52 protein-coding genes, 1 tRNA gene and 1 riboswitch (1 of these 54 only partly in view) are annotated in these 57,008 nt (G+C 69.0%); of the genes, 37 read left to right on the top strand and 16 right to left on the bottom strand.

Features of this window, described 5'->3' with window-relative positions:
* Together VMT65_RS21120 and VMT65_RS21115 are read left to right on the top strand one after the other, a co-directional pair.
* Window positions 1–1,663, top strand: partial view of an ABC transporter ATP-binding protein gene (locus VMT65_RS21120; RefSeq protein ID WP_326310029.1) — the 3' portion only. It extends 26 nt beyond the left edge of the window; the window shows 1,663 of its 1,689 coding nt (coding positions 27–1,689); its start codon lies off the left edge, out of view; its stop codon occupies window positions 1,661–1,663.
* A 51-nt stretch (window positions 1,664–1,714) separates the two neighbouring features.
* The gene (locus VMT65_RS21115; protein ID WP_326310028.1) at window positions 1,715–2,461 is read left to right on the top strand and encodes an oxidoreductase; all 747 of its coding nucleotides are present in this window, start codon (window positions 1,715–1,717) and stop codon (window positions 2,459–2,461) included.
* Between the two features lie 503 nt (window positions 2,462–2,964).
* Here the strand turns inward: VMT65_RS21115 and VMT65_RS21110 are convergent.
* Complete coding sequence (locus VMT65_RS21110; RefSeq protein WP_442790272.1) at window positions 2,965–3,765, bottom strand: HAD family hydrolase; 801 nt, start codon at window positions 3,763–3,765, stop codon at window positions 2,965–2,967.
* Window positions 3,766–4,204: 439 nt separating this feature from the next.
* On the opposite strand from VMT65_RS21110, the gene ssd reads away from it, so the two are divergent.
* The 7 genes from ssd (at window position 4,205) to VMT65_RS21075 (ending at window position 9,406) form a co-directional block, all read left to right on the top strand.
* Window positions 4,205–5,473 (top strand): septum site-determining protein Ssd, encoded by a 1,269-nt coding sequence (ssd, locus tag VMT65_RS21105; protein WP_326310026.1) that lies wholly within the window; start codon window positions 4,205–4,207, stop codon window positions 5,471–5,473.
* Between the two features lie 144 nt (window positions 5,474–5,617).
* Entirely contained in the window at window positions 5,618–6,814 is a 1,197-nt protein-coding gene (locus VMT65_RS21100; protein WP_326310025.1) for a TadA family conjugal transfer-associated ATPase, read from the top strand.
* Window positions 6,815–7,003: 189 nt separating this feature from the next.
* On the top strand, window positions 7,004–7,816 hold the full coding sequence (locus VMT65_RS21095; RefSeq protein ID WP_326310024.1) for a type II secretion system F family protein: 813 nt from the start codon (window positions 7,004–7,006) through the stop codon (window positions 7,814–7,816).
* On the top strand, window positions 7,813–8,409 hold the full coding sequence (locus VMT65_RS21090; protein WP_326310023.1) for a type II secretion system F family protein: 597 nt from the start codon (window positions 7,813–7,815) through the stop codon (window positions 8,407–8,409). Before VMT65_RS21095 ends, VMT65_RS21090 begins: the two co-directional genes overlap by 4 nt.
* 57 nt (window positions 8,410–8,466) lie before the next feature.
* Window positions 8,467–8,682 carry a DUF4244 domain-containing protein gene (locus tag VMT65_RS21085; protein WP_326310022.1) on the top strand — a complete coding sequence of 72 codons (216 nt, stop codon included), beginning with the start codon at window positions 8,467–8,469 and terminating at the stop codon, window positions 8,680–8,682.
* Between the two features lie 35 nt (window positions 8,683–8,717).
* Window positions 8,718–9,029, top strand: coding sequence for a TadE family type IV pilus minor pilin (locus VMT65_RS21080; protein WP_326310021.1), 312 nt, complete (start codon window positions 8,718–8,720; stop codon window positions 9,027–9,029).
* Window positions 9,029–9,406, top strand: a complete 378-nt coding sequence (locus tag VMT65_RS21075; RefSeq protein ID WP_326310020.1) for an Rv3654c family TadE-like protein — start codon at window positions 9,029–9,031, stop codon at window positions 9,404–9,406. Before VMT65_RS21080 ends, VMT65_RS21075 begins: the two co-directional genes overlap by 1 nt.
* Before the next feature lie 353 nt (window positions 9,407–9,759).
* Here VMT65_RS21075 and VMT65_RS21070 read toward each other — a convergent pair whose 3' ends face one another.
* The gene (locus VMT65_RS21070; protein WP_326310019.1) at window positions 9,760–12,156 is read right to left on the bottom strand and encodes a DEAD/DEAH box helicase; all 2,397 of its coding nucleotides are present in this window, start codon (window positions 12,154–12,156) and stop codon (window positions 9,760–9,762) included.
* Between the two features lie 434 nt (window positions 12,157–12,590).
* Between VMT65_RS21070 and VMT65_RS21065 the strand changes: the two genes are divergently transcribed.
* The 11 genes from VMT65_RS21065 to VMT65_RS21015 all read left to right on the top strand — a co-directional run bounded on the left by VMT65_RS21065 (window position 12,591) and on the right by VMT65_RS21015 (window position 24,999).
* Window positions 12,591–12,794, top strand: coding sequence for a cold-shock protein (locus VMT65_RS21065; protein ID WP_033089373.1), 204 nt, complete (start codon window positions 12,591–12,593; stop codon window positions 12,792–12,794).
* 318 nt (window positions 12,795–13,112) lie between these two features.
* The gene (gene topA, locus VMT65_RS21060; protein ID WP_326310325.1) at window positions 13,113–15,992 is read left to right on the top strand and encodes a type I DNA topoisomerase; all 2,880 of its coding nucleotides are present in this window, start codon (window positions 13,113–13,115) and stop codon (window positions 15,990–15,992) included.
* Between the two features lie 117 nt (window positions 15,993–16,109).
* A complete protein-coding gene (locus VMT65_RS21055; protein WP_326310018.1) occupies window positions 16,110–16,616 on the top strand; it encodes a DinB family protein in 507 nt (168 codons plus the stop codon).
* A 42-nt stretch (window positions 16,617–16,658) separates the two neighbouring features.
* On the top strand, window positions 16,659–17,873 hold the full coding sequence (locus VMT65_RS21050) for a DNA polymerase III subunit delta' (protein WP_326310017.1): 1,215 nt from the start codon (window positions 16,659–16,661) through the stop codon (window positions 17,871–17,873).
* An 82-nt stretch (window positions 17,874–17,955) separates the two neighbouring features.
* Window positions 17,956–18,028, top strand: a tRNA-Thr gene (locus tag VMT65_RS21045).
* Between the two features lie 115 nt (window positions 18,029–18,143).
* Window positions 18,144–19,226 (top strand): ABC transporter substrate-binding protein, encoded by a 1,083-nt coding sequence (locus tag VMT65_RS21040; RefSeq protein ID WP_326310016.1) that lies wholly within the window; start codon window positions 18,144–18,146, stop codon window positions 19,224–19,226.
* Window positions 19,223–20,242, top strand: coding sequence for an ABC transporter permease (locus VMT65_RS21035; protein ID WP_326310015.1), 1,020 nt, complete (start codon window positions 19,223–19,225; stop codon window positions 20,240–20,242). Before VMT65_RS21040 ends, VMT65_RS21035 begins: the two co-directional genes overlap by 4 nt.
* Entirely contained in the window at window positions 20,236–21,078 is an 843-nt protein-coding gene (locus VMT65_RS21030; RefSeq protein ID WP_326310014.1) for an ABC transporter ATP-binding protein, read from the top strand. Before VMT65_RS21035 ends, VMT65_RS21030 begins: the two co-directional genes overlap by 7 nt.
* A complete protein-coding gene (locus tag VMT65_RS21025) occupies window positions 21,075–22,490 on the top strand; it encodes a pyridoxal-phosphate dependent enzyme (protein ID WP_326310013.1) in 1,416 nt (471 codons plus the stop codon). The genes VMT65_RS21030 and VMT65_RS21025 overlap by 4 nt, the downstream gene beginning before the upstream one ends.
* Window positions 22,487–23,176, top strand: a complete 690-nt coding sequence (locus tag VMT65_RS21020) for a YcnI family protein (protein ID WP_326310012.1) — start codon at window positions 22,487–22,489, stop codon at window positions 23,174–23,176. The genes VMT65_RS21025 and VMT65_RS21020 overlap by 4 nt, the downstream gene beginning before the upstream one ends.
* The gene (locus tag VMT65_RS21015) at window positions 23,173–24,999 is read left to right on the top strand and encodes a copper resistance CopC/CopD family protein (RefSeq protein WP_326310011.1); all 1,827 of its coding nucleotides are present in this window, start codon (window positions 23,173–23,175) and stop codon (window positions 24,997–24,999) included. The genes VMT65_RS21020 and VMT65_RS21015 overlap by 4 nt, the downstream gene beginning before the upstream one ends.
* Window positions 25,000–25,001: 2 nt before the next feature.
* Here VMT65_RS21015 and VMT65_RS21010 read toward each other — a convergent pair whose 3' ends face one another.
* Both VMT65_RS21010 and VMT65_RS21005 read right to left on the bottom strand, forming a co-directional pair.
* Complete coding sequence (locus VMT65_RS21010; RefSeq protein ID WP_326310010.1) at window positions 25,002–26,066, bottom strand: NAD(P)H-dependent amine dehydrogenase family protein; 1,065 nt, start codon at window positions 26,064–26,066, stop codon at window positions 25,002–25,004.
* A gap of 25 nt (window positions 26,067–26,091) precedes the next feature.
* Window positions 26,092–26,877: an SDR family oxidoreductase gene (locus tag VMT65_RS21005; protein ID WP_326310009.1), complete on the bottom strand. Its 786-nt coding sequence runs from the start codon at window positions 26,875–26,877 to the stop codon at window positions 26,092–26,094.
* Window positions 26,878–27,011: 134 nt separating this feature from the next.
* On the opposite strand from VMT65_RS21005, the gene VMT65_RS21000 reads away from it, so the two are divergent.
* Complete coding sequence (locus VMT65_RS21000) at window positions 27,012–27,659, top strand: TetR family transcriptional regulator (protein ID WP_326310008.1); 648 nt, start codon at window positions 27,012–27,014, stop codon at window positions 27,657–27,659.
* Window positions 27,660–27,736: 77 nt separating this feature from the next.
* Here VMT65_RS21000 and VMT65_RS20995 read toward each other — a convergent pair whose 3' ends face one another.
* Window positions 27,737–28,363: a hypothetical protein gene (locus VMT65_RS20995; protein WP_326310007.1), complete on the bottom strand. Its 627-nt coding sequence runs from the start codon at window positions 28,361–28,363 to the stop codon at window positions 27,737–27,739.
* Window positions 28,364–28,490: 127 nt separating this feature from the next.
* Between VMT65_RS20995 and VMT65_RS20990 the strand changes: the two genes are divergently transcribed.
* Both VMT65_RS20990 and VMT65_RS20985 read left to right on the top strand, forming a co-directional pair.
* Window positions 28,491–28,940, top strand: a complete 450-nt coding sequence (locus VMT65_RS20990; protein ID WP_326310006.1) for a DUF2752 domain-containing protein — start codon at window positions 28,491–28,493, stop codon at window positions 28,938–28,940.
* 18 nt (window positions 28,941–28,958) lie between these two features.
* Window positions 28,959–29,147: a hypothetical protein gene (locus VMT65_RS20985; RefSeq protein ID WP_326310005.1), complete on the top strand. Its 189-nt coding sequence runs from the start codon at window positions 28,959–28,961 to the stop codon at window positions 29,145–29,147.
* A 14-nt stretch (window positions 29,148–29,161) separates the two neighbouring features.
* Here VMT65_RS20985 and VMT65_RS20980 read toward each other — a convergent pair whose 3' ends face one another.
* A complete protein-coding gene (locus VMT65_RS20980) occupies window positions 29,162–30,475 on the bottom strand; it encodes an aminotransferase class V-fold PLP-dependent enzyme (RefSeq protein ID WP_326310004.1) in 1,314 nt (437 codons plus the stop codon).
* 55 nt (window positions 30,476–30,530) lie between these two features.
* A riboswitch (SAM riboswitch) is annotated at window positions 30,531–30,644 on the bottom strand.
* Between the two features lie 63 nt (window positions 30,645–30,707).
* Window positions 30,708–31,559: a class I SAM-dependent methyltransferase gene (locus VMT65_RS20975; protein ID WP_326310003.1), complete on the bottom strand. Its 852-nt coding sequence runs from the start codon at window positions 31,557–31,559 to the stop codon at window positions 30,708–30,710.
* A gap of 209 nt (window positions 31,560–31,768) precedes the next feature.
* On the opposite strand from VMT65_RS20975, the gene VMT65_RS20970 reads away from it, so the two are divergent.
* A complete protein-coding gene (locus tag VMT65_RS20970) occupies window positions 31,769–32,428 on the top strand; it encodes a biliverdin-producing heme oxygenase (protein ID WP_326310002.1) in 660 nt (219 codons plus the stop codon).
* Between the two features lie 113 nt (window positions 32,429–32,541).
* Window positions 32,542–33,177 carry a LysE family translocator gene (locus tag VMT65_RS20965; RefSeq protein WP_326310001.1) on the top strand — a complete coding sequence of 212 codons (636 nt, stop codon included), beginning with the start codon at window positions 32,542–32,544 and terminating at the stop codon, window positions 33,175–33,177.
* Window positions 33,178–33,200: 23 nt separating this feature from the next.
* Here the strand turns inward: VMT65_RS20965 and VMT65_RS20960 are convergent, their stop codons facing one another.
* The 3 genes from VMT65_RS20960 to VMT65_RS20950 are packed head-to-tail and all read right to left on the bottom strand — an operon-like array spanning window position 33,201 to window position 34,631.
* Window positions 33,201–33,749, bottom strand: a complete 549-nt coding sequence (locus tag VMT65_RS20960) for a flavin reductase family protein (RefSeq protein ID WP_326310000.1) — start codon at window positions 33,747–33,749, stop codon at window positions 33,201–33,203.
* Between the two features lie 53 nt (window positions 33,750–33,802).
* Window positions 33,803–34,276, bottom strand: a complete 474-nt coding sequence (locus tag VMT65_RS20955) for a YbaK/EbsC family protein (protein ID WP_326309999.1) — start codon at window positions 34,274–34,276, stop codon at window positions 33,803–33,805.
* Window positions 34,277–34,316: 40 nt separating this feature from the next.
* Window positions 34,317–34,631 carry a 2-oxo-4-hydroxy-4-carboxy-5-ureidoimidazoline decarboxylase gene (locus VMT65_RS20950; protein ID WP_326309998.1) on the bottom strand — a complete coding sequence of 105 codons (315 nt, stop codon included), beginning with the start codon at window positions 34,629–34,631 and terminating at the stop codon, window positions 34,317–34,319.
* A gap of 152 nt (window positions 34,632–34,783) precedes the next feature.
* On the opposite strand from VMT65_RS20950, the gene VMT65_RS20945 reads away from it, so the two are divergent.
* Window positions 34,784–35,605, top strand: a complete 822-nt coding sequence (locus tag VMT65_RS20945) for a crotonase/enoyl-CoA hydratase family protein (protein WP_326309997.1) — start codon at window positions 34,784–34,786, stop codon at window positions 35,603–35,605.
* A gap of 154 nt (window positions 35,606–35,759) precedes the next feature.
* Window positions 35,760–37,412: an MDR family MFS transporter gene (locus VMT65_RS20940; RefSeq protein ID WP_326309996.1), complete on the top strand. Its 1,653-nt coding sequence runs from the start codon at window positions 35,760–35,762 to the stop codon at window positions 37,410–37,412.
* Window positions 37,413–37,469: 57 nt separating this feature from the next.
* On the opposite strand, the gene ppa is transcribed toward VMT65_RS20940, so the two are convergent.
* A complete protein-coding gene (ppa, locus tag VMT65_RS20935; RefSeq protein WP_326309995.1) occupies window positions 37,470–37,961 on the bottom strand; it encodes an inorganic diphosphatase in 492 nt (163 codons plus the stop codon).
* Window positions 37,962–38,134: 173 nt separating this feature from the next.
* Between ppa and dacB the strand changes: the two genes are divergently transcribed.
* The 5 genes from dacB to VMT65_RS20910 all read left to right on the top strand — a co-directional run bounded on the left by dacB (window position 38,135) and on the right by VMT65_RS20910 (window position 43,704).
* Window positions 38,135–39,601 (top strand): D-alanyl-D-alanine carboxypeptidase/D-alanyl-D-alanine endopeptidase, encoded by a 1,467-nt coding sequence (dacB, locus tag VMT65_RS20930; protein WP_326309994.1) that lies wholly within the window; start codon window positions 38,135–38,137, stop codon window positions 39,599–39,601.
* Between the two features lie 7 nt (window positions 39,602–39,608).
* Window positions 39,609–40,730, top strand: a complete 1,122-nt coding sequence (locus tag VMT65_RS20925; RefSeq protein ID WP_326310324.1) for a zinc-dependent metalloprotease — start codon at window positions 39,609–39,611, stop codon at window positions 40,728–40,730.
* 150 nt (window positions 40,731–40,880) lie between these two features.
* A complete protein-coding gene (gene tilS, locus VMT65_RS20920; RefSeq protein ID WP_326310323.1) occupies window positions 40,881–41,822 on the top strand; it encodes a tRNA lysidine(34) synthetase TilS in 942 nt (313 codons plus the stop codon).
* Window positions 41,823–41,881: 59 nt separating this feature from the next.
* The gene (gene hpt, locus VMT65_RS20915) at window positions 41,882–42,436 is read left to right on the top strand and encodes a hypoxanthine phosphoribosyltransferase (protein ID WP_326309993.1); all 555 of its coding nucleotides are present in this window, start codon (window positions 41,882–41,884) and stop codon (window positions 42,434–42,436) included.
* 380 nt (window positions 42,437–42,816) lie between these two features.
* Window positions 42,817–43,704: a LysR family transcriptional regulator gene (locus tag VMT65_RS20910; protein WP_326309992.1), complete on the top strand. Its 888-nt coding sequence runs from the start codon at window positions 42,817–42,819 to the stop codon at window positions 43,702–43,704.
* Window positions 43,705–43,813: 109 nt separating this feature from the next.
* Here the strand turns inward: VMT65_RS20910 and VMT65_RS20905 are convergent, their stop codons facing one another.
* On the bottom strand, window positions 43,814–45,268 hold the full coding sequence (locus tag VMT65_RS20905; protein ID WP_326309991.1) for an amidase: 1,455 nt from the start codon (window positions 45,266–45,268) through the stop codon (window positions 43,814–43,816).
* Window positions 45,269–45,413: 145 nt separating this feature from the next.
* Here VMT65_RS20905 and VMT65_RS20900 point away from each other — a divergent pair, with 145 nt between their 5' ends.
* Genes VMT65_RS20900 through VMT65_RS20890 form a run of 3 tightly spaced genes read left to right on the top strand, consistent with a single transcriptional unit; the run spans window position 45,414 to window position 50,816 of the window.
* On the top strand, window positions 45,414–47,924 hold the full coding sequence (locus VMT65_RS20900) for a serine/threonine-protein kinase (RefSeq protein ID WP_326309990.1): 2,511 nt from the start codon (window positions 45,414–45,416) through the stop codon (window positions 47,922–47,924).
* Window positions 47,921–50,110 (top strand): protein kinase domain-containing protein, encoded by a 2,190-nt coding sequence (locus tag VMT65_RS20895; protein WP_326309989.1) that lies wholly within the window; start codon window positions 47,921–47,923, stop codon window positions 50,108–50,110. Before VMT65_RS20900 ends, VMT65_RS20895 begins: the two co-directional genes overlap by 4 nt.
* Window positions 50,111–50,129: 19 nt before the next feature.
* Window positions 50,130–50,816 (top strand): nucleoside/nucleotide kinase family protein, encoded by a 687-nt coding sequence (locus VMT65_RS20890; protein WP_326309988.1) that lies wholly within the window; start codon window positions 50,130–50,132, stop codon window positions 50,814–50,816.
* 13 nt (window positions 50,817–50,829) lie between these two features.
* On the opposite strand, the gene VMT65_RS20885 is transcribed toward VMT65_RS20890, so the two are convergent.
* From VMT65_RS20885 to VMT65_RS20875, 3 genes are read right to left on the bottom strand one after another with little or no spacing between them, the layout of a single operon-like run.
* Window positions 50,830–51,711, bottom strand: coding sequence for a PfkB family carbohydrate kinase (locus tag VMT65_RS20885; RefSeq protein ID WP_326309987.1), 882 nt, complete (start codon window positions 51,709–51,711; stop codon window positions 50,830–50,832).
* A 20-nt stretch (window positions 51,712–51,731) separates the two neighbouring features.
* Complete coding sequence (locus tag VMT65_RS20880; RefSeq protein WP_326309986.1) at window positions 51,732–52,562, bottom strand: SDR family oxidoreductase; 831 nt, start codon at window positions 52,560–52,562, stop codon at window positions 51,732–51,734.
* The gene (locus VMT65_RS20875; protein WP_326309985.1) at window positions 52,563–54,179 is read right to left on the bottom strand and encodes an aldehyde dehydrogenase family protein; all 1,617 of its coding nucleotides are present in this window, start codon (window positions 54,177–54,179) and stop codon (window positions 52,563–52,565) included. It abuts the gene before it with no gap.
* 155 nt (window positions 54,180–54,334) lie between these two features.
* On the opposite strand from VMT65_RS20875, the gene VMT65_RS20870 reads away from it, so the two are divergent.
* Window positions 54,335–55,579 (top strand): PucR family transcriptional regulator, encoded by a 1,245-nt coding sequence (locus tag VMT65_RS20870; RefSeq protein ID WP_326309984.1) that lies wholly within the window; start codon window positions 54,335–54,337, stop codon window positions 55,577–55,579.
* 3 nt (window positions 55,580–55,582) lie between these two features.
* Here VMT65_RS20870 and VMT65_RS20865 read toward each other — a convergent pair whose 3' ends face one another.
* On the bottom strand, window positions 55,583–55,849 hold the full coding sequence (locus tag VMT65_RS20865) for a DUF2277 family protein (protein ID WP_326309983.1): 267 nt from the start codon (window positions 55,847–55,849) through the stop codon (window positions 55,583–55,585).
* A gap of 273 nt (window positions 55,850–56,122) precedes the next feature.
* On the opposite strand from VMT65_RS20865, the gene VMT65_RS20860 reads away from it, so the two are divergent.
* A complete protein-coding gene (locus VMT65_RS20860) occupies window positions 56,123–56,947 on the top strand; it encodes a DUF1266 domain-containing protein (RefSeq protein WP_326309982.1) in 825 nt (274 codons plus the stop codon).
* Window positions 56,948–57,008 lie beyond the last annotated feature (61 nt).

Here is a 57,008-nt window from a genome sequence, read left to right as displayed (position 1 = left end):
CGACCTGAACGTCTGCTTCACCTCCGAGGGCAAGCGGATCCCGGCGGTGCGCGGCGTGAATCTGACGGTGTACCCGGGCCAGACCGTCGCCATTGTCGGCGAATCCGGCTCCGGCAAGTCCACGACCGCGCACGCCATCATCGACCTGCTGCCCGGCACCGGCCAGATCACCTCCGGCGCCATCACTTTCGACGGCAAGGATCTGGCCAAGGCGTCCAAGCACGACATCGTCAAGGTGCGCGGCAAGGGCATCGGCTTCGTGCCGCAGGACCCGATGTCGAATCTGAATCCGGTGTGGAAGATCGGCTTCCAGATCCGGGAGACCCTGGAGGCCAATGGCATAGCCAAGGGCAAGGCGGCCAAGCAGCGCGCGATCGAACTGCTCTCCGAGGCGGGCATGCCGGATGCGGAGCGTCGGGTCAACCAGTATCCGCACGAGTTCTCCGGCGGCATGCGCCAGCGCGCGCTCATCGCCATGGGTCTGTCGTGTCGACCCAAACTGCTCATCGCCGACGAGCCGACCTCGGCGCTGGACGTGACCGTGCAGCGGCAGATCCTCGACCATCTCGACGGGCTCACCGCCGAACTCGGCACCGCGGTGCTGCTCATCACCCATGACCTGGGCCTCGCGGCCGAGCGGGCCGAGCATCTGGTGGTCATGTACCGGGGTCGGGTGGTGGAATCCGGTCCGGCACTGCAGATTCTGCGCGAACCGCAGCACCTGTACACCAAGAAGCTGGTGAACTCCGCGCCGTCGCTGGCCTCGCAGCGGCTCTCCTCGGTGCGCAAGCGCGCCGAGGTGCGCGAGCAGGCCGTCGCCATGGCCGGGCAGCTGGCCGAGACCGATGCCGAATTCGCCAGTGCCCCCGACGATGTGATGGTGGTCGAGGGGCTCACCAAGGTGTTCCGCATTCGCGGCAACGCACCGTGGAAGTCGACCGAGCTCCGGGCCGTGGACGACGTCTCGTTCACCCTCAAGCGCGGCACCACCACCGCCATCGTCGGTGAATCCGGCTCCGGCAAATCGACTGTGGCGCAAATGGTCCTGGGGCTGCTGTCGCCCACCTCGGGCCGCGTCACCTTCGACGGCCGCGAGGTCGCCACGCTGGATGCCAAGGGCGCGTTCGCATTCCGTCGCCGGGTACAGCCGGTCTTCCAGGACCCGTACGGCTCTTTGGATCCGATGTACTCGATCTACCGCACCATCGAGGAACCGTTGCGCACCCACCGCATCGGCACCCCGAAGGAGCGCGAGGCCACCGTGCGCGACCTGCTCGACAAGGTCTCGCTCCCGGCCTCGGTCATGCGGCGCTATCCGAACGAGCTCTCCGGCGGCCAGCGTCAGCGTGTCGCCGTGGCCCGCGCGCTGGCGCTCTCGCCCGAGGTGGTGGTCTGCGACGAGGCCGTCTCGGCCCTCGACGTCCTGGTGCAGGCTCAGATCCTGCAGCTGCTCAACGAGCTTCAGGCCGAGCTGGGGTTGACCTACCTGTTCATCACCCATGACCTGGCCGTGGTCCGCCAGATCGCGGACGACGTGCTGGTCATGTGTCAGGGCAAAGTCCTCGAGGCCGCTTCCACCACCGAGGTCTTCGACAATCCGCAGTCGGATTACACGCGCCGTCTGCTCGAGGCCATTCCCGGCCGCGACCTGCTGGTGAGTTGACCGGCCGGGTGTCGTGGGTCACCACGGCACCCGGCAGTAGCCTCGTACCTCGTGACCGACCCGCTGCAGCCCCTCGTCGACCTGCCCGGCGTGCGCGACGCCGCCGACAAGGCCCGTGACGCCCTCGCCGAGGTGCACCGCCACCGGGCGAACCGACGCGGCTGGCCCACCACCGCCGCCGAGGCCGCCGTGCGCGCGGCCCGCTCCTCGGCGGCCATCGAGGGCGGCACCATCGACCTGCCCGCCGACGGCCGGGTCGAGGACCCGATCCTCGCGGGCTCGCTGCGCGTCGGCCAGGCCCTCGACGCCGAGGCATTGACCAACCTGGTCGGCGTCTGGCAGCGCGCGCCCCTGCAGGCCCTGGCCCGCCTGCACCTGCTCGCCGCCGCCGACATGGTCGACGACAAAGAACAACTCGGCCGCCCCCGCAATGTCCCCGGCGTCGCCGAACGCCTGGACCTGCTGGCCCAAACCCTCACCACCACAAAGGCCCCCGCGCCGGTGATCGCGGCCGTCGTCCACGGCGAGCTGCTCTCCCTGCGCCCCTTCGGCACCGCCGACGGCATCGTCGCCCGCGCGGCCTCCCGCCTCGTCGCCGTGTCCAGCGGCCTCGACCCGCACAGCCTCGGTGTCCCGGAAGTCTTCTGGCTCCGCCGCCGCCAGGCCTATCTCGACGCGGCCGCCGCCTTCGGCATGGGCACCGCGGAGGGCGTCGGCGGCTGGGTGATCTTCACCTGCGGCGCATTGGAAGACGGTGCGCGAGAGGCCCGTTCGATCGCGGACTCGGCTTCGGGGTAACTGCCTCGGCGGGGGTGTGGGGGCGGAGCCCCATCAAAGTCTTTGGGGGTTCGGGGGCGAAGCCCCTGAGAGTCCGAGAGTTGGTCCCACACATCAAAGCGGGCGGCGTCGTCGCTGTGCGACTTCACCGCCCGCGTAGCACGGACTACCCGGTTACCAAGCGTGCTTCTCGGGTTGTGTTCTAGCGGCCTCGGCGAGCTCTCCAGGATCCGGTGGTTCATCCCCGCTTGGATGCGAGGCCCTCGCCGTCGAAATCCCGGATAACGCAGGCCCACAACTACTCGTGCCCTTGTCGCGGCGTGCTCCGCGTGGGTGCCTGGTGTCCGTGCTGGGAAGGGTGGGATGGGAGGTCGAACCTTCTCTTCCGATCCGATCTTGGCCTTCCGTCCTTCCGTGCATCCATTGTTACCCCGTGACCGCCATCACATCAAGACCTGGGGAAACATTCCAAAAGTCGGCGTGTCCGCCGGTTTTTCGCCCGGGCGTTTCCACTTTGGCGGGTGTCAGCGCCGGCGGCGGAGCAGGCGATAGGTGAGGGCGCCCGCGGCCACCGCGCCCAGGCCGACCGCGGCGGTCGCGGCCACCGTGGTGGTGGTCGGGGCCGGGATGCGGGCCCACAGCGACACCGGATTGGAGAAGGTCAGCACGGGCCAGCCGCGGGCGCTGGCCTCCCGGCGCAGGCCGCGGTCCGGGTTCACCGCCGTCGGGTGGCCGACCACCTCGAGCATGGGCAGATCGGTGATCGAATCGGAGTAGGCGTAGCAGCGCGAGAGGTCGTAATCGTATTGCGCGGCAAGCTTTTCGATCGCCTCGACCTTGCCCTTGCCGTAGCAGTAGAACTCGACTTCGCCCGCGTACTTACCGTTTTCGATGACCATGCGGGTGGCGGCGAAGTGATCCGCGCCCAGTGCCGCGGCGATCGGCGCGACCATCTCCTCGCCCGAGGCCGACACGATGATCACGTCGTGGCCCCGAATGCGATGGTCCGCAATGAGATCCGCGGCTTCGGCGTAGATGAGCGGATCCACGATGTCGTGCAGGGTCTCGGCGACGATCGCGCGCACCTGATCGACATCCCAGCCCGCGCACATCTTGGTGAGATGCTCGCGCATGCGCTCCATCTGGTCGTGGTCCGCGCCCGATAACAGGAACAGGAAGTGCGCGTAACTGCTCTCCAGCACCGCGCGGCGGCTGAGCAGACCCTGGTCCAGAAACGGCTTGCTGAACACGAAGGCACTCGACCTGGCGATCACCGTCTTGTCGAGATCGAAGAAGGCGGCGACTCGTCCGCGTTCGGCTGTCACGCGTCCAGGATATGGTTCGGCGGCGCGTCGTGGGCATCTTGGGCGTGCCGCGCGGGTCTGCGCGATGGACCTGCCCTTTTTCATTCGGCTGACGGACGCGGGTGGCGACGGTCACTTCGGCGGTAGGAATTGTCCGGGTTAGCCAGTTGGAAGCCGAGCCGTCAGGGCGGGAAAAAGACTCGCCGGGCGGACTTGCATTCCCGCCGGGGCTTGGGTGTAGTATCGCAATTACCTGGACATGGTCCAGGCGCGTTCAGCCCGACCCCCCGGGGCTGAACCCGACGGCCCCAGCCTCCTCCCCCCCCGGCTGGGGCCGTCCTCTATTTCCGGACAGGTCCGGCTTCGCTTCCTCGCACCGAGTTCTGCACAGGCCGCGTGTTATCCACACTCGCCGTGCGGGCCCTGTCGCCGACTTCCGAATCGGGCGACGCTGACCAGCATGAACTCCGAAGCCGCCACCCCACCGGCCCTGTCATTGGTCGCCGATCCCCGCTTGCGCGAGGAGATTCGCCGCATTGCCGCCGCGGCCGACCGCGCGCTCGACGAGCGGGTGCCACCGCCGGGCCGTCACGCCTGGGGCGCGGCATCGGTGATCATCCTCGACACCGCCGCCGCGCTTAGCTGTGCATCCGCCGACCACCCCCGCCGCGCCGGAATCCTCCTGGTGACCGACGGCGAGCCGAGTTTGCTCGACTGGCAGGCCGCCACCGCCGCCGGGGCCGAGGCGGTGCTGGCCCTCCCCACCGCGGCCGACGCTCTCATCGCGTCCTTCGCCGCCCACGACGGTCGCCGTCCCGGCGACGGCGCGGTGCTGGCGGTCGCGGGCGCCGGGGCCGGAGCGGGCGCATCGGTGCTCGCCGCGGCCGTAGCCCTCACGGGCGCAGGCCGTTTCCGGGATCGCACGCTATTGGTGGATTGCGCACCGTACGGTGGCGGGCTCGACCTGCTGCTCGGGCTCGAGAAGTCCGCTGGGCTGCGCTGGCCGGATCTCACCATCGAACGCGGTCGGGTGTCGGCATCGACGTTGCATGCCGCGCTTCCGGTTACGTCCGGGCTGGCGGTGCTGGCGTGCGGAAGGGGCGCTCCCGCAAGCGATTCCGGTGGGCTGGATCGTCCGGCGGCCGATGTGGTCCACGCATCCGATGTCGACGCGGTCGAACCCGCCCTCGAGCCGGACGCGCCGGCCGCCGCGCTCTCTCCAGCGGCCGTGCGGGCCGTGATCGAAGGCGGGCGTGCCGCCGGTGATCTGGTGGTCGCCGACCTCTCCAGCGATCACGGGCCGCACACCGATCAGGCGCTCGACAGTGCTGATCTGGTGGTGTTGGTGACCCAGGCCCGGCTGCGGTCGGTCGCGGCGGCGGAGTCGGCGGCTGCCTATCTCGGTGCGCGCAATCCGAATGTGCGGGTGATCGTTCGGGGGCCGTCGCCGGGTGGGCTCACCGCGACCGATATCGCCGCGGCCCTGGGGCTTCCATTACTGGCCACGGTTCCTTCCCAACCCGGGCTCGCCGAGCGTCTGGAACGCGGTGGACTCACCGTTCGCCGCCGCGGGCCGTTGCGCACCGCCGCGGAAACCGCCCTGACGGCGCTGTTCGCGGACTATTCGGAGCCACGCCCCAATCCGGTCCGATCCGAGGCCGCCTGGTGGCGTATCGCGCGCTCACACCACGCGGCGGCGCGGGGGAATCCGACGGGAGCGTCGAAATGACCGGGGCATCGCCGAAACCGCCTATCCGGATGGGGATTTGGCGACCGCGTCGCGGAGCCGGTCGGCTCGGGCGGATCTCCTACTGCCGCATCGCCCGTCCCGATGGCGGGCAAAGCTGGCTCGCCGTCGGCGTGGAGGTGCGCGATGAGTGAACTCGTGACGGCGGCGCTGCTCGAGCGGGTGCGGGAGCGGCTGGCGGAAGGCGCCGCCGATCCCGATCCGGCGCGGGTGGCGGCGGCGATCCGGGCCGAGGCGGGCGGGGTGCTGGCCGACACCGATCTCCTGCGCGCCTTGCGCTTGCTGCAGACCGAGATGACCGGTGCGGGTGTGCTCGAGTCGCTGCTGCACGATGCCGAGGTGGCCGATGTGCTGGTCACCGGGCCGGATTCGGTGTGGGTGGACCGGGGCCACGGTCTGCGGCGCACGTCGGTGCGGTTTCCGGACGAGGCCTCGGTGCGGCGGCTGGCGCAGCGGTTGGCGCTGGCGGCGGGTCGCCGCCTCGACGACGCGCAACCCTGGGTGGACGGCCGGCTGGCGGGATCGGAAGGGGCGCTGGGAGATTCGTTCGGGGTGCGGCTGCACGCGGTGCTGTCTCCGATCGCGCACGGCGGCACCTGCCTGTCGCTGCGGGTGCTGCGGCCCGCCACCTTGGGCCTGGACGCGCTGGCCGCGGCGGGCACGGTGCCGCCGGAGGCGAAGGCCTTGCTGGAGCGCGTTGTTCGAGCCCGGCTCGCGTTTCTGGTGGTCGGTGGCACCGGGTCGGGCAAGACCACCCTGCTGTCCGGACTGCTGGCGAAGGTCGCGCCGACCGAGCGCATCATCTGCGTCGAGGACGCCGCCGAGCTCGCGCCGCCGCATCCGCACGTGGTCCGGCTGGTCGCGCGGCCCGCCAATATCGAGGGCGCGGGGCAGGTGACGGTGCGCGATCTGGTCCGCCAAGCCCTGCGCATGCGCCCGGATCGCATTGTGGTGGGCGAGGTTCGGGGCGCCGAGGTCGTCGATCTCCTGACCGCCTTGAACACCGGCCACGACGGCGGCGCGGGCACGGTGCACGCCAACTCGCCCGGCGAGGTTCCGGCACGGCTGGAAGCCCTTGCGGCCCTGGGCGGTATGCCCGCCGCCGCGCTGCACAGCCAGCTGGCGGCCGCCATCCAGGTCATCCTCCATGTCCACCGCCATCCCGACGGCCGCCGCACGCTCCGGGAGATCGGCGTGGTCACCCCGGTCGACGGCCGGGTGCGCATCACACCCGCCTGGACCGCCGACGGCCGCCCGGCCCCGGCCGCCCCGGCTCTTCGCAACCTCCTCGACGAAAGGACCGCAGATGATTCCCTCGAATGAATCGAGCGATTCGGGTCTGTCGCAGCCGAGCTGTGGTGGTAACGCCTTGTGTCGCAGTCCATTCGGGCTTACCGGATCGAGATTTACCGAGCTCCGGCTGAGCCTGCGTCGCCCGGGCGTCGGGGACGATCTCATCGAAGACCTTGTGGTGGACGATGATTCGGGCCAGGCATCGACGGAGATTCGCTGATGACCCGCGGCTCCGGATCGCTGGCACCGGTACTCGCCTGCCTCGCGTTCGCCTTGCTGGTCGCACCCCCGCCCGCGAGCCGTCTCCGCTTCGAGCGGCTGTTCGTCCGGGCCGGAGAGCGGCGAAAGGCCGTTTCCCGGTGGCTTGTTCGAGCCATGCCCCTCGCCGCCGTGCCGATCGCCGTGCTGGCGGGTCCGGGGCCGGTGGTGGCGACACTGCTGGTGACGCTCACGGTCTCGGTTCGGTACCGACGGGCCCGACGGGAGCGTTCGCGCGCCGATGCGGCCGCCGGCCTGTTGGAAGGCTTGGAGGCGGTGATCGGGGAACTGCGCATTGGCGCGCATCCGAGCGCGGCGGCCCGGGTGGCGGCCCGCGAGACCGAAGGGGAAGTGGCGCGGGCCTTCTCGACCAGCGCCGCCCGCAGTCGGCTCGGTGGATCCGGTGCCGAGGGCCTGCGCCGCCCGGACACGGTCGTGGCCGGTGAGCTGGAACGGGTGGCCGGAGCCTGGCGGGTGGCCGAGCGGCACGGTCTCGCGCTGGCCGACCTGCTCGGCGCGGCCCGCCTGGATCTGCTCGGCCGCAGGCGTTTCCGCGAGCGCACCCGGGCCGCACTGGCGGGCGCCCGTGCCACCGCGACGGTGTTGGCACTGCTGCCCTTGCTCGGCATCGGACTGGGGCAGCTCATGGGTGCCGACCCGCTGCGCGTGCTGTTCCTGTCCCCGGCGGGCACCGTGCTGCTGCCCCTGGGCTCGGCCCTGACCTGTACCGGACTGCTGTGGGCCGATGCCATTACCGACCGGGTGCTGCGATGACCGCGTCGTGGGCCGCCCTGCTCGCGGCCCTGGCCCTGCTGTTGCTGCCGGGTCGGGTCGACGCGGCCCGCCGCCTGCGCCGACTGCGCGACCCCGCGCCCGCGGGGTCGACGTTCGGTAGGGCCGGAACCGAGCCGGACCCACTCGGCGTGGCCTCGACCCTCGACCTGCTGGCGGCCTGCCTGCGCGCCGGATTGCCCACCGCCGCAGCGGCGGCGGCCGTCGCGGCCGAGGCCCCCGAGCCGCTGGCCGGAACGCTGCGCCGGGCCGCCGATCTCCTGACGCTGGGCGCGGATCCGACCATGGCCTGGGCGCAGGCCAGCGCCGGAGTCGCCGACGACTCGGTGGCGGCGCTGGCCCGAATGGCCCGCCGCTCCGCACGCTCGGGAGCCGGATTGGCCACGGCCGTGGCCGAACTCGCGGAGCGCCGCCGCGGCGAGCTCGAGGATGCCGCCGCCGCGCGGGCCGAACGCGCCGGGGTGCTCATCGGCGGCCCGCTGGGCTTGTGCTTCCTGCCGGCCTTCCTGTGCCTGGGGATCGTTCCCGTGGTGATCGGCCTGGCCGGTCGGGTGCTGGAGGGCGGACTGCTGTGACCGAGGACGACTGTGCCGGTGCGGAATCGCCGCACCGGAGCGAGGGAAGGAGTACGCGTGGGATCGACCGTTCGAAACCTGTTCTGGGGAGTGCGAACTCGACTGCTGCATGTTCTCGCTGCCGAAAACGGTATGAGCACGGCAGAATACGCGATCGGGACAATAGCCGCGGCGGCCTTCGGGGCGGTGCTGTACACCGTGGTCACCGGCGACAGCATTGTGAATGCCTTGACCAAGATCATCGACAAGGCGCTGAAGACTCCCGTCAAGTGACGTATGCCACACCACCTTCGTATACCGATGCGGGTATGGCGACCGTTGAAGCGGCCATAGCGCTTGCCGCGCTGGTCGCGGTGCTGTTGCTCGGTGTCGGGGCCCTGCTGACGGTGTCGGCGCAGGTGCGCTGTGTCGACGCCGCCCGCGAGGCGGCCCGGCTGGCCGCGCGGGGCGATTCGGCCGTGGCGGTGTCCACCGCGCGCCGGGTCGCACCGCCCGGTGCCCGGATCGATCTCCGTCCCGATGGCGACTTGGTCGTCGCGGAGGTCAGTGCCCGTGCGACGGTGCTTCCCCTCACCCTGCGGGCGACGGCCGTGGCCGTCCGCGAACCCGGAGAGTCCTGATGAGAACGACCGTCCGGGATCGGCACGACGGCGAGGCGGGAGCGGTGACGGTCACCGCCTGCCTGGCCCTGATCGGCGTACTCATGTCCATGGTCCTGATCGCGCAGGTCGGCGTGGCCGTGGCCGGTCGACATCGGGTGCAGGCCGCCGCGGACCTGGGTGCGCTCGCCGCGGCCGGTGCCCTCGACGGCGGGATCGCGGCGGCCTGCGCCCGGGCGGTCGAGGTGGTGAACCGGATGGGCGCGCGATCGGTGGGATGCGCGGTGCGCGGATGGGATGTGACGGTGACCGCCGAAGGGTGGATTTCGCTGGGTCCGCTGGGGCGTCGGGAGGTGCGCGCGGCGGCGCGGGCGGGCCCGGCGGAGGGCGAGGGGTAGCGAGGCAATATCTCGTACCGAGCGGTTGGTTAGAAATGCGATGGCGCGGACCACATCGGTAGTCGATCAATGTCGAAATTCGATGAATATGATCGGCGAATTGATTGGGTATCGATCACTTTCCAATTCGTTCTCGGAGACTCATTGGAAAGAATGCACAGGTAAATCCGGGGGCGACATTATCGAACGGAGCAACCCCCCAGTTAACAGGATCACATCCCTTTTTAATCGTCTTCGGCCCCTGGCGTGTCGCAGACACCTCCGAGCACTCCGGACCCGCCCGATACCAACCAGTTGACAACGCCGACTGGTTGGTCGGATGGCGCTCCGGTCTCGCTCCGGCGACGGCCGCGTCACGGTTCGGGGGTGCCGCCGTCACCTTCCCCGAGCTCGGTCAGGATTGCCCGCAAAAGCCGTGCCGCACCGGCCTTGTCCAGGGGATTGTTGCCGTTCCCGCACTTGGGTGACTGCACGCAGGACGGGCAGCCGGTGGCGCAGCCACAGGAGTCGATGGCCCCCAGCGTGGCGGTCAGCCAGTGTCGCAGGCGCGCGAACCCGCGCTCGGCGAAACCCGCCCCGCCGGGGTGTCCGTCGTAGACGAAGACCGTGGGCAGCCCGGTATCGGCGTGTTCGGCCGTCGACACGCCGCCGATATCCCACCGATCGCAGGTCGCGACCAGCGGCAGCATGCCGATGGCGGCATGTTCGGCGGCGTGCAGTGCCCCCGCGGCGTGTCGCGCGTCGATTCCGGCCCGGGCCAGCAGGCCCGGCGTCACGGTGTAGAACACCGCCCGGGTGGGCAGCGTCTGCGCGGGCAGGTCCAGCGGAATCATGTCCAGCACTGCGCCGCTGGGCAGACGGCGCAGGTAGCCGATGACCTGCCGGGTCACCAGGACCCGCGCCAAAGCCGTTGTGACCGTGCCGTATCGGCGTTGCTCGGTCACCTCCTCGATCTCCAGCGAGGTCACCGCCCGCGCGCTGGTGCTCCACCCGGGCGTGTCGGCGTGCACCAGCGCGACGCCCTCCTCGAGGTCCAGCTCATCGACCACATAGCTCTCGCCCTGATGCAGATGCACCGCCCCCGGATGCAGGGTGGCCGGGGCCCGCCCGGCATCGGTGGTGCCGAGCATGCGGCCCGATTCCCCGTCCACCACCGCGACCGCGGTGCCGATGCCACCGCGCACGTCGACCGCGTCGTGCGGATGCGCGTCGGCGGTCACGAACCAGCGCGCGGTGCCATCCCGGGCCACGCCGTTCCGTCGCCGGATCAGCCCCTGTTCGGCCAGGTCGGACAGCAGATCCCAGGCTTGGAAGCCATGCACCTCGGCATCGCTGAGCGGCTGTTCCAGGGCCGCGCACAGCAGGTGCGGCCCGAGCACGTACGGGTTGTGCGGATCGGTGATGCTGGCTTCCAGCGGCCGCCCGAGCAGGGCCTCCGGATGGTGCACGAGGTAGGTGTCCAGCGGGTCGTCCCGGGCGATGAGCAGCACCAACGACCCCTGCGTGCGCCGCCCGGCGCGTCCGGCCTGCTGCCAGAAGGAGGCCACCGTGCCCGGATATCCCGCCACCACAACGGCATCCAGGCCCGCGATGTCCACGCCCAGTTCCAGGGCGTTCGTGGTGGCCGCGCCCAGCAGCGAGCCCTCCGACAGCGCGGTCTCCAAGGCCCGCCGATCCTCGGCCAGATACCCGGCACGATACGCCGCGACACGCCCTGGGAGCTGGGCGTCCACGTCCGCGAGCAGGCGTCGCGTGTCCATGGCCACCAGTTCGGCCCCGCGCCGCGAGCGCACGAAGGTCAGCGTGCGCGCCCCCTCCGCGACCAGATCCGCCATGACCGTCGCGGCCTCCGCACCGGCCGAACGCCGCACGGCCGCACCGTTTTCCCCGGTCACACCCGCTCCGAGCAGGGGCGGCTCCCAGAGCGCCACGGTCCGCGACCCCTGCGGCGACCCGTCCTCGGTGACCGCGACACACGGTGCGCCGATCAGCTTTTCGGCGGTGGCCGCGGGGTCGGCGGTGGTCGCCGAGCACAGCACGAAAACCGGATCCGCCCCGTACCGCGCGGCGAGTCGCCGGAGCCGACGCAGCACCAGCGCCACGTGTGACCCGAAAACCCCACGGTAGATATGACATTCATCGACCACGACGTACCGCAGTTGCCGGAACAGCCGCGCCCAGCGCTGATGCGACCGCAGCATGCCGACGTGCAGCATGTCGGGATTGGTGAACACCCACCGCGCGTGCGCGCGCACCCACTGCCGGATCTCCGCCGGCGTGTCGCCGTCATAGGGCGCGGGATGCACGTTCCGCAGCGGATCTTCGCTGGTCAGCTCGTTGACCATGCGCAACTGGTCGGCCCCCAGCGCCTTGGTCGGGGAGAGATACAGCGCCGTGGCCCGGGGATCGGCCTGCAACGCGGTCAGGACGGGCAGCTGATACGCCAGCGATTTCCCGGACGCCGTTCCGGTCGACACCACCACGTGCCGCCCCGCCGCGGCGAGGTCCGCGGCCCAGGTCTGGTGGCTCCACGGCTCTTCGATTCCGGCCGCCTGAACTGCGGCGATGACCTCCGGAGATGTCCATTCGGGCCATTTTGTGATCTGCGCCGCGCGCGGCGGCAGCTCGGTGACGTGAGTGAGTCGGCCGTCGCCTGAAACGCCGCCATTTAGGACACGATTCAGCAACGATCTCCCGTAGCTGATGTCGCTGTTGTCTCCGGTCCGTCGCGGCTGATCTTCATCTTTCATCGAGTCGTCACCGCGACACGCCCAACGGGTGCGAAAGGTGTGTGCGCCCGCCGCTCTACCTGCCATTTCACTACCGAGTAGCGGCCTGTCTCACACCCGGTTTGCCAGATGCTCGCTCTGTTATCTGGAAGCAAACCAACTTCAAGTACGGATTTGGGCATTATGCCCCTCACCTGCGCATTCGCAAGATCAACTTTTTTGCAAATTGTGGGTAACTCGGCTGTTGAATTGCCCGAAGACATGGTTCACTGGTTCCTGGTCGCAAGCTTCTGTGTTCGAGGGAACGGATCCAAAGTCCAAACCATCAGCAGGATCGATGTTGCGAACGGTGTACTGGGTGATTCCTGCAGGGGGAACAGAGTACAGCGGTCGGAACGGACCCGGTGGATGAACCTACTTGTCCGCCGTTCCGGTATGGAAAGAGAAGGAACAGAATGGCACAGGGAACTGTGAAGTGGTTCAACGCGGAGAAGGGGTTCGGCTTCATCGCGCCCGAGGACGGCTCCGCTGACGTCTTCGTCCACTACTCCGAGATCCAGGGAACGGGCTTCCGCACCCTCGAGGAGAACCAGAAGGTCGAGTTCGAGGTTGGCCAGGGCACCAAGGGCCCGCAGGCCACCGGTGTTCGCGCGCTCTGAGAGCGAGCCAACCCACAGGTTCCGTCCCCCATCGCCTCCGGGCGGTGGGGGACGACCCATATCTGGACCCATTACACTCGATCACGATCAGGGGCTACATCGTCGCCGCGCACCAGCCGCGGCCTTTGAACACGGTATAAACGTTGCTGGCAGCGATATCGGACATCGCAGCCGTTTGCCCCAGCCGCGGTAGAGCGCGTACACCAGCTCCGACGCGGATCGAGACGAAAGGTGTGTTCGCCGGTGGCAACACGAGACCGCGGTGCAGCGCCGAACTCCCAGGCAGCGCCCGACCAGGGCCGTTCCCTGCGTCGTCTCGTGATTGTCGAGTCGCCGACGAAGGCCAAGAAGATCGCCCCCTACCTGGGCCGCGGTTACGTGGTCGAGGCGTCGGTCGGTCATATTCGGGACCTGCCGCGCGGTGCGGCGGATGTGCCCGCCAAATACAAAGGACAGCAGTGGGCGCGCCTCGGCGTGGATGTCGATCACGACTTCGAGCCCATCTATGTCGTCAGCCCCGATAAGAAGGGGAAGGTCAGTGAGCTGAAGAGCCTGCTGGCCGACGCCGACGAGCTCTACCTCGCCACCGACCCCGACCGCGAGGGCGAGGCCATCGCCTGGCATCTGCTCGAGACGCTCAAGCCCAAGGTGCCGGTGCGGCGCATGGTGTTCCACGAGATCACCGAGCCGGCCATTCAGGCCGCCGCCGCGGACACCCGTGAACTGGACCAGGACCTGGTCGACGCGCAGGAGACGCGGCGCATCCTGGACCGGCTCTACGGCTACGAGGTCTCGCCGGTGCTGTGGAAGAAGGTCATGCCGCGACTGTCGGCGGGCCGGGTGCAGTCGGTGGCGACGCGGGTCATCGTGCAGCGGGAGCGCGAACGCATGGCGTTCCGGTCCGCGGAGTACTGGGACATCGCGGCCAAGTTCGATGCGGGCGGTAGCGAAGAGGGCGGGAATCCGCGGGTCTTCGGTGCGCGCCTGGTCGGTGTCGAGGGCGCGCGCGTGGCGACCGGTCGTGATTTCGGATCCGACGGGCAGCTGAAGTCGCAGGGCGTCGTCGTGCTCGATGCCGGGTACGCGCAGCGGCTGGCGGAATCGCTGCACGGGGTGGACTTCACGGTCACCTCGGTGGAGTCCAAGCCGTACACGCGAAAGCCGTACGCGCCGTTCATGACCTCGACGCTGCAGCAGGAGGCCGGGCGCAAGCTGCGTTTCACCTCCGAGCGCACCATGCGGGTGGCGCAGCGGCTTTACGAGAACGGCTACATCACCTATATGCGTACCGACTCGACGACCCTGTCGGAGTCGGCCATTCAGGCGGCGCGGGCGCAGGCCACCCAGTTGTACGGCGCGGAATACGTGAGTCCCACACCGCGCCAGTACAACCGCAAGGTCAAGAACGCGCAGGAGGCACACGAGGCCATTCGTCCGGCGGGTGACACCTTCGCCACGCCGGGGCAGCTGCACAACAAGCTCGACGGCGACGAATTCCGGCTGTACGAGCTGATCTGGCAGCGCACGGTGGCCTCGCAGATGCAGGACGCGCGCGGCACCACCTTGACGGTGCGGATCACCGGCGTCGCGAATTCCGGTGAGGAGTGCGTGTTTTCGTCCTCCGGCCGGACCATCACCTTCCCGGGCTTCCTCAAGGCGTACGTGGAGAGCGTCGACGAGGAGGCGGGCGGCCAGTCCGATGACGCCGAATCGCGGCTGCCGGCGCTGACCGAGGGCCAGGGTGTCACGGCGGTCGAACTGCTGCCGGACGGGCACACCACCAATCCGCCGGCGCGATTCACCGAAGCCTCGCTGATCAAGGCGCTGGAAGACCTTGGCATCGGCCGTCCTTCGACCTACTCCTCGATCATCAAGACGATTCTCGACCGCGGGTACGTGTACAAGCGCGGTAGCGCGCTGGTGCCGTCGTGGGTGGCGTTCGCGGTGATCGGGCTGCTCGAGGAGCACTTCGGGCGACTGGTGGACTTCGACTTCACCGCGGCCATGGAGGATGATCTCGACGCCATCGCCGGTGGGCGCGAGCAGCGCGGAAACTGGTTGTCCTCCTTCTATTTCGGCGGTGATCACGGTGCCGAGGGTTCGGTGGCGCGCTCGGGCGGCCTGAAAAAGATGGTGGGCGAACGGCTCGACGGCATCGACGCGCGAGAAGTCAACTCCATCAAGCTGTTCGGCGATGCCGAGGGGCGCGATGTGGTGGTGCGGGTCGGCAAGTTCGGGCCGTATCTCGAGCGCATGATCGTCAATCCCGATGACCCGGATGGGGATCCGATCTCGCAGCGGGCCAACCTGCCCGATGATCTGCCGCCGGACGAGCTGACACCGGAGGTCGCGGAGAAGCTGTTCGCGACGCCGCAGGAAGGTCGCTCGCTGGGTGTCGATCCGGCGACGGGGCACGAAATCGTCGCCAAGGAGGGGCGTTTCGGGCCGTACGTCACCGAGATCCTGCCCGAGCCCGCCGACGATATCGACACCGGCGCGAAGAAGACCGCCAAGAAGGCGGCCGACAAGCCCAAGCCGCGCACCGGATCGCTGTTCAAGTCCATGAGCGTCGAGACGGTGACCCTGGACGAGGCGCTGAAGCTGCTGTCGCTGCCGCGTGTGGTGGGCGTGGATCCGGCCTCCGGGGACGAGATCACCGCGCAGAACGGGCGGTACGGGCCGTACCTGAAGAAGGGCACGGATTCGCGCTCGCTGACCGGCGAGGATCAGATCTTCACGGTGACGTTGGAGGACGCGCTCAAGATCTACGCCGAGCCCAAACGGCGTGGCGGGCAGTCGGCCAGCGCGCCGCCGCTGCGTGAGCTGGGTGTGGACCCGGTGTCGGAGAAGCCGATGGTGATCAAGGACGGGCGGTTCGGCCCGTATGTCACCGACGGTGAGACCAATGCCAGCCTCCGCAAGGGCGATGAGGTCGAGTCCATCACCGATGCGCGGGCCTCGGAGCTGCTGGCGGATCGGCGGGCGCGCGGGCCGGTGAAGAAGGCCGCGAAGAAGACGGCCAAGAAGGCGGCGGCGAAGAAGACCGCGGCCAAGAAGACCGCGGTGGCCAAGACCGTGGTCAAGAAGGCGGCCGCGAAGAAGGCGGCGGCCAAGACGGCCGATGGCGTCACCACCAAGAAGGCCGCGGCGGCCAAGAAGGCTCCGGCGAAGAAGGCCGCTGCCAGCGCCAAGTCCTGAGCGCAGACGATCGAAGCGCCCCCGTCATCGCGGGGGCGCTTCGCTTTTTCGACGGTTTCGTGTCGGTGTCCTGCCGTAGCGTGAGCGCTGGAATTCGAACCAGCGGAAGGACATTCGATGACCGTCGACCATGAGCGTGAAGAACTGATCAAAATTCTCGACAGTCAGCGGGAGATGTTCCGGATCACCCTCCGGGGCATCGATGACGCACAGGCGCGCGAGCGCACCACGGTCAGTGAACTCACCCTCGGCGGTCTGCTCAATCACGCGGTGAATGTGGAGCGGCACTGGACCACGATCCTGGTCGAGCGCGATCCGAACTCCGAATTCGATGTCTCCCGAATGGATTCCGAGTACCGGCTGGGCCCGGACCAGACGGTGGCCGGATTGCTGGCGGAGTGGGACGCGGTCGCCGAGCACACCGCCAAACTGATCCGCGAGCTACCGAACCTCGAGGATTCGGTGCCGACGCCGACCGCGCCGTGGGCTCCCGAACGCGTCCACCTGACCGTCCGCTACATCCTGCTGCACATTCTGCGGGAGATCGCGCACCATTCCGGCCACGCCGACATCATTCGGGAGTCGCTGGACGGGGCCAACACCACGTATCAGCGCGCCAACTGACCGTCGGCCGGGCTGTCGGGGGTGGCGGCTAAGGTTGTCGGCGTGGCGGGTGTCTTCGATCGACTGGTCGGCCAGGGAGCGGTCGAGTCCGAGTTGACGGCTGCGGCGGTGGCGGCACGGGATGGGGCCGGATCGTCGTCGGCCATGACGCATTCGTGGTTGTTCACCGGGCCGCCCGGATCGGGGCGCTCGGTGGCCGCCCTGTGTTTCGCCGCGGCTCTGCAGTGCACCGATGCGGGGACGCCCGGCTGCGGGCGCTGCCACGCGTGCACCACGACCATGGCCGGAACGCACGGCGATGTGCGGCGTGTGGTGCCCGAGGGTCTGAGCATCGGCACCAAGGAGATGCGCGAGATCGTGCAGGTGGCCTCGCGGCGGCCGAGCACCGGGCGCTGGCAGGTGGTCGTGGTCGAGGATGCCGACCGGTTGACCGAGGCGGCGGGCAATGTGCTGCTCAAGGTGGTGGAGGAGCCGCCGGAGCGGACGGTGTTCCTGCTCTGCGCGCCCTCGGTGGATCCGGAGGATATTTCGATCACGCTGCGATCCCGGTGCCGCCATGTGCATTTGGCCACGCCGTCGGTCGCCGCCATCGCGCAGGTGCTGCGGGATCGGGACGGCATGGACGCGAAGGTCGCCGAGTGGGCGGCCTCGGTCAGCGGCGGCCATGTCGGCCGGGCCCGGCGACTGGCCACCGACGATCAGGCCCGCGCCCGGCGCAAGCGAGCCTTGGCCCTGGTCACGGCCACCGCACGCCCCGCCGCGGCCTACGCTGCCGCCGATGAGCTGGTGAAGTCCGCCGACGATGAGGCCAAGCAGGTCAGCGCCGAGCGGGACGAGAAGGAACGCGAGGAATTGGCCGTCGCGCTGGGCGCGGGCGGCACCGGCAAGGGCGCGGCCTCGGCCACCCGCGGTTCCGCGGGCGCGCTGAAAGAACTGGAGAAACGCCAGAAGTCGCGCTCCACCCGCACCGGCCGCGACGCCCTGGACCGCGCCCTCATCGACGTGGCGGGCATGTACCGCGACGCCCTCGCCGTCCGCTTCGGCGCCGCCACCCCCGGCTCCTCCGCCGGTGTCGTCCTCACCCACCCGGACATGGCCGACCAAATCCGCGAGCTCGCCACCGACGTCCGCCCCGAGGGCCTGCTCCGCTCCATCCAAGCCGTCCTCGACTGCCGCGAAGCCCTCGAAACCAACGTCAAGCCCCGCTTCGCCCTAGCAGCCATGGCCGCCGCCCTGATAGCGGCCCGCTCCGCCTGACCCACCGTGTCCCCGGTGACCACGACCACCCGTTTTCGCGAAACGGGCACGAGACGATAGACTCGCGAGCGCCGCAAGGCACGCCGCCTTAGCTCAGTCGGTAGAGCGCTTCACTCGTAATGAAAAGGTCGGGGGTTCGATTCCCCCAGGCGGCTCGGGAAAGAGGCGAGGACCAGTGGGTTCTCGTCTCTTTTTTTGTGTTTGGGGGACTTGTGTTCGGGGTGAGGGGAAGTCTGGTTGGGGGGTGGGTGGGTTTGGGAGTGTGGTGGGGTGAGTGAGAACGAGCTGGGCGCTGGGCGGGATGCGGACGAGTCGGAGGACTTGGGAGCGGCTGGGGAGGTGGAGGTTCCGGGGATTTCGCGGCGGAAGTTGTTCGCGGGGGCCGGGATTGCGGCGGCGGTGGTTGCCGGGGGCGGGGTGGGGGCCTGGTTGACCACGCGGCGGACGCCGGGGGTGGGGGCGGCGAATCGGGCGTTGAAGATCGGGTTCGGGGGCGGGATTTGTGAGGCGCCGTTGTTCGCGGCGTTGCATCAGGGGATTTTCGAGAAGCACGGGCTGAAGGTCGAGGTGGTGAAGACCGGGGCCGATGAGATCAAGGATGCGGTGGGGGCCGGGAAGCTGGATGCGGCGCCGGGGATCTTCTTCTCATGGTTGAAGCCGATCGAGCAGGGGATCGATGCCAAGTTGGCGGCGGGGCTGCACGAGGGGTGCTTGCGGATCATCGTGCCGCCGGACAGTGCGATTCGGTCGGTGGGGGAATTGCGGAACAAGACCATCGGGGTGGCGGCCATCGGCGATTCGTCGATGTCGTTCTTCTCGTTGGATCTGCTGGACGCGGGGATCAATCCGAGTCAGGACGTGGAGTGGCGGGTGTTCCCGGGCGATCAGCTGGGGGACGCACTGGCCCGGGGCGAGATCCAGGCCGTCGCGGGGAGCGATCCGAACGCGCTGCTGCCGCTGTTGAAGGGCAAGGCGCGGGAGCTGACCAATAATCAGCAGGGCGCGAATCGGGAGTTGTTCTGCTGCGCGACCGCGATCAATGGCCGGCTGCTGCGGGAGGATCCGGATACGGCGCGGGCGCTGGTCACCGCGTGGGCCGAGGGCAGCCGGTGGGTGGGCGCGAATCTGAGCCGGACCGCGGCGCTCGAGGTCGACAATAAATATGTGGCGGCGGATCTGACGGTGGTCGAGTCGACCTTGAAGACCTATGGCTACAACCCGTCCGCGGTGAAGTTCAAGCCGGAGATCACCCCGGGCATCGAGAAGTTCGCCAAGACCGGGTATCTGGATCGGAAGACGGATGCGCGGGTGCTCGCCGACAAGGTATACGCGGACCTGGGGCTGACGTGGTGACGACCGCTCCGGCGGAAACCCTTGCGGCGGAAGCGAAACCGGAGTCCACGACGCAAGGGAAGGCGGTCGCGTACGCGCCGACGCTCGGATTCGTGACGGCCTGGTCGCTGTGGGTCTTGACCACGGCGGTGACGCTGGTGGTGCCGGACCAGCTGACGGCGGCGGCCCCCACTGCCGCCGGAATACTGTCCGCGGCAATCACTTTCGGACTCACCGTCTGGGCCGTGTTCGCCTATCGCCATCGCGGCGCGACGCTGCGGCTGCGGCATTGGACGCCGTGGATCGGTGTGCTCGCCGCGTGGCTGCTGGTCTGGGAGTACAGCACCGCCAAGACCGGATGGCTGGAGCCGCCGCACTTCGCCTCGCCGCAGCAGATGCTGCTGGTGTTCTACGAGGACGGCGGGCTGCTGCTGTCCTGCACGTGGCATTCGCTGCTGTTGCTGGTCACCGGATTCACCATCGGCGCGGTGGGTGGGCTGGCCACCGGCATAGCCACCGGATGGGCGAAAAGTGTTGCGTACTGGACGAATCCGGTCATCATGACCATCGGTCCGGTGCCGCCCGCCACCATTCTGCCGCTGGTGTTCATCCTGTTCCCGAGCACATATCTGGGCAGCCTGTTCATGGTCGCGTTGGGCGTGTGGTTCCCGGTGTCGTTCCTGACCCGGGTGGGCGTGTCCGGGGTGGCGCGCGGATATTTCGATGTGGCGCAGACGCTGGGCGCGACGAATCGATTTCTGATCTGGCGGGTGGCGGTGCCGGGTGCGCTGCCGAACATTTTCACCGGCCTGTTCATGGGGTTGTGCGCGTCGCTGACCGCGCTGGCCGTGGCCGAGCTGCTCGGGGTGAAGAACGGGTTGGGCTGGTACATCCAGTGGACCAAGGGCTGGGCCGCCTACCCGCGCATGTACGCGGCGATCGTGATCATGATCGCGGTGTGCTGCACCGCGATCGCGGGCCTGCTCCGGTTGCGCAACCGCGCGCTGGCCTGGCAGAAGGATTTGGTGCGATGGTGAGCCGAGGCATCGCGGTGGACATCGACGGGGTGTCACACCAGTTCACGGTGGCGGGGGCGCGCAAGCGCACGGTCCTCGACCGGGTGTTGGGGCGGCCCGCGCCGACACCCACGCGGGCACAGGAATTGGGGCGGCTGCGGGTGCTCACCGATATCTCGCTGCGCATCGAGCCGGGCGAGTTCGTGGCGCTGCTCGGGCCGTCGGGGTGCGGGAAGTCGACGCTCTTGCGGCTGCTCGCGGGGCTGGAGCGACCGTCCCGGGGGACGCTGCGGGCGGACGGCCAACCCATTGTCGGCCCGGATCCGCATCGGGCCTTGATGTTTCAGGATCCGACGCTCTACCCGTGGCGGACCGTCGAGCAGAACGTCGCCCTCGGACCGCAGGCACGCGGAACGCTGGCGCAGGAGCGGGAGCGCATCGCCGAGGCACTGGAACTCGTTGGGCTACAGGGATTTCGGGACACCTTGCCGGCGCAGCTGTCCGGCGGCATGGCGCAGCGGGTGGCACTGGCCCGGGCGCTGGTGAACCGGCCCCGGCTGTTCCTGCTCGACGAACCGCTGGGCAAGCTCGACGCCCTGACCCGCGCGACCCTGCAGGGCGAGATCGCGCGGCTGTGGGAGCGCGATCGCTTCACCGCCGTACTCGTCACCCACGACGTGGACGAGGCGCTGCGGCTGGCCGACCGGGTCGTGGTGTTCACGCCACGTCCCGGAAAAGTGGTGCGGGACTTGGCCATCGAGCTGCCGCGCCCGCGCGACCACGATGATCCCGAATATCTCCGATTGCGCCGAGAGCTGTTCACCGCGCTCGGCGAGACAGGCAGGGCTGCCGCATGACCGGTGTTTCCACGCACGCCGCGGGCGTGTTCGACTCCGTCGCCGAGGCCATCGGGCATACGCCGCTGGTACGGCTCAACCGGGTCGTCGACGATATCCGTGCCACCGTGTACGTCAAGCTCGAATATCTGAATCCCGGTGGGAGCGTGAAGGATCGGGCCGCGCTCGGCATGCTGCTGGCCGCCGAGCGGGCGGGAGAGTTGCGGCCCGGCGGGACCGTGGTCGAGGCCAGTTCCGGCAATACCGGGCTCGGGCTGGCCGCATTGGCGGCGGCGCGCGGATACCGGACCATCGTGGTCGTCCCGGATCGGGTGAGCGCGGAGAAGAAGGCGCTGCTGCGCGCGCACGGCGCCGAGGTGCACGAGACGCCCGGATTGCGGCCGGTCGACCATCCCGAGCATCTGCGCTCGGTCGCGCTGCGGCTGACCGCGGAGATTCCCGGGGCCTGGTTCGCGGGGCAGTACGACAATCCCGCCAATCCGGCCGCGCACAAGGCGACCACCGGGCCCGAGATCTGGGACCAGACCGGCGGGCGCGTCACGCATTTCGTGGCGGGCATCGGGACCGGCGGGACCATTACCGGGAGCGGTGAATATTTGAAGGAAGCGTCGGGCGGGACCGTGCGGGTGATCGGGGCCGACCCGGTGACCTCGGTCTACGGCGGCGGCGACGGGCGGATCTGGTACGTGGAGGCGGTCGGGCACTTCCGGCATCCCGAGACCGCGGTCGATGAATGGCCGGAGTCGTATCACACGGAGGTGGTGGACCGGATCGAGCGGATACCCGATGTCGAGGCCATTCGGATCCTGCATCGGGTGGCACGCGAGGAGGGGCTGCTGCTGGGCGGTTCGTCGGGGACGGCCATCGCGGCGGCGCTGCGCACCGCGCGGGCGCTCGGGCCCGAGGACGTGGTGGTGGTTGTCGCGCCGGACTCGGGGCGGGCCTATCTGTCGAAGTACTACAACGATGAATGGTTGGGCAGCTTGGGGTTTCCGCTGACCACGGCCGCGGCCGGAGTGACGGTCGGCGCGGTGCTGGGCGAGGTCGAGCGGGACGCGAATCTGGTGGCGGTGGCCTCCGGGGCGACGGTGGGGCAGGCGCGAGCGCTGTTGGGTGAGCGTGCCGCGCTGCCCGTTGTCCTGCAGCGCCCGGCCTCCGGGCCGACCGTGGTGGCCGAGATTCTCGGTGCCGTGACGGCCGCCGACCTCGCCGACGCACCCGAAACGGACCCGGTGAGCGAGCATCTCGGAACTCCGCTGCCGTTCGTCGGCACCACCGAGCCGCTCGCTCGGGCGCTCACCCGGATCGGCGGACGACCGGGACCCGTCGTCCTCGCACACGAAGGGCGGGCCATCGCGGTCATCGACGCGACGCGGCTCACCGACTACACGGAACAGGAAGAAACACAGTGACATTCGCACGTTGGACCGCCGTCGCGGTGATCGCCGCGGAACTCGGGCTGGCGGGAGCCGGTACCGCCGCGGCCCACGTCGGGATCAGTGCGCCCGATGCCGAGCCCGGCGAATTCGCGGTGGTGACGGTGCGGGTGCCGACCGAATCGGCCACGGCCGGGACGGTGAAGCTGGAAATCACGCTGCCGCAGGATCATCCGCTCGCGGTCGTGCGCAATGAGGCGGTCGCGGGATGGGATGTGACGCAGAAACGGGGCACGCTGGCGACACCGGTCGACAATGGGCACGGCGGCAAGGTCAGCGACTACGTTTCGAGCGTCACTTTCACTGCGCGCGAAGGGGTTTCGATTCGACCCGGGGAATTCGGAGAGTTCAAACTCCAGGTCGGCCCGCTGCCGCACACGAGTGAACTGGCGTTTCCGGCCATTCAGACCTATAGCGACGGCTCGGTCGTTTCCTGGATCGAGCGATCTTCCGACGGAACCACTCCGGACAAGCCCGCGCCGGTGCTGAAACTGGCTGCTGCGCAAGATGGTACGCACGGGCAGCCTGCCGCCGCGCCGACCGAATCGGTGACGCACAAGGATTCGTCACGCCGCCTGGCCGAGGCCGCCCTGGTCGTCGCGCTCGGGGCTCTGGTCGTATCGGCCGCGCCGAAGCTGCGGCGCGTTCGCATCAAGAGATGACCGCGAGACGGTCGCCGCGTGGGACGCGGTGGTCGCTCGCCGCGCTGATTCTTCTGGGGTACGCGACCGTCGCGGTATTTCTCGGCGCGGCAACGGCTTCCGCACACGCGGTCCTCGTCGGCAGTGACCCGGCGTACGGGGCAATGGTCGATCACGCGCCGGATCGGGTGTCGATCACCTTCGACGAGCCGGTGACGGCCGCGCCGAACGCGGTCACCGTGACCGATCGCGACGGCGAGCGCGTGGATACCGGGAACGCGGAGACTTCGAACGGCGGGCGCACGATCGCACTGCGGTTGCGGTCCGGGACTCCCGAGGGGACCTACCTGCTTGGCTGGTCACTGCTGTCGGCCGACGGACACGTGGTGGCGGGCTCGATCGTCTTCGGCATCGGCGTCCCACCCGACCTGACGGTGACCGCCGCCCACCCCGACCCGCTCATCGCGATGCTCGACACCGTGGTCCGACTGCTGACCGCTGTGGGATATCTGGGAATCGTGCTGGCCGTAGGTATTCCGCTCGCCGCGCGGGTGATCTGGCCGGAGGCGTTGCGAACCCGCGCGATCACCCAACTGATCCGCGTCGGTGCGGCCGCGATGGCGATCGCGGCCTTCTTGACCTTCGCGGCCACCCCGGGGCGGCTTGCGGGTGCTGCCGGATGGGGCGACGCAAAAGTGTGGGTGCAGTCGTCGACCTCGCTCTTGGGTGCGTCGGCGCTGGTACGGGTCGTCGCCGCCATCGCGCTGGGGTGGGCGGCGACGGCAGGAGGAGTCGCCGTCCGCCAGGATGGCACCGTGCGTCACAGGGCGGGTGTGGGCGGTGTCGATGTGGGGCGGGAAGTGAGTCTCGAGCCGACCATTCCGCGACCTAGGGGTGCATTCGGCGTCGGCGGTGAGCTGTTGTCCGGCCTATCGATGGGAGCCACGGCCGTCAGACGCGATATGGCCGCGGTAGTCGCGGGCGCTGCGGTGGTGCTCGGCGTGGCGGTGTCCGGTCATGCCGTGACGGGTGAATACAGGTGGGCAGCCGTTATTTCGACTGTCCTGCATGTGCTCGCGATGGCGGTGTGGGTCGGCGGGGTGATTCTGGTCGGTCTGGCGTGGCGGACGGCGCGGCGGGCGGAGGTGGTGGCGCGATTTGGGCCGGTGGCGGGCGGGGCGGTGACCGTACTGGTGCTGAGCGGGCTGGTGCAGAGTTGGCGGGCGGTGAGTCCGGTTGCCGCGCTGTGGGATACGTCGTGGGGGCGGTTGCTGCTGGTCAAGCTGGCACTGGTGGTGTTGGCGGTGGGCGTGGCGCTGGTGGTGCGCGCAGCCGCGACGCGCGGTGTCGGGGGCTTCGTGGCGGCTCGGGCGCCCTCGGTGCGGCGAGGGATGATCGGGTGGAGGTCGGGGTGGCTGGTGCGGGCCGAGATTGGGGTGCAGGTCGCCGTGTTGGTGGTGACCGCGTTGCTGACGGGGGTTGCTCCGGCGCGCGATACCTATGATCCGGCGGTGACCTTGGAGGCGTCGGTCGGGCCGTTGCGGGCGCGGGTGAGTGTGGACGGGACGCATGCCGGGCGGCAGGAATTCACTGTGCGGCTGCGGGATTCGGCGGGGACGCCGGTCGGGGCGTTGGGGGTGGGTGGGCGATTGGAGCGCGTCGACGGGGGTGTCGGGCCGGTGGAGGTGGTTTTTCGGCGGGTGGAGCCGGTGGAGATCGGGCCGGATTACTTTGTGTCGCGGGCGGTTCCGGTGACGATGGCGGGGGAGTGGCGGTTGCGGCTGACCGTGGTGGCGGATCGGACCAATGGATACGCCGCCACGGTGCCGTATCGGGTGTGGTGAGGTCAGGAGACCAGGCCGCGACCGGTGGTCAGGGGGAGATCCATGGCGGTGAGGAGGCCGGGGCGGGCCGCGACGACGGCGGGGACGGCGCTGACCAGGCGGGCGGCGGTGCCGACAATGCCCGCCTCGGCGTGGTCGCCGTTGCTGTAGAGCTGGAGGTCGAGGATGTAGTCGGGCTCGCCCTGGACTTCGACTCGGTAGCAACCCTTTCCGGCGGGCTGCGGCCAGTCGGGGGCCAGGTCGGGGTGCAGGCGGGTGGTGTGTTCGAGGGTGAGGATCTCGCGGCCCTTGCTGACGCCGTGCACCTGGAAGCGCAATGCCGCGGCGGTGCCCTCGGCGATGGTGTGGCTGCCGACCTTCAGCTCCTCGGTCGCGGGCAGGCGCTCGAAATGCTGTGTGACGGAGTCGAGTTCGATGTCCAGGGCGGCGGCGAGCTGGCGGATGACACTACCCCAGGCGAGGGTCAGCACACCCGGCTGCAGCAGCAGCGGCAGCTCGTCCAGGGCGCTGCCGAAGCCCATGATGTCGAACAGCACCTTCGGGTTGTCGTAGGTGGAGTAGTCCATCACCTCCGAGCAGATGATCTTGTCGATGCGCTCGGAGCCGCTGGTCAGCAGCAGGGGCAGCCAGTCATTGGCCCAACCGGGGTCGATGCCGTTGACCCACAGGGAGGCGCCGCCCGCCTCGGCCGCCTCGACAATGGGGGCGATGGCCTCGTCGGGGAGGGTGCCGTAGGGGAACTGCAGGAAGACGGGGCTGCTGGAAATGACGTTGATGCCCGCGCGGAGGAAGGTCTTCAGGTCCTCCACCGCCTCCATCAGGCGGTCGTCGGCCATGGCGGTGTGCACGATGCAGTCGGGCCGCAGCGCCAGCAGCGCCTCGGCGTCCTGGGTTGCGGTGACACCGATTTCGCGGTCGAGGCCGGCCAGCTCACCGGCGTCCCTGCCGGCCTTCTCGGCGCTGGAGACCCAGACGCCGACCAGGTCGAGTTCGGGGCGGGCGATAATGGAGCGCAGCGTGCGACGGCCGACATTGCCCGTGCTCCACTGGACTACGCGATAGGTCATGGGAAAGCTCCTGTGGTGCGGACGATTACAGGTCGGGAATCGGAAGGTCCAGGTTGGGTGCGGCAATGCCGCCGTCGACCTCGAGCACCTTGCCGGTGACGTAGCCGCCCGCTCGGGAGCTCAGGTAGACGATGGCGGCGGCGATCTCCCACGGCTCGCCCAGGCGGTGCAGCGGGGTGGCGTCCTCCATCTGCTTCTTGATCTCCGGTTGCTGCGCAACGACTTCCAGCGCCGAGGTGAGCACGGAGCCGACGGCGATGGCGTTCACGCGAATGCGCGGGGACAGATCGGCGGCGGCCAGCCGGGTCCAATGCGCGAGGGCGGCCTTGGCGGTGCCGTAGGCCAGGAAGCCGCGGCCGGGGGAGCGGCCCATCATCGAGGAGATATTGACGACCGAACCGCCGTCGTTCTTCAACATGTGCGGCACCGCGGCCTGGGTGAGGGCGTGCGCGGTGGAGACATTGAAACGGAATGCCTCTTCGAGGAATTCGGACGTGGTGGTCAGGAACGTATTGGGCATGGTGCCGCCGACATTGTTGACCACGATGTCGAGGCGGCCCAGTTCGGCCGCGGTGTCGGCGAGGGCGGCGACGGCGGAGAGGTCCGACAGATCCGCCGGGACGGTGACGGCGGTGCGGCCCAGGGCGCGGATCTTGCCCGCCACCTCGTCGAGCTGGGCGGCGGTGCGGGCCGAAATGACCACGTCCGCACCGGCTTCGGCGAGGGCCAGGGCGGTGGCGGCGCCGATGCCGCGGCCCGCGCCGGTCACGACGGCCACACGGCCGTCCAGTCGGAAGGTGTCCAGGATCATCGCGAAATCAGTCCTTCTCGGGTGACGACAGTCACAAGCAGCTTTAAGTATCAGTTCTTAATCGTCAAGGAGAAGTTCTTTATCCGCTGGTGAACGGCTATGGTGCACACTGTGTCGAGGACGGAGGGCGAGCGGTGGCGATAACCGAGAAAAATCAGCAGCCGCAGGCGCGCGAGCGCATCATCGTGGCGGCGGAACGGCTCATCGCCGAGCGCGGGCAGGCGGTGCCGCTGCGCGATATCGCCGCGGCCGCGGGGCAACGGAACAACTCGGCCATCCAGTACCACTTCGGATCCCGGGACGGGCTCATTCTCGCGGTGGTGGAACATCGGCTCGCCACGCTGGAGGTGCGGCGGCTGGAACTGCTCGCCGAGCAATCCGCGGCCGGGGCGACGGGTGTACACGACCTGCTGGAGGCGCTCGTCATCCCCATGCTCGAGCTGAGCGATCAGCAGGGAATCAACCACTACGGCCGGTTTCTCGAGCAGATACACACCCACCCCGCCGTCAATGACGCGGCCAATCTGGAATCGGCGCGGCGCACCTCGGTCCGGGTCATCATGCGGCAGCTCGAGCGGGAGCTGACCGCGCTGCCGAAAAGGTTGCGGCTGCGGCGGTTACGAGCCTTGCCGACCATTCTGTTCGCGCTGCTGGCCGATCACGAGCGGGCCGTGGAGGCCGGGCGGGTGACGGCGGGCGATGTCGCGGCCTGGGGTGAGATCGTCGACATGCTCGCGGGCGTGCTGACCGCGCCGGTCGTGGAGCGCGCTCCGATTCGCTGACGCGGAAAAGGGAACGGCCCGTACCGGATCGAACCGGGACGGGCCTTCGAATGGCGGCATGGCGGTATGGCGGTGGATTACCGCTGCTGCTGGGGATAATTCGGCGTTGCGGGCTGTGGATACCCCTGCTGCTGTGGATACCCCTGCTGTGGATATCCGCCCGGCTGAGCCGGGTAGCCCTGCGGCGCCGACGGATTCGGCGGCTGCGCACCGTAGCCCGGCTGATTCGGCACGGGGTAGCGGGGCTGGGATTGCGGGGCCGGGTAGGTCGGTTGTGGCGCGGGAGCGTAGCCGGGAGCGGGATAGTCCTGGGAGGGAACGGTATTCGCGGCGGGCGGGTAGGCAGGCGGTGCCGAGTAACCCGGGGCGGCCACACCGCTCGGCGGCGGCAGGTAGCGCTGGTCGGGCGCGCCGGTCGGCGGCGGCGGAAAGCCCTGCGGGGCCGGGTAGCCCTGGACGGGGGTATTGGCGTCGTACGGGCTCGGGGCCGGGGTGTATACCGGCGCGGCGGTGGTCGCGGTCTCGTTCTTCTTCTTGAAGGCGAAGTACGCGCCCACGCCGATGAGCAGGACCACCGCCAGGCCGATGAGACCGAACAGATGGCCGATGACACGAATGCCGACCTTGATGAAAATGATCAAAAGGATGGCGCCGACCGCGGCGAGCGCGCCGCGAATCTTGCTGCCACCCGAGTTCTGTGACATGAGTGGAATTCCCCCGAGCTCGAAAACGATTGTCGGGGCAGCATACCCAAGCGCGCTTGGTTCCCGGGGGTGCGAAGTCCGGGAGTGATCTGGCAGGTCGGCGGTGGCGCGGCTACCGTTGGTGGTCGTGGATACCACGGCAGCAGCAATCGAATCGCCCGCGCGCCCGCGGTGGCTCGGCGTCGGGCTACCGCTGCTGGCCGGTGGGGCCGTGGCCGGTGGGCTGGCGCTGCTGCACTTCCGGGATCCGCACGTGTCCGGCACCTACGGATACTGCCCGTTCTACGAGCTCACCGGGTACTGGTGTCCCGGCTGCGGTGGGCTGCGGGGGCTGCACAACCTCACCGATGGCCGGATTCTCGACGCCATTCACAGCAATGTGCTGCTGCTGCCATTGACGCTGGGCTTCATCGCCTGGTGGGGCACCTGGCTGGTGCGCGGCTGGCGCGGTCATCCGACACCGCCGCGACTACCTCAGATCCTGCCCAAATACGCGCTGTGGCTCGCGCTCGCCTTCCTCGTTGTTTTCACCGTCGTGCGGAACACGCCGTGGGGGAGTTGGATTGCGCCTGTTTAACCGGGGCATGCTCTGCGTATGAGCGACTCACTGCGGGACCGCGTGCGCGAGAAGATGGTGCGGCAACTCGAGGAGGACGGGCCGCCCGATCCCGAGCAGGGCGACACCCGGCAGGTCTCGGTGCAGGACGATCTCGACCTGCTGGACGCGGTGGCGGATGACGATCCGGTGATCGAGGAGCTCGCGGCCCGATACCTCGTGCCGTAGTCCGGAATCCGCGGTCAGAAGCCGCAGGGCGCCGCGCCGGTCGACGCATCGCCGAACGGGCGGGTCTCCGGGACCGGGTTCCAATGTCCCTCGGTGCGCGCGTAATTCCAGGTCGGGCCGTTCTCGACGAGCGTGGCAATGGCATCGATGAGGCGGTCCACATCGGCGGCGGTGGTGCCGAGGCCGATGCTGGCGCGCAGGGCGGCGTCCACGCCGAGGCGGGACAACAGCGGATGGGCGCAGAAGCGGCCGTCACGCACGCCGATGCCGTGCTCGGCCGAGAGGTAGGCGGCCACCTGGCCGGGCTCGAAGCCGTCGATGGTGAAGGCGACAATGCCGACGGCGTCGGTGCTGTCGCGCCAGACGCGCAGGAAGTTCACGCCCGGAACGGTTTTCAGGCCGTAGCGCAGGCGGTGGGTGAGGTACTGCTCGTGCTCGACGACCGTGGTCTCGTCCAGGTCGGCGAGGGCGTCGCAGGCGGCGGCCAATGCGGCCACACCCAGGACGTTCGGGGAACCGGCCTCGTGCCGCTGCGGGGCGGGGGCCCATTCGACGCCGTCGGTGGTGACCGAGCGCACCGCACCGCCGCCCGCCAGGTAGGGCTCGGCCGCGTCGAGCCAGTCGCGGCGGCCGACCAGCACGCCCGCGCCGAAGGGGGCGTAGGCCTTGTGGCCGGAGAAGGCCAGGTAGTCGATGCCCGTGGTCCGCAGATCGATGCGGCGGTGCGGGGCCAACTGCGCGGCGTCCACCAGAATGCGGGTGCCGCACTGGTGCGCGATCCAGGCCAGCCGCTCCAGCGGGAGCAGTTCACCGGTCACATTGGACGCGCCCGTAACCGCCAGCAGCGCGGCCGGTTTCGAACAGAGCTCGGCGACCAGGCGCTGAATGGTCTCTTCGATGGTGTCGGCGACCGGCACCACCCGGCGGCCGTGCCGGGTCCAGGGCAGGAAGTTGGCGTGGTGTTCCACATCCAGCACCACGGTGTCGCCGGGCACGCAGGAGGCCAGCAGGTTCAGCGAGTCGGTGGTGTTGCGGGTGAAGACCACGACCTGGTCGTCGGCCGCGTTCAGGAAGCGGGCGACCGAACCGCGCGCCGATTCGTAGCAGTCGGTGGAGACCCGGGAGGCGTACCCCGCACCCCGGTGCACGCTGGCGTAGAACGGCAGCAGCTCGGCGACGCGGTCGGTGACCTGCCGCAGCGCAGGGGCGCTGGCGGCGTAGTCGAAGTTGGCGTAGGTGGTGGTCCCGCCCTGGACCAGCGGGACCTGGAGGTCGGCGCCGGACACGGCGGCGAGCGGGGCACAGGTCTGGTCGGCGAATGCGGTCATCACGAAATCCCATCGGCTTCATGGACACGCGATCGGAAAAAAAGTATCGATCGAGAGTCCGCGCTTGCCGTACCCGGTCGGGCTACGGCCCGGTCGTCACCCGGAGCACCCCACCGCGGAGGAGGGTTGCCGACCAGCTAGCCGGGGCTTAGCGCTGGTACTCATGACCTGATTGCAGAGATTGGCAGACGATTCGCGGCCTTGTCAACCCCGCCCGTCGGGCCCGTCGGACTCAGACCTTGGTCGCGGTGACGCAGCGTTCGAGGTCGGGCACGCCTTCCGCGCCCCGGCCGAGCGGTGCGAGAAACCGTTCGACGTACTCCCGCCCGCCCACCTGTTCCAGCTCCCGCCACCCGTACTCGGCGAGCAGTTCCGCAACATCCCCGGGCAGCAATCCGAATCGCCAAATACCCTTTCCCGCAACGAATCTCCGATACGCGCCGTCGCATCCCTCGAGATTCGTGCCGTCGAGAAAATCCTGTCGGACGTAGCTGAAGACCAGCCGGCTCCCCGCGGGCGCGGCGGCGAGGGTCGCCAACGTCGCGCGCACCGCCTTCTCGGTCAGGTACTGGGTAACCCCCTCCCAGAGGAAAAGCGTTGTCCTCTCGCCCCGGTAACCACGCTCGGCGAGAGTCGTCGCGAGATCCTGTGTCTCGAAATCGATCGCCACCTGAACAACGTTGTCCGGCAGCGCTATTCGCCGCCGCTTCAACTCGATGTTCACCGGCAGATCCACCTCGAAGACCGGAACCCCGGCCGCCGCCACCAGCCGGGTGGCCCGAGTGTCGAGCCCCGCCCCGAGCACCACCACCGCCCCGACTCCCGCCCGAACGGCCGCATCGGTCTGCTCATCGAAATACCGCTTCCGGCAGGCCAGGCTGTCCCACAACCCGGGCCCCTCCCGCGCCATGACCTTGCGCAACCAGCCCCGGGTGGTTCGGTTGCGTACCAGCGGTCGCAGTCCGAGCGGCAGCATGCGGATCGCCAGGTCGTCGGTCAGCAACCGGTTCCCGGAGCGCTCGGCGCTCTCCGCGGCGGCGATGAGCATCGGGATCAGTGGGGTATCGGCGGCTCGAGTGGCCATGGGACCACTGTTGCAGGCGGTCGGTGGAGCGTCGACCGGATCGATGCGGTGTGACGAAGGGCACGTCCGGATGGGAAAAATCGTCCGAAAGTTGGAGGGGGTGGGGCGGGAAGTTCGAATCGCGAAGGGGTTGCTGGGGCGTATGGTCGAAGTGAAGTTAGGGTAGCCAAAGTGGGGTGCCCCCGGAGTTGATCGCGAGGAGCTCGACCATGTTGGATACCGGCACCCCGTTCTCGACGCTCATTCGCACCGCGACCGAGCAGCAGCACAACGAGGCGGAGCATTCCACGTTCATGCGTGACCTGCTGACCGGGCAGCTCGGGGTCGAGGCGTTCTATCGGTACACCTCGCAGTTGTGGTTCGTGTACGCCGCGCTCGAAAAGCGTTCCGAGGCTTTGGCTTCCGATCCGGTCGCGGGTCCGTTCGTCAAGCCGGAGCTGGCGCGGCTGGCCTCGCTCGAGGCCGATCTGGCCCACCTCGGCGGCGCGAACTGGCGCGACGAGCTGTCCGCGCTGCCCGCCACCGCCGCCTACGCCGCGCGCGTCGAGGAGTGCGCGAGCGAGTGGCCCGCCGGATACGTCGTGCACCACTACACCCGCTACCTGGGCGATCTCTCGGGTGGACAGGTCATTCGCGGCACCGCCGAGAAGCTGTGGAATCTGCCCAAGAAGGGCGATGGGGTGCGCTTCTACGTCTTCGAGGAGATCGGCAATCCGGCCGCGTTCAAGCGCGAGTACCGGGAAAGCCTGGACCGGCTTCCGCTCGAGGGGTCGGAAGTCGATCGCGTGCTCGACGAGGCACGGCTGGCGTTCACGATGAACACCGACGTGTTCCGTGAACTGGGTGCGGAATTCAGCGCGCGGAACTGAAACCGACCCCGTGCCGCTGACCTGTCCGTCGGGGGCGGGTCAGCGGTACTGCCCCTGCGTGGGTTCGGTATTGCCCTTGCGTGGGTTCGCGGTGATGGGTTGCCATGGACGGTATGAGTTTTCCGCTGCTGTTGAGCTTCGTGGGGTTGTGCGTGCTGTTGGCGCTCACGCCTGGCCCGGACACCTTTCTGGTGCTGCGGTTTTCGATGAACGGGTCGCGGCCCGGGGTCGCGGCGGCGGTGGGGTCGGCGTTCGGCGGGATCGTATGGGCGACCGTGGTCGCGGCGGGGGTGGCGGCGCTGCTGGAGCAATCGGCCACGGCGTATCGCACGCTCAAGGTGATCGGCGGAATCTACCTGGTGTACTTGGGGATTCGGGCGCTGCTCGAGCATCGGCGCGGACGGGAGCAGGAGGCCGAGCCGGTGGACGTCGCGGTGGCCGAAGGGAAGCCGATCTCGATTCGTTCCGCGTTCGCCGCGGGATTGCTGTCGTGCATCTTCAATCCGAAGGTGGGCCTGTTCTACCTTGCGGTGCTGCCGCAGTTCCTCACCCACGTGACCTTCGTGAACACGCTCACGCTCGGCGCGATCGAATCCACCGTCGCCGCAATCGAAATGATCGTGCTGGCGGTCGCGGCCGCGCGGGCGGTGTCGCTGCTGAAGCGGCCGAAGATCCGGGCCCGGCTGGAACAGGCCAGCGCCGCGATTCTGGCCGCGCTGGGCATCGGCACCGCGGCCTCCGCCGCATAGGCCGCCAGCCGCGGCGGCCCAGCTCAGTCGGCGATCTCGGCGCGGTGGTACGCGCCGTTGTAATACACGAGCGGGCCGACAGCGGGGGAGCTCTCGGTATTGTCGTGCACCTGGGTGACCAGGCCGATGACGAGCGTGTGATCACCGATCGGAATCAGTTGGTGGACCGTGGCGCGCACCCAGATCGGGGTGCCGTGCAGCACCGGTTCACCGGTCCCCAGACTGGTCCACAGCGACCGGTCGGTGAAGCGCTCCTCGGCGGACCGACTGAACCGCTGCGCCAGATGCTTCTGATGCTCCCCCAGGAAATGCACCACCAACGATTCGGCCCGCAGCATCGCCTCGATGCTCGACGAGGTCTCGGCGATATTGAACGAGATGAGCGGCGGCTGCGCCGAGAGCGAGGCGAACGAGGTCGCGGTGAAACCCACCGGACCGTCCGTGGAGTTCAGGGTGACGATGGTGACGCCCGCCGGATAGTGCCGCATGGCGGCGCGATACTGCTGCGCGGTTATCCCGCTCAGGTCGTCGGGCACGTCTAGCTCGGTGCCGGGCGTCGGTGAATCACTCACGTCACGAACCTACGTGCTGGGCCGCCCGGTTATTCCACCGTGTAAGAAATCGCTCAGTCCACGTCGATGGCCAGCCCGGCGGTGATCCGCACCAACTCTCCGAAGGTCGTGCGGAACAGCGTGTTCGGATGACCGCCCGCCGCCCACAGCTCCTGATGCTGGGACAGCGCGTTGTCGATGTAGGTGGGCAGATTGGTCGGATGCCCGAGCGGCGCGACGCCCCCGATGGGCTGCCCGGTCACCTCGCGCACCATAGCCGCGGGTGCGCGGGTGAGGGTGCCCTCGAGTCGCTCGCCGGTGCGGTCCAGGTTGACCTGGTGCGCGCCGGAGACCAACAGCAGCACGGGATCGTCGTCGAGCAGGAAGACCAGCGATTTGGTGATGGCCCCGACGGTCACGCCGAGGGCATCGGCCGCTTCCTGCGCGGTATGGGTGGGCGTGGGTTGGGTGATGATCACCCCGTGATGTCCGCGCGCGATCAAGGTGTCGGAGACCCTCGAGGCGACGGGTGGCAGCGACCGGCGCATGGCAACCAGGGTAGAGCGATTGCGGTGGATGTGCGGGGGATCAGTATTCGGGATAGCCCTCCTCCGGGCCCAGCAGCTCCAGCAGCCGGGCGCGGACGAGGGCATTCACCCCCTCGACGGTGTGCTCCGAAACCCGCTCGCGCGCACAGGAATCGAAGACCCGTTCCAGATCCACCGCGGACAGCGCGTGCAGTTCCGCGGCGGCGGCCGTGAGCAGCGCGGCATGACCCGGGTACGGGCGGCCGTCGGCGATCTTCTGCGCCCAGGTGACATTGCAGCAGCAGGCGTAGAGGGCGTGGATCGCGCGCAGGCGAGACAGGGAATTGAACCGGTCCAGGCCGATTCCGTGATGCATCGACACCGTGACCTCACAAACGGGAGGAGCAGAATGTGCGGACCGGATAATCGTGGCGCGCGGGCGGGGCGGAAAACACTGGGACGCAGCAGAATTAGCACAGCGTTTACACCGGTCTGCCGCACCGTCCGCCCCCCCGATACGCTGGACCGATGACCGAATGGAAGGCTTTCGACGTCGAAAGCAAGGACCACATCGCCCGCGTGACGCTCACCGGTCCCGGCAAGGGCAATGCCATGGGCCCCGACTTCTGGCGCGAGCTGCCGCTCATCTTCGGCGAACTCGACGCGGACCCGGAGGTGCGCGCCATCGTGCTCACCGGATCGGGCAAGCATTTCTCCTACGGCCTGGATCTGCCCGCCATGAGCCCGCTGTTCGGGCCGCTGCTGGCCGACAAGGCCCTGGCCGCCCCGCGCACCGACTTCCTCAAGCACGTGCGGAGCATGCAGGACTCGGTCACCGCGGTGGCGGACTGCACCAAGCCGGTCATCGCGGCCATCTCCGGCTGGTGCATCGGCGGCGGCCTGGACCTGATCGCGGCCGCGGACATTCGACTATCCAGCGCCGACGCCAAGTTCAGCCTGCGCGAGGCCAAGGTCGCGATTGTCGCGGACATCGGCTCGCTGCACCGCTTGCCGGGGATCATCGGCGAGGGCCACGTGCGCGAACTCGCCTACACCGGCAAGGACATCGACGCCGCGCGGGCCGAGCGGATCGGACTGGTCAACGAGGTCTTCGAGGACCAGGACGCCGTCCTCGAGGCCGCAAACGCCATGGCCCGGGAGATCGCGGCCAATCCGCCGCTGGTCGTGCAGGGCATCAAGGATGTGCTGGATCAGCCCAAGCGCGGCAAGATCGCCGACGGGTTGCGCTACGTTTCCACCTGGAATGCGGCCTTCCTGCCCTCGGAGGATCTCACCGAGGCGATCACGGCGGTCTTCCAGAAGCGCCCGCCGGAATTCAAGGGGAAATAACAACTCTCGTACCTCTCAGGGGCTTCGCCCCTGAAACCCCCCACCCTCTCAGGGGCTTCGCCCCTGAAAACTCCCCACTCGGGTCCCGTCCCGAAAAAGGATTACGTACCTCCGGTTCCCGGCCTATCGTTGGCGGGGAGCTGGAGGTTTGACCATGGCTACATCCGACGTGGGGGAATCGACCGAGACCGGTGGCTTCAGTCATCGCGAAGTACTGGTGATACTCAGCGGACTGCTGCTGGGCATCCTGCTCGCGGCGCTCGATCAGACCATCGTGTCGACGGCCATTCGCACCATTGCCGATGACCTGAACGGCTATTCGCTGCAGGCCTGGGCCACCACGGCGTATCTGATCACCGCGACGCTGGCCACGCCGCTGTACGGCAAGCTCTCGGACATGTACGGGCGCAAGCCCTTCTATCTGGCCGCCATCTCGATCTTCCTGGCCGGATCGCTGCTGTGCACGTTCTCGCAGTCGATGTACGAGCTGGCCGCGTTCCGGGCGATCCAGGGGCTCGGCGCGGGCGGGCTGATGTCGCTGGCGCTGACCATCGTCGGCGATATCGTGAGCCCCCGCGAAAGGTCCAGGTACCAAGGCTATTTCCTGGCCGTGTTCGGCACCTCCAGTGTGATCGGGCCGGTGCTGGGCGGGCTGTTCGCGGGACAGCACAGCATTCTGGGCATCGCGGGCTGGCGGTGGGTGTTCCTGGTGAACGTGCCCATCGGGTTGTTCACGCTGGCCGTGGTGACGCGGGTGCTGCACCTGCCGCCGGTGGAGAAATCCCGTGACCGCGTGGACTATTGGGGCGCGATCATCCTGGCGCTCGGCATCACCCCGCTGCTGATCGTGGCCGAACAGGGCCGCCAATGGGGTTGGGACAGTGTGCGATCGGTGTCCTGCTTCGTCATCGCCGCGGTCGGGGTGGCCGGATTCGTGGTCGTGGAGGCCGCGCTGGGCGACGCGGCGCTGATCCCGCTGCGCATCTTCAAGAATCGGACCTTCGCCCTCGGCGTGGTCATCTCGTTCGTGGTCGGCGCGGGCATGTTCGGCGGAATCCTGCTGCTGCCCCAGTATTTGCAGGCGGACCGGGGCGCGAGCCCGATGCTGGGCGGCCTGCAGATGATTCCCATGGTGCTGGGGATGATGATCGGTTCGGTGGTGTCGGGGCAATTGATCTCGCGCACCGGGCATTACCGGATCTACACGCTGCTGGGCTCGGCCATGATCACGATCGGGCTGTTCCTGCTGCACTACCTGAAGGCCGATACGGCGTTCTGGATCGTGGTGCTGTTCATGCTCTGCGTGGGCTTCGGGCTCGGCAATCTCATGCAGCCGCTCATCGTGGCGCTGCAGAACGCGTTGCCGCCCAAGGACATGGGTGTGTCCACGGCCGCGGCCACCTTCTTCCGGCAGATCGGCGGCACGCTGGGCGCGGCGGTGTTCCTGTCGATCCTGTTCGATCGGCTCGGGCCCAATATTCGCGCGCAGCTGCTCGAGGCGGGTAAGCAGCCGGAATTCCAGCAGGCCGTGCTCAAGGGAGCGCACGATGGGAATCCCGCGGATATGGCCCTGTCCCAAGGCTTTTTGAACCACGACACCTCGGCCGCGCAGGGCGTGTTGAACGACAGTTCGGTGATCCAGAAGTTGAATCCGGTTCTCGCGCACCCGTTCAAGGTCGGGTTCGCCGAATCGCTGTCGACGGTCTTCCTGACCACGTCCGCGGTCACCCTGCTGGCGTTCGTGCTGGTGCTTTTCTGGCGGGAGGTCCCGCTGCGGACGACCGCCGGGTTGACCACCGCGGAATAGCGAAAGGGCCGACGCGGAATCCGCGTCGGCCCCAACGGCACTCGAGGTAATCGGAGCTCAGTGCGAGCCCTGCTCCTTCAAGCGCGCGTACGCCTCGTCGACCAGCTTCTCGGCCTTCTCACGGCCCTCCCAGCCCTCGACCTTGACCCACTTGCCGGGCTCGAGATCCTTGTAGCGCTCGAAGAAGTGCGCGATCTCCTTGCGCTGGAACTCCGGGATGTCCTCGACGTCCTGGATGTGATCCCAGCGCTTGTCCTTGTTGGGGACCGCGACCAGCTTCTCGTCGGTACCGGCCTCATCGCTCATGATGAGCACGCCCACCGGACGGGCCTCGACCAGCACACCCGGGAACACCGGCTCGGGCAGCAGCACCATGCAGTCCAGCGGGTCGCCGTCGCCGCCGAGGGTGTTCTCGATGTAGCCGTAGTCGGCCGGGTACATCATCGGGGTGTAGAGGTAGCGGTCCAGCCGCACCCGCCCGGTCTCGTGATCGACCTCGTACTTGTTGCGCTGACCCCGGGGGATCTCGATGGTGACGTCGAACTCCACGTCATCTCCTTCTTCGGTGGGCGGTATGGCTGCCGACTCGCCAGCTCGTTCGGGGGAACGACTGCGCAACGAGGATAGTGTGGACCGCGAGTGTGTGGGTTCGGCAGGGACGTCCCGGGGCCCCGAGCAGTACAGCCATAGCCCCACCACAGGTATCAGGGAGACAGCGGCAGGTGTTTGGTCGGAGCAAGCAGAACATCGGTGGTCTGGAGGCCAAGCGTCGGCGCAGAACCTGGATCCTGGTGTCGTTGGTGCTGGTCATGGCGTTGGCCGCAGCCGGATCGGTGGCCCTGATCCTGAAGCCGTGGACCGAGGAATTCCAGCACGGGGGCTTGACGATCGCCGCCCCGCCGCCACCGGTGAAGCCGATTCCGCAGGTCGCGCCCGCGCCGGTGACCGCGCCCGCGGCCACCACCGCCGGGCTGGCCGCCGCGCTCGCCCCGGTGGTCGGCAGCTCGGATCTGGGCAGCTTCGCGGCCTCGGTGTCCGACGGCGACACCGGCAAGGTGCTGTGGACCCAGGACGCCGACAAGGGCATGATCCCGTCCTCCACCGCCAAGATCCTGACCACCGCGGCCGCGCTGCTGACCCTGCCCGACGACCACCGGGTCACCACCAAGGTGGTGACCGGCTCGACCCCCGGTGAGATCGTGCTGGTCGGCGGCGGCGACCCGACCATCACCGCGCAGCCGGACGGCAAGGGCTACTACCCGGACGCGCCGAAGCTGCAGGACCTGGTCGCGCAGATCAAGGCCTCGGGGCAGCGGGTGGATTCGATCGCGGTGGACACCTCCGCCTATACCGGTCCGAATTTCGCGCCCGGCTGGGAGAACTCCGATATCGCGGGCGGGTCCATCGCGCCCATGGATCCGGTCATGATCGACGGCGGACGACTCGACCCGCTGGTCGAATATTCGCCCCGCACCGCCACTCCCGCGCTGGACGCGGGCAAGAAGCTGGCCACCGAACTCGGCGTCGATCCCGCGAAGGTGAAGGTGGGCAACGCACCCGCGGGCGCGACCCAGCTGGCCGCCGTGCAGTCCGCGCCGCTGCGCGAACGCATGCTGCAGGCCATGGTGCACTCGGACAATGTGCTGGCCGAGGCCATCGGCCGCGAGGTGGCGGTGGCGATCGGGCAGGAGGCCTCCTTCACCGGTGCGGTGACCGCCATGACGACCGTGCTGCAGGCCGCCGGATTCGATCTGAACGGCCTGAAAATGTCGGACAACAGCGGACTTTCGACCGAGGACCACATTCCGCCGCGCCTGCTCAACCGGGTGCTGACCGTCGCCGCCCTGCCCGCCGGGGCCGTCGCGCAGGACAATTCGGCCGCCGACCCGGCCTCGGACAAGGACCGCTCCGCCGGGTCGCCGCTGGCCCCGCTGCTGGACTATCTGCCGGTCGCGGGCGGCACCGGCTCGCTGGCGAACCGCTATGTCGACCGGGATCGCGAAGGGGCGGGTTGGATCCGGGCCAAAACAGGAACTCTGTCCGTATCGAGTGCGTTGGTCGGATATGTGCTGGACCGCGACGGACGGGTCCTGACGTTCGCCCTCATGTCGAACGATCGCCCGCCGGAAGTGAGCCGACCCGCGCTGGACGCCGTCGCCAACGCACTGCGCAACTGTGGCTGCTCCTGACGGGTGGATGAACATGACCGGATCCGAGAACCCTTCGGCCCCCGCTGAATTCGAAGGCCATGAGCCGGCCGAGCGGACGCGCACCAGAACACGTACCAATCTGACCGGCGTGGTGGATTGGAATGTGGCCGCCCGCACCGGCTCCGCACTGGTCCCCGCCGGGCCGCGGACCTCGCGCTACTCCGCCGAGCAGGCCGTGGCCGAACTCGCCTCGGCCTCCGTGCGGGCCGAGGGCCCGGTGCGCGAGGTCAGTGGGCTGGACGACGGATCGGTGGTGCCGGACGCGCTGATCGTGGATCGGCCCGGCTGGATCCGGGCCGCCGCCGACTCCATGTCGCAGCTCACCGGCAGTGGCGTGGAGCCCGGGGGCGCGGGCAAATTCGTTGGCAAACCGGCTGGTTTGCAGGCCGGGGCCATGCTGGCGTTCCTGTCCACCGCCATTCTCGGCCAGTACGACCCCTTCACCGGACCCGACGGCACCCTGCTGCTGGTAGCCCCCAACATCATGGCGGTGGAGCGCGCCCTCGCCGTGCCGCCCAGCGACTTCCGGCTCTGGGTGTGCCTGCACGAGGTCACCCACCGCGTCCAATTCTCTTCCGCCCCTTGGATCGCCGACTACATGCGCGGCAATGTCGAGGTGCTCGGTGAAGCCGGGGACGAACCGCTCGCCGATATGCTGGCCCGCCTGGCCGAGGCCGTGCAGGCGCGTCGCCGCGGCGCGGAGGATCCGGCCGCGAGCGGGGTCATCGGCCTGCTGCGCGCCACCCAGGCCGCACCCCAGCGCGAGGCGCTGGACCGGCTGCTCATGCTCGGCACCCTGCTGGAAGGCCACGCCGACCACGTCATGGACGCCGTCGGCCCGGCCGTGGTGCCCTCGGTCGCCCGCATCCGCGCCGCCTTCGACCAGCGCCGCAAGCGCCCCACCAACCCCATCCAGCGCCTCCTACGCGCCCTGCTCGGCATGGACGCCAAGGTGGCGCAGTACGTGCGCGGCAAGGCCTTCGTCGACGCGGTGGTGGACACCGTCGGCATGGAACGCTTCAACGTCATCTGGACCGAGCCCGAAACCCTGCCCCGCACAGACGAAATCGGCGAACCGCAGCGCTGGGTGAGCCGCGTCCTGGGCTGACGGCCGGTTCATCCGGGTGGGACCGATTGCGCCTGCGTGCGATCGGATGCGCCAGCCCGGCCCCGGCGCGGTGGGGAGGCGACGCCCGCATGCGACGATCTGGGCGTGAACGATCGGCCCCGGCTGCCCGAGACGCGCGCCGCGCTGGAAATGCGGCGTGCCGTGCGGGAGTGGCTGGACCGCTACGCACCTGACGGTGTGGTCGCGGTGGCCTTGTCCGGCGGCGCGGATTCCCTGGCATTGACCGCCGCCGCGTGTGCCGAGGCGGAGGCGGTGGACGCGCTGATCGTCGACCACGGATTGCAGGCGGGCTCCGCGGAGGTGGCGGATCGGGCGGCCGCGGTGGCGCTGAAGTTGGGCTGCCGGTCGGCGCAGGTACTCGCGGTGACGGTGGAGCGATCGGGCGGGAATTCCGGCGGCCCGGAAGCCGCGGCGCGCCGGGCTCGTTACGCCGCCCTGGAGGAAGCGCGGCAGGGGCTGCCGGTGCTGCTCGGGCACACGCTCGATGATCAAGCCGAGACCGTGTTGTTGGGATTGGCTCGCGGGTCCGGGGCGCGGTCGATTCAGGGGATGGCGGAATTCGATGAGCCGTGGGGGCGGCCCTTGCTCGGGGTGCGGCGGAGCGTGACGCGCGAGCTCTGTGGCGACCTGGGGGTGATCCCGTGGGAGGACCCGCACAACAGTGCGCCCGAGTTCACCCGGGTGCGGCTGCGGGCGGAGGCGTTGCCGCTGCTGGAGGAGGTGCTGGGGGGTGGGGTCGCCGCGGCGCTGGCGCGGACGGCGACGCAGCTGCGGGAGGACGGGGAGGTGTTGGATGCGCTCGCCGGAGAGTTGCTGGCCGCCACGCGGGAGGGCGACGCGCTGCGAATCGAGACGCTCGCCACTGTCGCGCCCGCCCTGCGGCGCCGCGTCATTCGCGGGTGGCTGCTCGAGCGTGGCGCAAAATCATTGACCGACAGCAAATTACGGGCGGTCGAGGCGCTGGTCACACAATGGCGTGGACAGGGCGGTGTCGCGGTCGGCGGTTCACCCGACGGGACCAGGTTGGTTGCCGCGCGTGAACATGGCACTCTCATACTCAGGTCAGAGTGAACCCGCGCGTGCCGAGGGCGCGGCCGGTTCGACACATCACTGAAGGGATACCAGCGGACGTGTACGGGGACGACATCGCGTCGGTGCTGATCAGCGAGGAGCAGATCGCGGCCAAGGTCGAGGAACTCGCCGAACTGGTCGCCAAGCGCTACCCGGCCGATGCCCCCGAGGGCGACCTGCTGCTGGTGGGTGTGCTCAAGGGCGCGATCTTCTTCATGACCGATCTGGCCAAGAAGCTCACCGTGCCGACGCAGATGGAGTTCATGGCCGTCTCGTCCTACGGCTCGTCCACCTCGTCCTCGGGTGTCGTGCGCATCATGAAGGACCTGGACAAGGACATCGCGGGCCGCAATGTCCTGATCGTCGAGGACATCATCGACTCCGGTCTGACGCTGTCGTGGCTGCTGCGCAACCTGTCCAGCCGCAATCCGGCCTCGCTCGAGGTCGTCACCCTGCTGCGCAAGCCCGACGCGCTGCGCACCCAGGTCGATGTCATGGCCGTCGGCTTCGACATCCCCAACGAGTTCGTGGTCGGGTACGGGCTCGACTACGCCGAGCGCTACCGCGATCTGCCCTACATCGGCACCCTGGACCCGAAGGTGTATGGGGGCTGAACTCCACCCTCGATGACTCGACAGCGAAGCCGTCCCATGATTTGGGGCGGCTTTTCGCGTTGATGTGAGGAATGTCACTCGAGGTTGCGGTTTGGGATTTAGGCACTTCGGGTGCGTTGTTGCTGGGTGTCCGCAGTGGGATGACGGGCGGGTATGCCCGTTGCGGGCGTGATGTGTGTAACCGCTGGTCAACTGTTTGCTCGGCGCGGGGCGGCGGAGTCCCGCTGAGTGGCCAGGAATTCGCGGATCCGGTTAACAGAATGTTTCACGGGCGTCTTATGCTGTCTGTAACAAACCTGACGGCTGTTTTCTGATCCTGTTGCAAACTTTCGGGTCGGATACGGCTGGAAAATCAAGACCGATTCTGATAGCAAGGGGCTATGGACCCGCATTTGCGCGACCTGCGGTATTTCGTCGCCGTCGCTGAGGAACTGCATTTCACGAACGCCGCCCAGCGGCTGCACATCGCACAACCCACCCTGTCACGACAGATCCGTCAGCTGGAGCGCCAGCTCGACGTCGTGCTGTTCGACCGCAATCAGCGCAGCGTGGCCCTGACCGTCGCGGGCAAGGAACTCCTCGAGGGTGCTCGCAAGATCCTCGAGCTCTGGGAAGTCACCAATGTCGCCCTGCAGGAGGCCGGTGAGGTGCTGCGCGTCGGCATCCAGTCCTCCATCGGGCGCGGCCTGATCACCGACCTGGAGAGCGCCAGCGGCCACCGGCTCGCCCTGCACTCCGCGTCCTGGACCGACCCGTCCAGCGGGCTGGCCGGACGCCAGGCGGATCTGGCCCTGATGTGGCTGCCGGTGCCCGACACCAGCCGCTACCGCTGGCAGGTGCTGCGCACCGAGCCGCGCTGGGTGCTGCTGCCGGAGAACCACGCCCTGGCGGGTCAGGAGAGCATCGAGTTCGCCGATCTGATCGACGAGCCGTTCATCGCCATGCCCGCCGAAGCCGGTGCGGCCCGCGACTTCTGGCTCGGCTCGGACGCCCGCGGCGGCCGCTCGGCCAAGATCGGTGCGGAGGCGGCCACCGCCGAGGAGCGCCTGGAGGCCGTGAGCCTGGGTCTGGGCGTGTGCCTGCTGGCCGAGAACAACGTCCCCATGTACCGCTGGCCGGGTCTGACCGCCCGCCCGGTGACCGGACTCGCCCCGTGCGAGCTCGCGGTGGCCTGGCGCGCCGACGACGACCGCCCGACCATTCTCGAGTTCGCGGCCCGCGTCCTCGAGGGCGGCTTCGCGGAGAAGGAAACGGTCGCCGCGCAGTAGGCCGCATCGGGCTGCTGGCACAACACAATTCACTAGAACGCCCGGGCGGGCGGCGGCAGAGGGTCGGAGGTTGCCGCCACCGCCCGGGCTTTCGCGTTTCCGGGCGCGGCTAGGGCGCCAGGCGCTGCCAGGGATGCGCGGCCTCGATCTGGGCGGCCAGCCGCAGAATGGTGGACTCGCTGCCGGGCGGGCCCGCGATCTGGGCCGCGACCGGCGTGCCGGTGCGCGGGTGAACGCCCATCGGGATCGACAGCGCGGGCCAGCCGACCAGATTCCACATCGGCGTGAACGGCGAGAACTTCACGCTCGCAAGGACATTCGCGAGCCACGGCCGCGAGTGCCAGCGGCGGGCGCGCGGCGCCGGGGTGGCCAGGGTCGGGGTGATCACCACGTCGTAGCGCTCGAAGTAGTCGAGCAGCCGGGCCTCCACGCGATCCACCTGGGACGGCCGCAGCAGCCCCGACTTCAGCACCGCCCGGCCCAGCGCGACGTGGGTGCGGGTGCGGCGCTGCAGCCGATCCGGGTGCGGGACCGTGGCGGCCTCGCGCGCGGCATTGCCCAGCCAGCGCGCCAGCAGCGCGAAAGTCGCACCCTGGTAAGGAAGTTCGGCCACGCCGACGATATGGCCCGCCTGCGAGGCGGCCGCGGCGGCCTTGTCGGCAGCGGCGGTCCAGGCCAGATCGACATGGGTCAGCGGCATCGGGGCGCCGGTGGCCAGGCCGATGCGCAGGGTCGGCGGCGTCTCCAGATCGGCCAGATCCGGGCGGTCGGCGAGCACCGACAGCATGAGCGCGGTATCGGCGACAGTCGTTGCGAGAACACCGTTTTCGGTCATCCCACCCCAGGAGTCCACGCCCACCTCCGACGGCACCAGACCGCGGCCGGGCTTGAGCCCGACCACCCCGTTGCAGGCGGCGGGGATGCGGACCGAGCCGAGACCGTCATTGCCGTGCGCGATGGGCACCATGCCCGAGCCGACGGCCGCCCCGGAACCGCCCGACGAACCACCGGCGGAGTAGCGGGTGTTCCACGGGCTGCGGGTGATGCTGCCCGGTCCGTCCGTGACGCCCCAGAGCCCGAATTCGGGGACGGTGGTGAGTCCGACGACCACCGCACCGGCCGCGCGTAGTCGCCGCACCACCGGATGGTCGGCGTCGGCGGGCGTGTCCGAACCCGAGAGCGAACCGCCGCGGGTCACCTCGCCGGTGACGTCGATATTGTTCTTCACCGCGATCGGCACCCCGGCCAGCGGCAGCATGTCCAGATCCTGGCGTTCGGCCACCGCGCGCGCCTCGGCGCGGGCGGCCTCCTCGCGAACCAGGGTGAAGGCGTTCAACTTCCGGTCGCGGCCGCGAATCCGTTCCAGCGCGGCCTCGACGGCCTGCTCGGGGGAGATCGATCCGTTCTGGACCGCCGCGGCGGTGCCGACGGCCGTGGTCAGATCCACGGGCGGACGGGATTCGGGTGAACTGTCGGAATCGGTCGTGGTGCTCGCCACCGCTGCCTCCTCGGTGGTTTCGGCAGTGACGCGATCGGCAGTCAGCGCCGTGCCCTCGTCGTACATGCTCGTCTTCCCCCGTCGCTTCGTGTCGAAATCGGGTGATCCGCTCGTGAGCCGCAAGTTATCATTCCCGCTATCGGTCGGGGATGATGGTGTCGGGTGTGGCGGGTTCTTTGTCCGAATCTGCCGAAGCCAGATGGGTACGAACATGACTTCTGGTTCCGACCACCGTTCCGGGGGTAACTCGGCCGGAACGGAATTCAGCGCGGTCGCCGCGTTCGCCGCGGCCTGGGACTCCGCTGCCGCGCCTCCGCGCATCGCCGACTATCTGCCCGACGCCACCACCCTGCGCCGCGGGGCCCTCATCGAGCTCATCCGGGTCGATATGCGGCACCGCTGGCTGCGCAATCCCGGCAGCCCGCCCATCGGGCCGCCGCTGCCGCCCAAGCGATTGCGCGAATACTGTTCCGAATTCCCCGAACTCACCGCACCGGATCTCCCGGCCGGTTTGGTCTACGAGGAGTTCGTCATCCGCAGGCACAGCGGCGAGCGCGTGGATCCGCGCGACTGCCTGCGCGAATATCCCGATCAGGCGAGCGAGTTGCGGGAACTGCTCAATGCCGACGAGGAGGATCAGAGCACCCGGCGCGCGCAGTTGGAGGAGTCCACCCGCGGCGGCCTCACCCTCGAGCCCTCGACGCGCCTGTCGGGTGAGACGACCATTCATCCCGCCCAGCCGTTCGACGGCGACACCACGCGGGTGCCGGACGCGGGCGAGCTGACGCTGTTCGACGCGTCCTCACCAGCGGCTCCCCTGGACCGCACCCGCGTGACCGACGGCGGGGTCAGCGCGCCGGATACCGGCGAGCTGCTCGACCGCATCGAAATCGGCCAGCGCATCGATGATTTCGATCTGCTCACCAGCCTCGGCTCGGGCGCCTTCGCCCGTGTCTTCCTGGCCCGGCAGCGGTCGCTGCAACGGCTGGTGGCGGTGAAGATCTCCGCCGACCACGGCACCGAACCGCAGACCCTGGCCCAACTCGACCACGACTACATCGTGCGGGTCTTCGACCAGCGGTTGATGTCGGACCTGCGCACCGAGACCGGGCGGCGGCTGCGCCTGCTGTACATGCAGTTCCTGCCCGGCGGCACCCTGTTGGGCGTGCTGCGCTGGGTGCGGGCCACCCCGGCGGCCGAACGCAGCGGGCGGCTGCTGCTGGACGCGGTGGACGCGGCCATGGAGGAGAAGGGCGAGATCCGGCCCACCGACTCCAGCGTGCGCGCCGAGCTGGCGGGACTGAGCTGGCCGGAAACCGTTGCGTGGCTGGGGCGTCGGCTGGCCGAGGCGCTGGACTACGCGGACGGGCACGGGGTGCTGCACCGGGATGTGAAGCCCGCGAATGTGCTGCTCACCGCCGAGGCAGTTCCGAAACTGGCTGATTTCAATATCAGTTTCAGCCGGAATCTCGATGGCACCAGCCCGGTCTCGTACTTCGGCGGGTCGCTGTCCTACATGTCCCCCGAGCAGCTGGAAGCCTGCCATCCCGGCACCGCCACCAATGCCGCCGATCTGGACACCCGCGCCGACATCTTCTCCCTCGGCGTGGTGCTGTGGGAGCTGCTCACCGGCGCGAAGCCCTTCGACGACAGCACCGCCGGGCCCGGCGACCACGGCGACCGCACCACCCTCGAGGCCATGCTGGAACGGCGGCGCGGCGGCGTCGACACCGCCGCCCTGGACCGGGTGCCGCCGGATTGCCCGGCCGCCCTGCGCCGGGTGCTGCTCACCTGCCTGCGGCCCGACCGCGACCACCGGTGGGCCAGCGGATCGGTGCTGGCCAAACAGCTCGACATGTGCCTGGACGAGCGGGCCCGCGATCTGGTCGACCCGCCCCCGCACAGCTGGCGAATGCGCTTGCGGCCGTGGCTGATTCCGCTCGTGACGCTGTTCGTCGCGGTGCCGAACACGCTCGCCTCGCTGTACAACATCGCCCACAACCGGGCCTTCATCATCAGCCACCTGTCCGAATCCGCCATGCGCACCTTCGTGCTCACCACGGCCACGGTGAACCTGGTGTTCTTCCCGCTGGGCACGATCATCATCGCCTACCTGTGCCGGTCGGTGATCCTGGTGCCGCGCGGGCTGCGCCGCGGCCGCGAATACGACCCGGACACGCTGCGCCGGGCGCGCGCCGACGTGCTGCTTGCGGGAGAACGCATTTCGCTGGTGGTGTTCTCGCTGTGGGTGGTCGCGGGTCTCACCTTCCCGCTCGCGCTGCGACTCACCGCCAGTGATCTGCCGGTGCGCGGCGTCGTGCACTTTCTGGTGTCGCTGGTGGTGTGCGGGGCCATCGCGGTGGCCTACCCGTTCTTCCTGGTGACCTTCTACCTGGTGCGCTGCATCTATCCGATGTACCTGCGGCACGGGGACATCAGCGCCGAGGACGCGGTCTGGCTGCATCGGCTGGGTCGACGCTGCACCAACTATCTGGCGGTGGCGGCGTCGATTCCGCTGCTGGCGGTGGCGGGGGTGACCTTCCTGCCGCCGGACGACATCCCGCGGGTGATCGTCGCGGTCCGGGTGCTCAGTGTGGGCGGGATCGCCGCGTTCGTGGCCGTGTACATCATGTTCCGGGCATTGGAGGCCGATCTGGCGGCGCTGGAACGGGTGGTGTCACCGGTGCGGCCGGGCCCGAACGGGGCGGGTACCGAATCGTGAGCGAACTACCGGCGCAAGCCCTCGCCCGCTTCGCCGCCGACTGGGAATCCACCCTGCGCGGCGAACGCGGGGAACCGCCGCGACTGGCCGGATACCTGCCCGACGGAGAGACCGTCCGGCTGGCCGTCCTCACCGATCTGGTGCGCGTGGACATGCGCCAGCGCTGGCGGCGGGCCGGGCTGGAGAAGCGAATCACCGAGTACCGCGAGGAGTTTCCGGAGGTCGGGGACAGTCCGGGCTTCGCGGATCTGGTGTGCGAGGAGTTCGTGGCGCGCAGCCGCTTCCGGCCGCTCGATGTGGACAGCTTCACCGACGAGTACCCGGAGGCGGCGGCGGAGATCCGCCGTCGCTTCACCGCTGCGGGCCCGCGTCCCGCGCCCCCGGTGCTGCCCGAGGGCATCGAGATCGGCCGTCGCCTCGACGATTTCGATCTGCTCACCGACCTCGGCGGCGGCGACCACCGCCGCATGTTCCTGGCCCGGCAGCGGTCCATGCAGCGGCTGGTGGCGGTGCGCGTCGAGGTGGGCGCGGACAGCGACACCGAGACCGTTGCCCAGCTCGACCACCAGCACATCGTGCGGGTCTTCGACCAGCGGTTGATCGCCGACGGCAGCACCGGGAAACCCCTGCGGCTGCTGTACATGCAGTACCTGCCGGGCGGTACCGCCGAGGGGGTGCTGGCGTGCTCGCGCGCGGAGTCCGGCACGGCCGACGGTCGACTGTTGTTGCGGGCCATCGATACCGCCATGGAGGCCAAGGGCGAGAGTCGGCCGTCCGGTTCGCGGGTGCGGGCGGAGATCGCCGGCATGAGTTGGCCGGAAACCGTTGCGTGGGTGGGGCGTCGGCTGGCCGCGGCGCTCGAGTACGGCGAGCGGCACGGGGTGCTGCATCACGACATTCGGCCCGGGAATGTGCTGTTCACCGCGGAGGGGGTGCCCAAACTCGCGGATTTCGCACTGGGGCCGGGGCATTGGAATGCGGGGAACACCGCCGGCGCGATCGGGAATCGGGCCGAGGCGCTGCGCTATCGGTCACCGGAGGCGCTGGCCGCGTTGGTGGATCCCGCCGCGCCGCTGCCGGATACCCGGGGCGACATCTACTCGCTCGGACTGGTGCTGTGGGAAATGCTCACCGGCACAATCCCCTTCGCGGACGACACCGACCTGACCGGAGACGAGGCGGTGACCGCGATGCTGGAGCGTCGCCGCGCGGGTGTGCCCGCCGCCGCGCTCGCGGACCTGCCCGCCGACACCCCCGCCACCCTGCGCCGCGTCCTGCTGGAGTGCCTGCGGGCCGATCCCGTGCGGCGCTGGCAGACCGGGGGACAGCTGGCGGGACAACTGGACCTGTGCCTGGACGCGCGGGCGCGCGATCTGGTGGACCCGCCGCCGGGCAGTCTCTGGGCGCGGCTGCGGGGTTGGCCGGTGCCGATCGCGGCGCTGTGCGTGGGCCTGCCCAATGCCATGGCCAGTTGGTACAACATTCGAATCAACAAGAGCCTCATCGTGGATGAGCTGTCGGCGGTGGACCAGCATCGCTTCGAACAGGTGGCGCTGGTGAACAATGTCATCGCCTTTCCGCTGGCCGCGCTGTTGCTACTGTGGCTGGCTCGGCGGCCGCTCACGGTCTCCTACCGGTTGGCCCGCGGCCACGAGTACAGTCCCGCCCGGCTGGCCCGCGCCCGCGCCGACACCCTGCTGATCGGGGAACGGGCGGTGTGGATTCCGTTCGCCATGTGGGTGATCGCCGGTATCGTCTGGCCGCTGGCTCTGGAAGACGCGGGAGCGCGCCTGCCGCACAATGCCTTCTGGCATTTCTTCGCCGCCCAGGTGGTGTGCGCGACCATCGCGCTGGCCTATCCGTTCTTCCTGATCACGGTGTATTCGATGCGGTCGCTGTATCCGCAGCTGTTGGCGCGCGGCTCGGTCGGCCCCGCCGATCGGCGGCAGCTGACGGGATTGGCGCGGCGCAGCAATGTGTATCTGGCCGCGGCCGCCTCGGTGCCGCTGCTCGGGGTGGCGACCATGACCTTCGTGTCCACCGCGGACCTGTGGCTGGTCATCGTCCCGCTGCGCTGGCTGAGCGTCGGCGGCGTGCTGGCGTTCGTGCTCACCTACGGGCTGTTCCGCGTGCTCGAGGCGGACCTGCGGGCGCTCGTGCGCGCCATTCCCGAAGGCGGGCGCTGACTCCCCGTAGGGTTGGGGGGTGGCGATACGCGGCAGTGTCGAAACCTCCTTGGCGGAGTTGGCGGCTCGCGTCCGCCGCCGCGCGGACGGGCAGCCCGGTCGGTTTCTGCTGGGTATCGCGGGCCCGCCCGGAGCGGGCAAATCGACGCTGGCGCGCGGTATTCGCGATGAGTTGAATCTGGCCGCCGGAACGCAGATCGCCGAAGTCGCGCCCATGGACGGCTTCCACCTCACCAATGCGAGTCTGCGCGCCGCCGGAATCCTCGACCGCAAGGGCGAACCCGACACCTTCGACGCGCCGGGATACGTCGACCTGCTGCGCACCGTGCGCGACACCGCGCCCGGAACGCCCGTGCCGTGGCCCACCTACGATCGCGAACTGCACGAACCCGTCCCAGGTGGAGCGGTTTTCGATCGCCAGACCATTGTGGTGACCGAGGGCAATTACCTACTCCTCGACGACCGCGCCCATCCGGCCTGGGCGGCGGTGCGCCCGCTGCTCGACGAGACCTGGTACCTGGACGTGCCGCGGCCGATCATCGAACAGCGGCTGCTGCGCCGCCACATTCGCGGTGGACGCACCCCGGAGGCGGCGAAAACCAAGGTCGCCCACAGTGATCTGCGCAATGCCGCGCTCGTCGAATCCACCCGCGCCCGCGCCGATCTGGTGCTGCGCAAGGCCGGCCGCGGCTACCGCATCGACTGAGAGCGCGGTATGCCTACCGGGAGTCGTAGTGCCGCATCCATTCCCGGGTGCCGACGAATCGGCAGGCGAAGGTGGCGACCTCGGCGGCCTGCTCGAGCGCGGACGGGAAATCGGAGCCCGACGCGAAGTAGTGGCAGAACGCGCCGTGCAGAATGTCGCCCGCGCCGAGGGTGTCGACCACCGCGTCGGTGGAGACCGAAATCTCGCCGCGCCCCGCGGGGGTCGAATATCTGATCGGCCGGTCACCGCGGGTGATCGCGACCAGTCGCGGACCGGCGGCGTGCAGGAAATCGATGACCTCGTCCAAGCCGCCGGACCTCAGCTCCGGTGGCGCGAAGGTCTCCGAGCAGATGGCGATCGTGATGTCCGGCAGCAGTTTCCGGTGCACCTCCTCGCGCCAGCGGCCGCCGTCCAGGACCACCGGCACTCCGTCGGGCGCGCATTCGGCGGCCTGAAACGCCAGGTTCGGATAATGCCCGTCCACCAGCACCACGTCGGACCCGTCCAGATACCGAGCCGCGTTGGGCGGCTGGGGATCTCGTTCGGAGTCGTCCATCGACACGATCGTCCGGGATCCGGTGTCGGTGGCGACGATGATGGAGGACACCGGCGGCCGGGCCGAATCCTCGGGCGTCTCGTCCCAGAGTCCGACACCCTGTTCTGTCAGGTCGGCCCGAATCGGTTGAGCCAGTGCGTGTCTGCCCAGAGCGGTCACCAGCGTGGTGTCGCGGTGCGACAGGAACGCGTGGGTAATGGCCGCATTGGCGGCCGGGCCGCCCGCGCCGACGAACAGCCCGTCGGCCCGAGTCTTGCTGTCCTCGACCGGATATCGGTCGACGGCATAGGAGAGATCGAGGGTCGTCAGTCCGACGAACACCGCGCTCGGATTACCCATGCCGCCGACCCTACGACGAGCTAGTCGCGCACCCGATGCTCATAGGCCTTGCGCGCGTCGGCATCCACGTCGTCGAGGAACGCGGTCTGTGCGCCCAGCGCCCGTCCGAGGGCATCGCCCCACGCCTCCGGCAGCAGGCCCACCGCCTGCGAGATGAGGCCCGCCACCGTGGTGACGCGAACCTTGGAGCGCGGTGCGACGATCAGCTTGGCGATGGCGTCGGCGATCTCCTCCGGCTCGGCCGGGCGCAGCACCTTGGGCGCGGTAATGCCAGTTCCCAGTTCGGTTTTGGTGAGTGTCGGCAGCACCGAGGAGAAGCGCAGGCCGGTGCCCCGGTACTCCTCGCGCAGCGTGTCGGTGAAGCCCAGTACCGCGTGCTTGCTGGCGTTGTAGGTGGCCAGGCCCGGAATGTGGGTCTCGCCCGCCAGCGAGGCGATATTGATGACATGCCCGCGCCCGCGCGGCAGCATGCGGGCGATGGCCAGCTTGGAGCCGAGGATCACGCCGTACACGTTGATGTCGAGAATGCGTTTGGTGATCTGGTCCGGCTCGTCCACTACGCGCCCGGTGGGCATGATCCCGGCATTGTTGATCAGCACGTCCACAGGTCCGAGACGGCGCTCGACATCGTCGAGGAACGCCTCGAACGACTGGTGGTCGGTGACGTCCAACTTGCCGTAGACATCGAAACCCCGTGCGGCGCCGGACTCCTTGACCGTCGTCTCGTCGATATCGCCGATGGCGATCTTCGCACCCAGGGCCTGCAGGGCGGTGGCGGTGGCCAGGCCGATGCCGCGCGCCCCGCCGGTGATGACGACGACCTTCCCGGCGATCGTTCCGAAGTCGCTCATCTACATCCCCCGTACGGTCTTGATGATGGCGGGCAGGTTGATCCGCCGCAGTCCGCGCGTGCCCGCGGCCCGCATGGCGGCCATGGCGAAGGTCAGCTTGGGCGGCGAATACGGGAACCACAGCGGCTCTTTGGTCTGCGTCGGCAGGATCGGCTTGGTGATCGCCTGCTGACGGCAGTACTTGCGCACACCGTTGGCCCCGCCCCAGCGCGCACCGGTGCCGGACAGGCCCCAGCCGCCCATGGGCAGCGCGAAGCTGAACATATTGGCGAAGACGTCATTGATGTTGACCGCGCCCGCGTTCAATAGGCGCGCAACGCGTTCGGCGCGATCCTTGTCGCCGGACCAGACGGATGCGGACAGGCCGTAGATCGAATCATTGGCCAGCGCAATGGCTTCCGCCTCGTCGGCCACCTTCATGACCGGCAGCGTGGGACCGAAGGTCTCCTCGGTCATACAGCTCATGCTGTGATCCACGTCGGCCAGCACGGTCGGCTCGAACAGTGTCCCGATCCCGGTTCGCTTGCCGCCGGTGGTGATTCGCGCGCCCGCCTTGACGGCCTCCTCGACGTGGCGCGCCACGATCTGCGCCTGGTTCTCGTTGGCCAGCGCGCCCATGTCGAATTCGGGCTTGCGGCCGTCCACGCCCTGGCGGACCTCCTTGACCGCGGCGGTGAGCTTCCGCAGAAACTCCTCGTACACCGGCGCTTCCACGTACACCCGCTCCACCGAGATGCACACCTGTCCGGCGTTGAACAGCCCGCCGAAGGCGATGCCGTGCGCGGCGCGATCCAGGTCGGCGTCGGCCAGCACGATGGCCGGATCCTTGCCGCCCAACTCCAGGCTGAACGGGACCATGCGCTCGGTACAGGCGGCCGCGATCTTGCGGCCGGTGGCGGTGGAACCGGTGAACTGGATGTAGTCGGCGACGCCGACCACGGCCGCGCCGGTCTCGCCCGCACCCGTGACCACCTCGAACACCGGCGGTGCGCCGATCTCGCGCCAGCCGCGCGCCAGCTCGACCGCCGAAAGCGGGGTCACCTCGGAGGGTTTGAGGATGACCGCCGCACCCGCGGCCAGCGCCGGGACGACATCGATGACCGGCATGGCCAGCGGGAAATTCCACGGCGTGATCACACCGACGACCTGATACGGCCGGAACACCGTGGTCAGCTGCTTGACCCGGGCCAGCGGGCTGTGCGGCGAAGGATGTTCGTCGGCAAGGAATTTCGCGGCGCGGCGGGCGTAGTAGCCGGTCAGGTCGACCGAGAAGGCGGGGTCGATGAGCGCGTCGACGCGGGCCTTGCCGGTCTCGGACTGCAACACATCGGCGAGGCGATCGGTGTTGTCCACCAACCAGTCCTGCAGCTTCAGCAGCCACTCCTTGCGCCCGTCCGGGCCCAGCGCCTCCCAGGCGGGCTGGGCCGCGCGCAGGGCGCGCACCTTGGCCGCGACCGTCTCGGCCGAATCGATGGGCACCGTGCCCGCCAGCGCACCGGTCGCCGGATTGCGGACCTCGAGTTCGGTGGCCGCCGGCGGCTTCTTGGCGGCCGTCCCGGCGGACTTGCGGGCCCCGGTCTTGCGGGCCGTGCCCGCGGCGGGTTCGGTATTGGTCACGGTGTGCCTTCCCCACGTGCGCTACATTGCGACGGCGAGCTGTGCTGCAGCTCACTGGACTATGATCGTGACACAATTTCGAGGGCCGATGCTTGGCCAATCGAGTCAATTGTTCCGGTCGGTTTTGTGCTTTGGGTACAACTCGGGAGGGTTCCATGGCGATGGCGCCGAACAGCGCGGAGATCCGCCAGTGGATCGCCGACTTCGTCGCCGAGACCCTGCCCGCCGAAACCCTCGAACAGGTCGTCACCCGGCTGGACAACGCCATCATCGCCCGCGTTCCGGAACTGCGGGACCCGGATATGCGCCGCGACCTCGCCGCCAGCAGCCGCGCCCACGCGGTCGAGGTGCTCAGCGGCCTCACCCAGGACCGCTTCCACTACCCGGTGCCCGAGGAGGCGCACGCCTTCGCGCGCACCCTCGCCCGCCGCGGCTACGACGTGCGCCTGCTGCTGCGCGTCTACCACCTCGGCCAAGAGGCGGTCATCGACTACATGACCGAGGTGCTCGAGCAGCGCCAGCTGCCGCCGGACATCGAAAGATCGGTGCTGCTGCGGCTTTTCGACCGCACCACCCGCTGGGTGAGCACCTCGGTCGAGACCCTCACCGACACCTATATGGCCGAGCGCGAACGCGGCCTGCGCGCCGCCTTCACCCAGCGCGCCGAAATCGTGCGCAGCCTGCTCGACGGTGCCGAGGTGGATGCCGAAAGCGCTTCCGCCAGACTCGGATACCGCCTCGCGCAGCGGCATCTGGCGCTGGTGCTGTGGACCGACGAGGACGCCGCGCCCCTGCCCGACGGCACCGGCGAGGCCGTCGGACTGCTGGATCGGGTGGTGGCCCGCTACGCGACCACGCTCGGCAACGGCAGTCTGCTCACCATGCCGTCGGGGGCCTCGGCGCTGTGGGCCTGGATCGGTCTGGACGGCGCGGGGCCCGCGACCGCGGACCCGGCGTGGTCGGTGGACGCGCCCGTGCGGGTGGCCGTCGGCGCACCGGCCGCGCACACCGCCGGATTCCGCGCCAGCCACCGCGAGGCCGTCGCCGCCCGCCAGGTCGCCGAGCGGGCCCGCCCGGGCGCACCGCGGGTGACGCCCTACGCGGAGGTGGAGGTCGCCTATCTGGCGGGTGCCGACGAGACCGCCATGCGGGCGCTCATCGATCGGGAACTGGGCGCGCTCGCCGCACCCGACGCGCAGTCGGCGCGACTACGCGAAACCCTGCACGCCTATCTGCGCGCCCGCCGCAGCCCGGACGCGGCCGCGAAACTGCTCGGCGTGCACAAGAACACGGTGCGATACCGGATTCAGCGCATAGAAGAACTACTCGGTCACTCTCTCGACCAACGCGGTGCCCGGCTGGAGATGGCGCTCGACTGCGTGGCGGTCTACGGCGTGTGAGTTTCAGCTCGCTTCTTCGGTGACGGTGTCGCGGACCCGGCGGCGCACCGGCGCCTCGCCCTCGGAGGGGCGCCGATCCGGTAATTCCGCCAACAATTGGGTGGTGGCCGCGGCAATGGCCGCCACCGCCTTGTCGACGGCCGTCTTGGTGGCCGTCGTCAAACCCGACACCCCGCCGACCTTGCGCACGTATTCCTGTGCGGCGGCATAGATTTCCTGCTCCGTGGCAGCCGGCGTCAGCCCGCGCAGGAGGGTGATGTTCCCACTCATGCCCCCAGAGGTTAGCGCCCGATTACCCCGTGTGACAGGGCAAGATTCAGACATCTGCCCGACTGCGCCGACGAACTTCCAGACCGAACGGTTTGCCGACAGTTCGCACCGGATCATCCCAAACAGAGATGCGCCCAAGGGGTTCGCGGCGCGTCTCGATTCTGGACTGACCGGAGCGGGGGAGCGAAGCGGAGGAGCGGAGGGAGGGAAGAATCGAGACTCCCAGCGCCGCGAACCAGCCGGAGCGAAGCGGAGGCAAATTAGACTCAGGGTATGCCTGCCCGCGACGTGCCTACGTTGACGACATTTCCGTATCCGGAGCTGGATGAGCGCGAGGACGACCATTGGTCCGGCGCGCAGGTCTCCGACGACGAATTGCGTGCCCTGGCGCTCGGGGGTTTCTACTCCGCCCGCTGGGACGCCTTCCACGACGCGCTGCTGCTCGGCCCCGAACGCGAACATCCGCTCGGCGATCGCCGGGAGCTTGCCATCGACACCCTGACCGGCGCGTGGGGCATCACCGACGGCACCGAGGCCATGGCCTCCATGGAACAACTTCTCGACGGCATGCACGGCCCGCTCTACGCCCTGGTGCATCCGCTCGTCATGGCGGCCATCAACTCCCCTGAACGCGATCGCTTCGGCGAGCGCGCCGATCGGCACCGCGCCTTCTTACGACAGGTCGGATCCTTCCGCGGGATGGAGAATCCGGAGGCGCTGGTCCGCGATTACGACATTTGGTCTCAGGCCATCAAACTCGGCCTCACCGATCACCTGGTTCGCCCGCTGCCGACCGATATTCAGGCCTGGGATCTGGCCCGCGTGGTCGCGGTGGCCCGCATGGCCTACACCGCCGGCTATCTCGACGCCGATGTCGCCTGGGACTACCTCATGCGCGCCCTGCCCCCGGCCCAGCGCAAATACCGCAATTGGCGGCAATTCGGCGATGCCTATCTGGCCGGGTGGACCTACTGGCAGGCGTGTGAGGACCTCGCGGAACTGAAATCCGGTGGCGTGGACCGGCGTCTGGAATTGCTGCGCCTGTGGATGCGGCCCACGAGCCCATGGCGGCGGATCACCCTGCAGCCCGACGAATAGGTTCGGGCACCGACACCGAAAACTCGTGAAGGGCTGGGGGCTTGGCCCCCAACCCTTTTCC

Origin of the sequence: Nocardia sp. CDC153 (genome assembly GCF_035818515.1) — a bacterium.
Lineage (GTDB): Bacteria > Actinomycetota > Actinomycetes > Mycobacteriales > Mycobacteriaceae > Nocardia.
The sequence above is the reverse complement of the archived record's forward strand: the minus strand, read 5'-3'. Positions and strand labels throughout refer to the sequence as shown.

Bases quoted from the DNA above. Each gene is read 5' to 3' on its own strand.
- VMT65_RS21090 (WP_326310023.1), top strand. From the start codon at position 7,813: ATGACCGCGTCGTGGGCCGCCCTGCTCGCGGCCCTGGCCCTGCTGTTG.
- VMT65_RS21025 (WP_326310013.1), top strand. From the start codon at position 21,075: ATGACCGGTGTTTCCACGCACGCCGCGGGCGTGTTCGACTCCGTCGCC.
- VMT65_RS20910 (WP_326309992.1), top strand. From the start codon at position 42,817: ATGGACCCGCATTTGCGCGACCTGCGGTATTTCGTCGCCGTCGCTGAG.
- VMT65_RS21100 (WP_326310025.1), top strand. From the start codon at position 5,618: ATGAGTGAACTCGTGACGGCGGCGCTGCTCGAGCGGGTGCGGGAGCGG.
- VMT65_RS20950 (WP_326309998.1), bottom strand. From the start codon at position 34,631: ATGCATCACGGAATCGGCCTGGACCGGTTCAATTCCCTGTCTCGCCTG.
- VMT65_RS20870 (WP_326309984.1), top strand. From the start codon at position 54,335: ATGGCGATGGCGCCGAACAGCGCGGAGATCCGCCAGTGGATCGCCGAC.
- VMT65_RS20900 (WP_326309990.1), top strand. From the start codon at position 45,414: ATGACTTCTGGTTCCGACCACCGTTCCGGGGGTAACTCGGCCGGAACG.
- VMT65_RS20945 (WP_326309997.1), top strand. From the start codon at position 34,784: ATGACCGAATGGAAGGCTTTCGACGTCGAAAGCAAGGACCACATCGCC.
- VMT65_RS20980 (WP_326310004.1), bottom strand. From the start codon at position 30,475: ATGACCGCATTCGCCGACCAGACCTGTGCCCCGCTCGCCGCCGTGTCC.
- VMT65_RS20880 (WP_326309986.1), bottom strand. From the start codon at position 52,562: ATGAGCGACTTCGGAACGATCGCCGGGAAGGTCGTCGTCATCACCGGC.
- VMT65_RS21080 (WP_326310021.1), top strand. From the start codon at position 8,718: ATGGCGACCGTTGAAGCGGCCATAGCGCTTGCCGCGCTGGTCGCGGTG.
- VMT65_RS20955 (WP_326309999.1), bottom strand. From the start codon at position 34,276: ATGCGCCGGTCGCTGCCACCCGTCGCCTCGAGGGTCTCCGACACCTTG.
- VMT65_RS21075 (WP_326310020.1), top strand. From the start codon at position 9,029: ATGAGAACGACCGTCCGGGATCGGCACGACGGCGAGGCGGGAGCGGTG.
- ssd (WP_326310026.1), top strand. From the start codon at position 4,205: ATGAACTCCGAAGCCGCCACCCCACCGGCCCTGTCATTGGTCGCCGAT.
- VMT65_RS21070 (WP_326310019.1), bottom strand. From the start codon at position 12,156: ATGAAAGATGAAGATCAGCCGCGACGGACCGGAGACAACAGCGACATC.
- VMT65_RS20985 (WP_326310005.1), top strand. From the start codon at position 28,959: ATGAGCGACTCACTGCGGGACCGCGTGCGCGAGAAGATGGTGCGGCAA.
- VMT65_RS21065 (WP_033089373.1), top strand. From the start codon at position 12,591: ATGGCACAGGGAACTGTGAAGTGGTTCAACGCGGAGAAGGGGTTCGGC.
- tilS (WP_326310323.1), top strand. From the start codon at position 40,881: ATGCGGCGTGCCGTGCGGGAGTGGCTGGACCGCTACGCACCTGACGGT.
- VMT65_RS20905 (WP_326309991.1), bottom strand. From the start codon at position 45,268: ATGTACGACGAGGGCACGGCGCTGACTGCCGATCGCGTCACTGCCGAA.
- VMT65_RS20975 (WP_326310003.1), bottom strand. From the start codon at position 31,559: ATGGCCACTCGAGCCGCCGATACCCCACTGATCCCGATGCTCATCGCC.
- VMT65_RS20860 (WP_326309982.1), top strand. From the start codon at position 56,123: ATGCCTGCCCGCGACGTGCCTACGTTGACGACATTTCCGTATCCGGAG.
- VMT65_RS21030 (WP_326310014.1), top strand. From the start codon at position 20,236: ATGGTGAGCCGAGGCATCGCGGTGGACATCGACGGGGTGTCACACCAG.
- VMT65_RS21095 (WP_326310024.1), top strand. From the start codon at position 7,004: ATGACCCGCGGCTCCGGATCGCTGGCACCGGTACTCGCCTGCCTCGCG.
- VMT65_RS20865 (WP_326309983.1), bottom strand. From the start codon at position 55,849: ATGAGTGGGAACATCACCCTCCTGCGCGGGCTGACGCCGGCTGCCACG.
- VMT65_RS20965 (WP_326310001.1), top strand. From the start codon at position 32,542: ATGAGTTTTCCGCTGCTGTTGAGCTTCGTGGGGTTGTGCGTGCTGTTG.
- VMT65_RS20925 (WP_326310324.1), top strand. From the start codon at position 39,609: ATGAACATGACCGGATCCGAGAACCCTTCGGCCCCCGCTGAATTCGAA.
- VMT65_RS20940 (WP_326309996.1), top strand. From the start codon at position 35,760: ATGGCTACATCCGACGTGGGGGAATCGACCGAGACCGGTGGCTTCAGT.
- VMT65_RS21015 (WP_326310011.1), top strand. From the start codon at position 23,173: ATGACCGCGAGACGGTCGCCGCGTGGGACGCGGTGGTCGCTCGCCGCG.
- VMT65_RS20885 (WP_326309987.1), bottom strand. From the start codon at position 51,711: ATGGGTAATCCGAGCGCGGTGTTCGTCGGACTGACGACCCTCGATCTC.
- VMT65_RS21055 (WP_326310018.1), top strand. From the start codon at position 16,110: ATGACCGTCGACCATGAGCGTGAAGAACTGATCAAAATTCTCGACAGT.
- VMT65_RS21010 (WP_326310010.1), bottom strand. From the start codon at position 26,066: ATGACCTATCGCGTAGTCCAGTGGAGCACGGGCAATGTCGGCCGTCGC.
- VMT65_RS21005 (WP_326310009.1), bottom strand. From the start codon at position 26,877: ATGATCCTGGACACCTTCCGACTGGACGGCCGTGTGGCCGTCGTGACC.
- VMT65_RS20970 (WP_326310002.1), top strand. From the start codon at position 31,769: ATGTTGGATACCGGCACCCCGTTCTCGACGCTCATTCGCACCGCGACC.
- VMT65_RS20995 (WP_326310007.1), bottom strand. From the start codon at position 28,363: ATGTCACAGAACTCGGGTGGCAGCAAGATTCGCGGCGCGCTCGCCGCG.